This window comes from Pseudogemmobacter hezensis (assembly GCF_013155295.1).
Taxonomy (GTDB): domain Bacteria; phylum Pseudomonadota; class Alphaproteobacteria; order Rhodobacterales; family Rhodobacteraceae; genus Pseudogemmobacter; species Pseudogemmobacter hezensis.
Genome location: NZ_JABJXT010000008.1, coordinates 1 through 56,935, shown reverse-complemented (window position 1 = coordinate 56,935; position 56,935 = coordinate 1). Strand labels below are relative to the sequence as shown.

The 56,935-nt window shown below is 62.2% G+C and carries 50 protein-coding genes and 1 tRNA gene (1 of these 51 cut by a window edge); 32 read left to right on the top strand and 19 right to left on the bottom strand.

The annotated features are described in order from the left end of the window. The 8 genes from HOY34_RS10555 to tsf all read left to right on the top strand — a co-directional run. Nucleotides 1-1,666 carry the 3' end of a hypothetical protein gene (locus HOY34_RS10555; protein WP_172362568.1) on the top strand. The gene continues 1,883 nt to the left of window position 1, outside the view, so the window shows 1,666 of its 3,549 coding nt (coding positions 1,884-3,549); its start codon lies beyond the left edge, outside the window; it ends in the stop codon at nt 1,664-1,666. Continuing rightward, nucleotides 1,666-2,703: a tRNA preQ1(34) S-adenosylmethionine ribosyltransferase-isomerase QueA gene (gene queA / locus HOY34_RS10550; RefSeq protein WP_172362566.1), complete on the top strand. Its 1,038-nt coding sequence runs from the start codon at nt 1,666-1,668 to the stop codon at nt 2,701-2,703. Before HOY34_RS10555 ends, queA begins: the two co-directional genes overlap by 1 nt. 81 nt (nt 2,704-2,784) lie before the next feature. After that, nucleotides 2,785-4,215: an MFS transporter gene (locus tag HOY34_RS10545; protein WP_172362564.1), complete on the top strand. Its 1,431-nt coding sequence runs from the start codon at nt 2,785-2,787 to the stop codon at nt 4,213-4,215. A 51-nt stretch (nt 4,216-4,266) separates the two neighbouring features. Further along, nucleotides 4,267-4,854: a DUF924 family protein gene (locus HOY34_RS10540; RefSeq protein ID WP_172362562.1), complete on the top strand. Its 588-nt coding sequence runs from the start codon at nt 4,267-4,269 to the stop codon at nt 4,852-4,854. Nucleotides 4,855-4,930: 76 nt separating this feature from the next. Further along, a complete protein-coding gene (lpdA, locus tag HOY34_RS10535) occupies nt 4,931-6,328 on the top strand; it encodes a dihydrolipoyl dehydrogenase (protein WP_172362560.1) in 1,398 nt (465 codons plus the stop codon). A 15-nt stretch (nt 6,329-6,343) separates the two neighbouring features. Further along, entirely contained in the window at nt 6,344-6,880 is a 537-nt protein-coding gene (locus tag HOY34_RS10530) for a class I SAM-dependent methyltransferase (RefSeq protein WP_172362558.1), read from the top strand. Nucleotides 6,881-7,106: 226 nt separating this feature from the next. Then, nucleotides 7,107-7,868: a 30S ribosomal protein S2 gene (rpsB, locus tag HOY34_RS10525; RefSeq protein WP_172362891.1), complete on the top strand. Its 762-nt coding sequence runs from the start codon at nt 7,107-7,109 to the stop codon at nt 7,866-7,868. Nucleotides 7,869-7,984: 116 nt separating this feature from the next. Then, nucleotides 7,985-8,896, top strand: a complete 912-nt coding sequence (tsf, locus tag HOY34_RS10520; RefSeq protein ID WP_172362556.1) for a translation elongation factor Ts — start codon at nt 7,985-7,987, stop codon at nt 8,894-8,896. 136 nt (nt 8,897-9,032) lie between these two features. Here tsf and HOY34_RS10515 read toward each other — a convergent pair whose 3' ends face one another. The 5 genes from HOY34_RS10515 to HOY34_RS10495 form a co-directional block, all read right to left on the bottom strand. Continuing rightward, nucleotides 9,033-9,821: a LuxR family transcriptional regulator gene (locus tag HOY34_RS10515; protein ID WP_172362554.1), complete on the bottom strand. Its 789-nt coding sequence runs from the start codon at nt 9,819-9,821 to the stop codon at nt 9,033-9,035. 229 nt (nt 9,822-10,050) lie between these two features. Continuing rightward, complete coding sequence (gene rpoH, locus HOY34_RS10510; RefSeq protein WP_172362552.1) at nt 10,051-10,947, bottom strand: RNA polymerase sigma factor RpoH; 897 nt, start codon at nt 10,945-10,947, stop codon at nt 10,051-10,053. Between the two features lie 375 nt (nt 10,948-11,322). Further along, nucleotides 11,323-12,552 carry a mechanosensitive ion channel family protein gene (locus HOY34_RS10505; protein WP_172362550.1) on the bottom strand — a complete coding sequence of 410 codons (1,230 nt, stop codon included), beginning with the start codon at nt 12,550-12,552 and terminating at the stop codon, nt 11,323-11,325. Nucleotides 12,553-12,920: 368 nt separating this feature from the next. Further along, nucleotides 12,921-12,994: transfer RNA gene (locus HOY34_RS10500), tRNA-Gly, on the bottom strand. A 67-nt stretch (nt 12,995-13,061) separates the two neighbouring features. Further along, nucleotides 13,062-15,098, bottom strand: a complete 2,037-nt coding sequence (locus tag HOY34_RS10495) for an ASKHA domain-containing protein (protein ID WP_172362548.1) — start codon at nt 15,096-15,098, stop codon at nt 13,062-13,064. 183 nt (nt 15,099-15,281) lie between these two features. Here HOY34_RS10495 and HOY34_RS10490 point away from each other — a divergent pair, with 183 nt between their 5' ends. From HOY34_RS10490 to HOY34_RS10470, 5 genes are all read left to right on the top strand, one after another. Next, nucleotides 15,282-17,105, top strand: coding sequence for an ABC-F family ATP-binding cassette domain-containing protein (locus HOY34_RS10490; RefSeq protein ID WP_172362546.1), 1,824 nt, complete (start codon nt 15,282-15,284; stop codon nt 17,103-17,105). A 212-nt stretch (nt 17,106-17,317) separates the two neighbouring features. Then, on the top strand, nt 17,318-17,926 hold the full coding sequence (locus tag HOY34_RS10485) for an outer membrane protein (protein ID WP_172362544.1): 609 nt from the start codon (nt 17,318-17,320) through the stop codon (nt 17,924-17,926). Between the two features lie 378 nt (nt 17,927-18,304). Further along, nucleotides 18,305-19,669 carry a cysteine--tRNA ligase gene (gene cysS / locus HOY34_RS10480; RefSeq protein ID WP_172362889.1) on the top strand — a complete coding sequence of 455 codons (1,365 nt, stop codon included), beginning with the start codon at nt 18,305-18,307 and terminating at the stop codon, nt 19,667-19,669. Between the two features lie 85 nt (nt 19,670-19,754). Then, nucleotides 19,755-21,380, top strand: coding sequence for a citramalate synthase (gene cimA, locus HOY34_RS10475; RefSeq protein WP_172362542.1), 1,626 nt, complete (start codon nt 19,755-19,757; stop codon nt 21,378-21,380). Further along, nucleotides 21,377-22,141 carry a squalene/phytoene synthase family protein gene (locus HOY34_RS10470; RefSeq protein ID WP_172362540.1) on the top strand — a complete coding sequence of 255 codons (765 nt, stop codon included), beginning with the start codon at nt 21,377-21,379 and terminating at the stop codon, nt 22,139-22,141. Before cimA ends, HOY34_RS10470 begins: the two co-directional genes overlap by 4 nt. Before the next feature lie 100 nt (nt 22,142-22,241). Here the strand turns inward: HOY34_RS10470 and HOY34_RS10465 are convergent, their stop codons facing one another. Further along, entirely contained in the window at nt 22,242-23,468 is a 1,227-nt protein-coding gene (locus HOY34_RS10465; protein ID WP_172362538.1) for an MFS transporter, read from the bottom strand. A 125-nt stretch (nt 23,469-23,593) separates the two neighbouring features. On the opposite strand from HOY34_RS10465, the gene HOY34_RS10460 reads away from it, so the two are divergent. Continuing rightward, entirely contained in the window at nt 23,594-24,229 is a 636-nt protein-coding gene (locus HOY34_RS10460; RefSeq protein WP_172362536.1) for a DNA-3-methyladenine glycosylase family protein, read from the top strand. Then, nucleotides 24,226-24,885, top strand: coding sequence for an alpha/beta hydrolase (locus HOY34_RS10455; RefSeq protein WP_172362534.1), 660 nt, complete (start codon nt 24,226-24,228; stop codon nt 24,883-24,885). The genes HOY34_RS10460 and HOY34_RS10455 overlap by 4 nt, the downstream gene beginning before the upstream one ends. 29 nt (nt 24,886-24,914) lie before the next feature. On the opposite strand, the gene HOY34_RS10450 is transcribed toward HOY34_RS10455, so the two are convergent. Together HOY34_RS10450 and speB are read right to left on the bottom strand one after the other, a co-directional pair. Continuing rightward, a complete protein-coding gene (locus HOY34_RS10450) occupies nt 24,915-25,895 on the bottom strand; it encodes a glucokinase (protein WP_172362532.1) in 981 nt (326 codons plus the stop codon). Between the two features lie 128 nt (nt 25,896-26,023). Beyond that, a complete protein-coding gene (gene speB / locus HOY34_RS10445) occupies nt 26,024-27,004 on the bottom strand; it encodes an agmatinase (protein WP_172362530.1) in 981 nt (326 codons plus the stop codon). Between the two features lie 135 nt (nt 27,005-27,139). Between speB and HOY34_RS10440 the strand changes: the two genes are divergently transcribed. Beyond that, complete coding sequence (locus HOY34_RS10440; RefSeq protein WP_172362528.1) at nt 27,140-28,150, top strand: TDT family transporter; 1,011 nt, start codon at nt 27,140-27,142, stop codon at nt 28,148-28,150. Between the two features lie 90 nt (nt 28,151-28,240). On the opposite strand, the gene HOY34_RS10435 is transcribed toward HOY34_RS10440, so the two are convergent. Further along, a complete protein-coding gene (locus HOY34_RS10435) occupies nt 28,241-28,936 on the bottom strand; it encodes a type 1 glutamine amidotransferase (RefSeq protein ID WP_172362526.1) in 696 nt (231 codons plus the stop codon). 241 nt (nt 28,937-29,177) lie between these two features. Here HOY34_RS10435 and guaB point away from each other — a divergent pair, with 241 nt between their 5' ends. The 5 genes from guaB (at nt 29,178) to HOY34_RS10410 (ending at nt 36,640) form a co-directional block, all read left to right on the top strand. Continuing rightward, a complete protein-coding gene (guaB, locus tag HOY34_RS10430; protein WP_172362524.1) occupies nt 29,178-30,626 on the top strand; it encodes an IMP dehydrogenase in 1,449 nt (482 codons plus the stop codon). Between the two features lie 321 nt (nt 30,627-30,947). Further along, nucleotides 30,948-31,373, top strand: a complete 426-nt coding sequence (locus tag HOY34_RS10425; RefSeq protein WP_172362523.1) for a TadE/TadG family type IV pilus assembly protein — start codon at nt 30,948-30,950, stop codon at nt 31,371-31,373. Beyond that, nucleotides 31,363-32,787 carry a pilus assembly protein TadG-related protein gene (locus HOY34_RS10420; RefSeq protein ID WP_172362521.1) on the top strand — a complete coding sequence of 475 codons (1,425 nt, stop codon included), beginning with the start codon at nt 31,363-31,365 and terminating at the stop codon, nt 32,785-32,787. The genes HOY34_RS10425 and HOY34_RS10420 overlap by 11 nt, the downstream gene beginning before the upstream one ends. A 176-nt stretch (nt 32,788-32,963) precedes the next feature. Then, nucleotides 32,964-34,124 (top strand): RsmB/NOP family class I SAM-dependent RNA methyltransferase, encoded by a 1,161-nt coding sequence (locus HOY34_RS10415; protein ID WP_172362519.1) that lies wholly within the window; start codon nt 32,964-32,966, stop codon nt 34,122-34,124. Nucleotides 34,125-34,282: 158 nt separating this feature from the next. Further along, the gene (locus HOY34_RS10410; protein ID WP_172362517.1) at nt 34,283-36,640 is read left to right on the top strand and encodes an ATP-binding protein; all 2,358 of its coding nucleotides are present in this window, start codon (nt 34,283-34,285) and stop codon (nt 36,638-36,640) included. On the opposite strand, the gene HOY34_RS10405 is transcribed toward HOY34_RS10410, so the two are convergent. Beyond that, nucleotides 36,631-37,236 (bottom strand): hypothetical protein, encoded by a 606-nt coding sequence (locus HOY34_RS10405; RefSeq protein WP_172362515.1) that lies wholly within the window; start codon nt 37,234-37,236, stop codon nt 36,631-36,633. The genes HOY34_RS10410 and HOY34_RS10405 overlap by 10 nt on opposite strands. Nucleotides 37,237-37,487: 251 nt before the next feature. Between HOY34_RS10405 and recA the strand changes: the two genes are divergently transcribed. The 4 genes from recA to HOY34_RS10385 all read left to right on the top strand — a co-directional run bounded on the left by recA (nt 37,488) and on the right by HOY34_RS10385 (nt 42,625). After that, the gene (gene recA / locus HOY34_RS10400; RefSeq protein ID WP_172362513.1) at nt 37,488-38,558 is read left to right on the top strand and encodes a recombinase RecA; all 1,071 of its coding nucleotides are present in this window, start codon (nt 37,488-37,490) and stop codon (nt 38,556-38,558) included. A 171-nt stretch (nt 38,559-38,729) separates the two neighbouring features. Further along, a complete protein-coding gene (gene alaS, locus HOY34_RS10395; protein ID WP_172362511.1) occupies nt 38,730-41,387 on the top strand; it encodes an alanine--tRNA ligase in 2,658 nt (885 codons plus the stop codon). A 1-nt stretch (nt 41,388) separates the two neighbouring features. After that, nucleotides 41,389-41,679 (top strand): DUF1330 domain-containing protein, encoded by a 291-nt coding sequence (locus HOY34_RS10390; protein WP_172362509.1) that lies wholly within the window; start codon nt 41,389-41,391, stop codon nt 41,677-41,679. A 151-nt stretch (nt 41,680-41,830) separates the two neighbouring features. Then, the gene (locus HOY34_RS10385; RefSeq protein ID WP_172362507.1) at nt 41,831-42,625 is read left to right on the top strand and encodes a class II glutamine amidotransferase; all 795 of its coding nucleotides are present in this window, start codon (nt 41,831-41,833) and stop codon (nt 42,623-42,625) included. An 85-nt stretch (nt 42,626-42,710) separates the two neighbouring features. Here the strand turns inward: HOY34_RS10385 and HOY34_RS10380 are convergent, their stop codons facing one another. After that, nucleotides 42,711-44,210: a CoA-acylating methylmalonate-semialdehyde dehydrogenase gene (locus HOY34_RS10380; protein ID WP_172362505.1), complete on the bottom strand. Its 1,500-nt coding sequence runs from the start codon at nt 44,208-44,210 to the stop codon at nt 42,711-42,713. Nucleotides 44,211-44,334: 124 nt separating this feature from the next. On the opposite strand from HOY34_RS10380, the gene HOY34_RS10375 reads away from it, so the two are divergent. The 3 genes from HOY34_RS10375 to coaD all read left to right on the top strand — a co-directional run bounded on the left by HOY34_RS10375 (nt 44,335) and on the right by coaD (nt 46,354). Beyond that, nucleotides 44,335-45,258 carry a LysR family transcriptional regulator gene (locus HOY34_RS10375; protein WP_172362503.1) on the top strand — a complete coding sequence of 308 codons (924 nt, stop codon included), beginning with the start codon at nt 44,335-44,337 and terminating at the stop codon, nt 45,256-45,258. Between the two features lie 59 nt (nt 45,259-45,317). Further along, a complete protein-coding gene (locus HOY34_RS10370; protein ID WP_172362501.1) occupies nt 45,318-45,749 on the top strand; it encodes a CBS domain-containing protein in 432 nt (143 codons plus the stop codon). A 110-nt stretch (nt 45,750-45,859) separates the two neighbouring features. Next, nucleotides 45,860-46,354: a pantetheine-phosphate adenylyltransferase gene (gene coaD / locus HOY34_RS10365; RefSeq protein ID WP_172362499.1), complete on the top strand. Its 495-nt coding sequence runs from the start codon at nt 45,860-45,862 to the stop codon at nt 46,352-46,354. Between the two features lie 92 nt (nt 46,355-46,446). Here coaD and gap (HOY34_RS10360) read toward each other — a convergent pair whose 3' ends face one another. The 3 genes from gap (HOY34_RS10360) to gap (HOY34_RS10350) all read right to left on the bottom strand — a co-directional run bounded on the left by gap (HOY34_RS10360) (nt 46,447) and on the right by gap (HOY34_RS10350) (nt 48,764). Further along, nucleotides 46,447-47,448: a type I glyceraldehyde-3-phosphate dehydrogenase gene (gene gap / locus HOY34_RS10360; RefSeq protein ID WP_172362497.1), complete on the bottom strand. Its 1,002-nt coding sequence runs from the start codon at nt 47,446-47,448 to the stop codon at nt 46,447-46,449. A 131-nt stretch (nt 47,449-47,579) separates the two neighbouring features. Continuing rightward, the gene (locus HOY34_RS10355) at nt 47,580-47,723 is read right to left on the bottom strand and encodes a hypothetical protein (RefSeq protein WP_172362495.1); all 144 of its coding nucleotides are present in this window, start codon (nt 47,721-47,723) and stop codon (nt 47,580-47,582) included. A 39-nt stretch (nt 47,724-47,762) separates the two neighbouring features. Further along, nucleotides 47,763-48,764 carry a type I glyceraldehyde-3-phosphate dehydrogenase gene (gene gap, locus HOY34_RS10350; RefSeq protein ID WP_172362493.1) on the bottom strand — a complete coding sequence of 334 codons (1,002 nt, stop codon included), beginning with the start codon at nt 48,762-48,764 and terminating at the stop codon, nt 47,763-47,765. A 313-nt stretch (nt 48,765-49,077) separates the two neighbouring features. On the opposite strand from gap (HOY34_RS10350), the gene HOY34_RS10345 reads away from it, so the two are divergent. Further along, entirely contained in the window at nt 49,078-50,061 is a 984-nt protein-coding gene (locus HOY34_RS10345) for a DUF808 domain-containing protein (RefSeq protein WP_172362491.1), read from the top strand. Nucleotides 50,062-50,106: 45 nt separating this feature from the next. Here HOY34_RS10345 and rarD read toward each other — a convergent pair whose 3' ends face one another. From rarD to HOY34_RS10330, 3 genes are all read right to left on the bottom strand, one after another. Beyond that, a complete protein-coding gene (gene rarD / locus HOY34_RS10340; protein ID WP_172362489.1) occupies nt 50,107-51,069 on the bottom strand; it encodes an EamA family transporter RarD in 963 nt (320 codons plus the stop codon). 187 nt (nt 51,070-51,256) lie between these two features. Next, entirely contained in the window at nt 51,257-51,706 is a 450-nt protein-coding gene (locus tag HOY34_RS10335) for a cupin domain-containing protein (protein WP_172362487.1), read from the bottom strand. After that, nucleotides 51,703-52,248: a pseudouridine synthase gene (locus tag HOY34_RS10330; protein WP_172362485.1), complete on the bottom strand. Its 546-nt coding sequence runs from the start codon at nt 52,246-52,248 to the stop codon at nt 51,703-51,705. The genes HOY34_RS10335 and HOY34_RS10330 overlap by 4 nt, the downstream gene beginning before the upstream one ends. Nucleotides 52,249-52,368: 120 nt before the next feature. Here HOY34_RS10330 and HOY34_RS10325 point away from each other — a divergent pair, with 120 nt between their 5' ends. Beyond that, entirely contained in the window at nt 52,369-53,214 is an 846-nt protein-coding gene (locus HOY34_RS10325; protein ID WP_172362483.1) for a hypothetical protein, read from the top strand. A gap of 52 nt (nt 53,215-53,266) precedes the next feature. Here the strand turns inward: HOY34_RS10325 and HOY34_RS10320 are convergent, their stop codons facing one another. Then, entirely contained in the window at nt 53,267-53,629 is a 363-nt protein-coding gene (locus HOY34_RS10320) for a HesB/IscA family protein (RefSeq protein ID WP_172362481.1), read from the bottom strand. Nucleotides 53,630-53,707: 78 nt separating this feature from the next. Here HOY34_RS10320 and HOY34_RS10315 point away from each other — a divergent pair, with 78 nt between their 5' ends. Then, nucleotides 53,708-54,904 carry a deoxyguanosinetriphosphate triphosphohydrolase gene (locus tag HOY34_RS10315; protein WP_172362887.1) on the top strand — a complete coding sequence of 399 codons (1,197 nt, stop codon included), beginning with the start codon at nt 53,708-53,710 and terminating at the stop codon, nt 54,902-54,904. Between the two features lie 62 nt (nt 54,905-54,966). Here HOY34_RS10315 and HOY34_RS10310 read toward each other — a convergent pair whose 3' ends face one another. Beyond that, nucleotides 54,967-55,434 carry a disulfide bond formation protein B gene (locus tag HOY34_RS10310; RefSeq protein ID WP_172362479.1) on the bottom strand — a complete coding sequence of 156 codons (468 nt, stop codon included), beginning with the start codon at nt 55,432-55,434 and terminating at the stop codon, nt 54,967-54,969. 271 nt (nt 55,435-55,705) lie between these two features. On the opposite strand from HOY34_RS10310, the gene ypfJ reads away from it, so the two are divergent. Next, nucleotides 55,706-56,590 (top strand): KPN_02809 family neutral zinc metallopeptidase, encoded by an 885-nt coding sequence (ypfJ, locus tag HOY34_RS10305; protein ID WP_172362477.1) that lies wholly within the window; start codon nt 55,706-55,708, stop codon nt 56,588-56,590. Nucleotides 56,591-56,935: the final 345 nt, after the last annotated feature.

The following is a 56,935-nucleotide window of genomic DNA, read 5'->3' as shown; positions in this document are numbered from 1 at the left end:
GTTCCGGGTGCCCGATATCCGCAAGAAACCCGCGGATGCCGAGGTGCGGCTGATCGTTGACGCCGGGCTGACCGCGACGCTGTCGCTGCTGGATCAGGAGCCGTTCCGCTTTATCTCAAAGGCAGGGCGTCAGGTTGATCTGGGCGAGGGGCGGGCGGTGCTGGTCGCCGATCTGCGCTTTCCGCTGCTGCGCAAGCTGAAAACCGAGGATATCCGCTATGATGTCACCGGGCGCATCCTCGATTTCCGCTCTGACCGTCTGGTGCCGGGAAAAGAGATCCTCAGTCCCGATCTGGCGGTAAAGGTGACCCCTGCCGGGATGACGCTTTCGGGGGCGGGCAGTATCGCCTCGGTGCCGATTGTGGCGCGTTATGAACAGCCCTTCGGCAAGGATGCGGCGGGCCGGGCGCAGGTGCGCGGCACGGCGAAGCTCAGCGATGCGGGCCTGCGCAAACTGGGGGTGCAGCTGCCGCAGGGCTGGCTTTCGGGCGAGACCCAGGCCGAGGCAGAGCTGGCCCTGCCCAAAGGCCAGCCCGCGCGCCTTACGCTGAAAAGCGATCTGCGGGGGCTGGGGCTTTCCGTCCCGCCGCTGAGCTGGCGCAAAACCACCCAAAGCACCGGGCGCCTGCTGGTCGAGGCGGTGCTGGGCGCGGCGCCCGAGGTCACGAAACTTGAGCTGAACGGCCCCGGCCTTGCGGCCAAAGGGCGGCTGACCACCAAAGCCGGCGGCGGCCTTGATCGCGCCAGCTTCTCTGAGGTGAAGGCGGGCGGCTGGCTGGATGCCACGGTCGAGCTGACCGGGCGCGGCAAGGGCGCGGATGTGACGGCGAAACTGACCGGCGGCACGCTGGATCTGCGCGAATTGCCCAAATCGGGTGGCGGGGCAGGCGGCGCGGGCGCAGCTGCGGGGCAGGCCTCAACCCCGATAGAGGTCAATCTGGATCGGCTGGTTGTGACCAGCGGCATCGCCCTGACCGGGCTTTCGGGCACCTTCACACCGCGCCAGGGCGGGTTGGAGGGGCGCTTTGTCGCCGCCGTCAATGGCAAGGGCCAGATTGGCGGCGCGACGATCCCCTATAAGGGCGGCACCGCCGTGCGGATCACCGCCAATGACGCCGGGCGGGTGATGGCGGCGGCGGGGCTTTTCGACATGGGGCGGGGCGGCAGCCTGGATATGACGATCCAGCCGCGCGACACGCCGGGCCAATACAGCGGCGTGGCAACGGTCACCGGCTTTTCGATCCAGAACGCGCCGGTTCTGGCCGAGCTATTGTCCGCCGCCTCGGTCGTTGGCCTGCTGGAACAGCTGAACGGCGGCGGCATCCAGTTTTCCGAAGGGGACGCCAGCTTCCTGATCCTGCCCGAAGGCGTGCAGATCGCCAGAGGGGCGGCGATCGGGGCCTCTATGGGGATCTCATTTTCGGGCTTTTATCATTCGGCCAGCAATCAGATCGACATTCAGGGCACCATCTCGCCGATCTATCTGCTGAATGGCATCGGCCAGATCTTCACCCGCAAGGGCGAGGGGCTGTTTGGCTTCAACTACCGTCTTGCAGGCCCCGCGAAAAGCCCGCAGATCAGCGTCAACCCGCTGTCGATTCTGACGCCGGGGATGTTTCGTGATATCTTCCGCCGGCCTGCGCCGGTGCTTAAAGGCGCTGGCTGATGCAGCTTTCCGATTTCGATTTTCACCTGCCCGAAGAGCTGATCGCAACCCGCCCGGCGCGGCCGCGCAGCGCGGCCCGGCTTTTGCTGGCCGAGCGCGGCGGCATCCAGGATCTGCATGTGCGCGATCTGGTCGATATCTTCCGTCCCGGCGACCGGCTGATCCTGAACAATACGAAGGTGATCCCGGCGCGGCTCAGCGGCACCCGCGCACGCGGCGATGCGGTGGCAAAGATCGAGATCACCCTGATGGAGCCCGCCGCCGCTGGCGGCTGGCGGGCGATGGCAAAGCCCCTGCGCAAACTGGCCCTGGGCGAAGAGATCCGCTTCTCGGACCAGCTCAGCGCGAGGGTGGCCGAGAAGGGCGAAACCGATCTGCGGCTTGAGTTCAATCTGGAGGGTGACGCTTTCGAGGCGGCGCTGAAGGCTGCGGGCACCATGCCTTTGCCGCCCTATATCGCCGCCAAACGCGCCCCCGATGCCGCCGACAATGACGATTACCAGACTGTTTTCGCCCGCAATTCCGGTGCCGTCGCCGCGCCCACCGCCAGCCTGCATTTCGACGCGGATCTTTTGCAGGCGCTGCGGGCACGCGGCGTGGATTTCACCGAAGTCACCCTGCATGTCGGCGCGGGCACCTTCCTTCCCGTCAAGGTCGAGGATGTCACCACCCACCGCATGCATGCCGAATGGGGCGAGGTGACAGAGGCCGCCGCCGCCGAAATCCGCGCCACAAAGGCAGCGGGCGGGCGGGTGATCCCGGTCGGCACCACCGCGCTGCGCCTGATCGAAAGCGCCGCCAGAGAAAGCGGCGAAATTTCCGCCTGGTCGGGCTGGACCGACATCTTTATTTACCCAGGATTTACCTTCCGCGTGTCCGATGCGCTGATGACCAATTTCCATCTGCCCAAATCGACGCTTTTGATGCTTGTTTCGGCGCTTATGGGACAGGAGAGGATGCGCGAAATCTATGATCATGCCATCGTGAACCAATACCGCTTTTTTTCCTACGGCGACTCGTCTTTGCTGATCCCGTAAGCTGCCAATGATCTGCGGTGCCGCAATCGGCGCCGCTGAACCATATGACCCCGTAAGCCAGTTCTCTGTCCGGAGCGCGCTATGCTGAGAGTTCTTTACACCACCTGGCCGCTTCTTCTGGGGGTGCTGCTGCTGATGCTGGGGAACGGCGTCCAGGGATCTCTGCTGGGGATCAGGGGCACGCTGGAAAGCTTTGGCACCTTCCAGCTGTCGGTGGTGATGTCGGCCTATTTCCTGGGCTTTTTGCTGGGCTCGCGCTATGTGCCGGGGATGCTGCAGCATGTCGGCCATATCCGGGTGTTCGCGGCGCTTGGCTCGCTGATTTCGGCGGTGCTGGTGGTCTATCCGATGCTGATCGAGTGGCAGGCCTGGGCGCTGATGCGGATCGTGATCGGCTTTGGCTTTGCGGGTGTCTATATCACGGCGGAAAGCTGGCTGAACTCGATTGCCACGAATGAGACGCGCGGCCAGGCGCTTTCGGCCTATATGATCGTGCAGATGCTGGGGATCGTATCCAGCCAGGTGCTGCTGGCCTATGGCGATCCGTTTGGATATGAACTGTTCCTGATCCCCTCGGTTCTGGTCTCGCTGGCCTTCCTGCCGCTTTTGCTGGCCACCTTCCCGACCCCCAGCTTTGAAACCGGCCAGCGCCTCGGCTTTCGTGAGCTGTACCAGATCTCGCCGCTGGGCTGTGTGGGGATCTTCCTGATCGGCGGCGTGTTCTCGGCGATGTTCGGCATGGCCTCGGTCTGGGGCACGGTCAGCCTGCTGTCGGTCAAGCAGATCGCGCTTTTCACCTCTTGCCTCTATATCGGCGGGCTGATCCTGCAATATCCGATCGGCAAGCTGTCCGACCGGATCGACCGCCGCAAGATCCTTCTGTGGCTTTCGGTGATTGCGGCGGCTGTCATGGCGATTGCCACGCTCTTTCCCTTGCCCTTCCCGGCGCTTTTGGTGGTTGCGGCGCTTTTGGGCGGCATCACTTACCCGGTTTACGGCCTGATCATCGCCTATACCAATGACTACCTCTCGAAAGAGCAGATGGCGGCGGCCTCTGCGGGGCTTTTGTTCATCAATGGCGTGGGGTCGATCTTCGGGCCGCTGATTACTGGCTGGCTGATGGGGGTGGTTGGGTCTCGCGGCTTCTTTCTTTTTGTCGGCGTGCTTTATGCGGCTTTGGCCGGCTATGCGGCCTGGCGGATGACAAAGCGGGCGACGCCCACGGTGACGGGGGCCTTTGTCGGCGTCTCGCCCACGGCCTCGGCGGTGGCGGCGGTGGCGGTCGTAGAGAATGCGCCTGAAATCAATCCCTCGCCCGAAAATCCCGAGGCCGCAGCCGAGGCGGCAGAGGCGCTGATCATCGTACGCGAAACCAGCGATCCGGCTACGTCAGCGGATACGGGCACAGCTGATACGGGCACAGCTGATACGGGCGCGGCGGATGAGGCCACCTTGCGCTCTGATGTCCCCCCGCTGTCAGAGGATGGAAAATCACCACCGCGCGACGGCTGAGGTTGCGCCTTGCCGCCCGGCCTGCCAGTCTGGCCCAAAGCGGAGGTAAAGATGTCTGATCCAATCGAAGTCTTGCAGTTCTGGATCGAAGAGATCGGCCCCGAGGGCTGGTATGCGGGCGATCCGGCAACCGATGACGCCTGCGCCGCGCGTTTCGGCGAGCTGCTGGAAGCGTTGCAGAGCGGCGGGCTGGAACACTGGATTGACGGCCCGATCGGCACGCTGGCCTATCTGGTGATCGCCGATCAGTTTTCGCGCAATATCCATCGCGGCAGTGCCAAAGCCTTTGCCAGCGACCCGATGGCCCGTGCGGCGGCACGTGTCGCGCTGGATGAGGGCTGGGATCTGGGCGCACCCGAGCCCGAGCGGCAGTTCTTCTACATGCCCTTTGAGCACTCGGAGGATCTGGCTGACCAGGATCTGGCGGTGCAACTTTTCGAGGAGCGCATGCCGGAAAACCCCGATAGCCTGCTTCATGCCCGCGCCCATCGGGAAATCATCCGCCTGTTCGGCCGCTTTCCCTTTCGAAACCAGGCGCTTGGCCGCGAAACCACTCCTGCCGAGGCCGAATTTCTTGCACAAGGGGCCTATCCGGCCCTGGTCGAAAGACTGCGCAGCAGCCATGCATCAGACGCATAGCGTTGCGGCACCACCTTTGTTGCACGATTAAACCAGATTGTTTAAGGGTAAACCAGTTTATCCGAGGGAGGAATGAATGGCCGATCAGCACTTCGATGTGATCGTGATTGGGTCTGGGCCGGGCGGCTATGTCGCGGCGATCCGGGCGGCCCAGCTGGGCCAGAAAGTCGCCGTGGTCGAACGCGAGCACCTGGGCGGTATCTGCCTGAACTGGGGCTGTATTCCCACCAAGGCGCTTTTGCGCTCTTCCGAGGTGTTTCACCTGATGCACCGCGCCAAGGAATTTGGCCTGAAAGCCGAGGGGATCTCTTACGATCTTCCCGCCGTCGTTGCCCGCTCGCGCGGGGTGGCGAAACAGCTGGCGGGTGGCGTTGGCCATTTGCTGAAGAAGAACAAGGTGACCGTGGTCATGGGGACCGCGAAATTGCTGGCGGGCAGCAAGGTCGAGGTGAAAACCGACAAGGGCACCGAGACGCTGGCGGCCAAAAACATCATCCTGGCCACCGGGGCCCGCGCCCGTGAACTGCCCGGCCTTGAGGCCGATGGCGACCTGGTCTGGAGCTATAAGCACGCGCTGGTGGCAAGCCGGATGCCGAAAAAGCTGCTGGTGATCGGATCCGGCGCGATTGGCATCGAATTTGCCAGCTTCTTCAATACGCTGGGCGCTGAGACCACTGTCGTCGAGGTGATGGATCGCATCCTGCCAGTGGAAGACGCGGAAATCTCGGCCTTTGCGAAGAAGCAATTCGTGAAGCAGGGGATGAAGATCCTCGAAAAGGCTGCCGTGAAAAAGCTCGACCGTCAGCCCGGCAAGGGCGTCACCGCCCATATTGAGATCGGCGGCAAGGTTGAAACCCAGGAGTTTGACACCGTGATCTCGGCGGTGGGCATTGTCGGCAATGTCGAAAACCTGGGCCTCGAAGAGCTGGGCGTGAAAATCGACCGCACCCATGTCGTCACAGATGAGTTCTGCCGCACCGGCGTGCCCGGCCTTTTCGCCATCGGCGATATAGCGGGCGCCCCCTGGCTTGCCCATAAGGCCAGCCATGAGGGCGTGATGGTGGCAGAGCTGATCGCGGGTCAGCATCCGCATCCCATCAAGCCGGGCTCGATCGCGGGCTGCACCTATTGTCACCCGCAGGTGGCATCGGTTGGCCTGACCGAGGCGAAGGCGAAAGAGCAGGGCTATGAGATCCGCGTTGGTCGCTTCCCCTTTATCGGCAACGGCAAGGCGATTGCACTTGGCGAGCCAGAGGGCCTGGTCAAGACCATTTTCGACGCCAAAACCGGCGAGTTGCTGGGCGCCCATATGGTTGGTGCCGAGGTGACCGAGCTGATCCAGGGCTATATCGTCGGCCGCACGCTGGAAACCACCGAGGCAGAGCTGATGGAAACCGTCTTCCCGCATCCGACCCTGTCGGAAATGATGCATGAATCGGTGCTGAACGCCTATGGTCGGGCGATCCACTTCTGAAGGAAGGCGGGGCAGATGCCGTCACTGAACCGGATCGTGATGCAACAGGTCAGCCGCCAATGGCTGCGTGATCTCGATCCGGCCCGGTTACATGCGGCGGAGATCTCTGGAAACTGGGGGGAACGTCTGGGCTTTCGCAGTCATCAGGCGTTCCATTTTCCCGATTTCGACCCCTGTAACGGCCCATTCCGCAATGCCGATGGCAAGGTGATGAAGTTCGACATCATCCTGGCCAATCAGGTCTGGGAACATATCGAGCGCCCCTATGCAGCCCTGCGCAGCGTCTGGAAGATGCTGCGGCCTGGCGGATATTTCTGGCTGGCTGTGCCGTTTTTCGTGCCTTATCATGCGGTTCCGGTCGATTGCTCACGTTGGTCGGCACGCGGGCTGCGCAATCTTCTGATCGAAGGCGGCTTTGATGAGGACAGCATCATGGCCGCACAATGGGGCAATCGGGCTGCCGCCTTGCGCAACCTGGAGCCTGCCTGGCCGCCAGAGGCCGGCGAGACCGACGATCTGACCAATGACCCCAATTTTCCGCTGGTCTCCTAGGCTTTGGGGCGCAAGCCCTGAGAGGCGCTGTAAACTTTGCGAAATCTGCCGAAAATGCCGCAGTCTGCAGGTTTATCGGCTTGCGGTAGGGTGCGGGGCGGTTTATATGCGCGGCACTTCACAGGCGGAGGCGGGCTTTGCGGGGAGAAATCCTGCAACAGTCCACCGGTTGGGGCATCTGCTCTGAAATCCTCCGCTCAGGCGCAAACCGGAAAGGTATTTGGACATGGCGCTCCCTGAATTCTCGATGCGTCAGCTCTTGGAAGCTGGCGTTCACTACGGTCACCAGACTCAGCGCTGGAACCCGCGGATGGCGGAGTACATCTATGGCGACCGCAACGGTATCCATATCGTTGACCTGACCCAGACCGTCCCGCTGCTGGACCAGGCTCTGAAAGTCGTGCGCGACACCGTCGCCAAAGGCGGCCGTATCCTCTTTGTTGGCACCAAGCGTCAGGCTCAGAAGCCGATCGCCGAAGCCGCTGAGAAATGCGCACAATACTACATGAACCACCGCTGGCTGGGCGGCACGCTGACCAACTGGAAAACCATTTCCCAGTCGATTCAGCGTCTTAAGCAAATCGACGAGACCCTTGCTTCGGGCGCAGAAGGCCTGACCAAGAAAGAGCGTCTCGGCATGGAACGCGACCAGGCCAAGCTGCAGGCTTCGCTGGGCGGGATCCGTGAAATGGGCGGCGTTCCTGACCTGCTGTTCATCATCGATGTTGGCAAAGAAGACCTCGCCATCCTCGAAGCACAAAAGCTGGGCATCCCGGTTGTGGGCGTCGTCGACACCAACAACTCGCCCAAAGGCGTCAGCCACGTGATCCCGGGCAACGACGACGCGGCCCGCGCTATCGCACTTTACTGCGACCTGATCGCACGCGCAGCGCTGGACGGCATGTCGGCGCAGCTGGGTGCTGCAGGCGTTGATCTCGGCGCGCTGGACGAGGCTCCGGCCGAAGAAGCGACCGCCGAAGAAGCCTGATCGGAGCAGGGGGCAGCATTTGCCCCCTTCACCGTCACCGGGTTGTTGCACGGCGGGGATAGCCCCGCCGTAGTCCGTTTCCGCCCGATGTAATTCCGTTCCGAAGGAGCACTAAAATGAGCATCACCGCAGCAATGGTGAAAGAACTGCGCGAGACGACCGGCGCAGGCATGATGGACGCGAAAAAAGCGCTGACCGAAACCAATGGCGACATGGAAGCCGCGGTTGACTGGCTGCGCACCAAAGGCCTGGCGAAAGCCGCCAAAAAGGCTGACCGCGTTGCGGCAGAGGGCCTGGTTGGCGTTTCTGTCACCGCTGGCAAAGGCGTGGCTATCGAGATCAACTCGGAAACCGACTTCGTGGCGAAAAACGCCGACTTCCAGAAGCTGGTCCGTGAGATCACCGAAGTCGCTCTGACCACCGCCAATGACGTCGAAGTGCTGAAGGCCACCCATCTGAACGGCAAGCCCGTTTCGGAAGTGCTGACCGACGCAATCGCCCGTATCGGCGAGAACATGACCCTGCGCCGGATGCATGCGCTGGAAGGTGACACGGTTGTGTCTTACGTCCACAATGCGGCCACCGACGGCATGGGCAAAATCGGCGTGCTGGTTGCGCTGAAAGGCGAAGGCGCAAAGGCGCAAGAGATCGGCAAGCAATTCGCTATGCATATCGCTGCGACCAACCCGCTGTCGCTGTCGGAAGCAACCCTTGATCCGGTCGTGGTCGAGCGCGAGCTGGCCGTGCAAACCGCCAAGGCGCTGGAAGAAAATGCGTCCTCGGCCAAGCCCAAGCCCGAGCAGGTGATCCACAACAACATCATCCCGGGCCGGATGAAGAAATTCCTCGCCGAGAACACGCTTCTGGGCCAGGCTTTCGTCATCAATCCCGACCTGACCGTTGAAGCGGCTGCCAAAGAAGCTGGCGTCGAAATCACCGGCTATGCCCGTGTGGCCGTCGGCGAAGGCATCGAGAAGAAAGAAGAAGATTTCGCGGCAGAAGTTGCGAAAACTCTTGCTGGCGGCTGATCCAGCCCAGGCGTTGAAAGACAGGGGCCGTGCCGAAAGGTGCGGCCCTTTTCTTATGTCAGGTCAGAGGCGCTGGCAGGATCGGCTGGCATCTGACTGAATTTGCAAGGGAAACCGGGGCAGGGTGCCTGCGCTTTTATCGCGCGGCCTGGGCTGCTGGCGCGGGGAAGTTCTGGAAAATCATATTCAGCAAAGCCCCCTTTGCCACCGCCTGCGCCGTGGTCTCGACAGCCAGGGCATCGCGGGCAAGGCGCAGATGCTTTTCAACCATCGCCGAGGAAACCCCCATCAGCAAAGCCACATCCTGGGTGGTCTTGCCATCGGCCACCCATTCCAGCGCCTCGCGCTGGCGCGGGCTGAGCGCGCGTGATTTCGTCAGCTGCGGCAGCTGAACGATGCGCAGATGCATCATATTGGCGATGGCGTTGATCTCATCATGACGTTCGCGGACGATCTCTTCGACATCCTCATGGCTGAGATTTTGATCGGCGATCAGGCCCAATGCGCCCCTGGCGCGCGAGGAGGTCTCGGGGAAACTGACGGTCAGGCCGGCGCGAATGCCATTGCTGTCATTCTGGCGCACAAGATCGGCCTCGGCGGGGGAAAGGCGGCCCTCGGCCAGGGCGTCATGCACCCATTTCCAGGTCTTCAGGCCTGAATTCCGTTCTGCCCAGCGAAAAACCGGGCTGCGGCTGAACAGGCCGCTTTCAAAATAGCGCCGCGCATAGGTCTGATCCATGGTGCTGAGAAACAGCGCGTCATCAGGGTCGCCAATGGTTTTCAGGTGGCGAAAGCGGGTGAAGCCGTAATTCGCCCGGGCAAAGCCGATGCCTGCGAAATGGCTGGTGGCAATTTCCCATGTCTCATCGATCGAGCTTGCGCAGGCGATCTGGCCAAGCAGTTCAAGAACGGTGTTACAGGTCATTTCAAACCTCCCCTGGTGTGGCGCGATCTGCATGGGCTTGTCGCCCATACTGCCGCCAATGATTGCTGTCTGTCTGATATAGAGACGTCGGCACCCTGGGGGACCTTGGTGAGATTTTGAAAAAAACGTGCTTTGGTTGATTTTTTTTTCGGGAAACGGCAGACAGAAAAACACCCGGCACCATGGGCGCCGGGTGTATCTGATTGTATTTACGTGCTTTTCGCGCAGATCAGGCCGGGATTGCCATGCCTTTGCTGCGGGCCAGATCTCGCATCCGCGCCTGCAGCTTTTCGAAAGCACGCACTTCGATCTGGCGGATCCGCTCACGCGAGACGCCATAGTTTTCCGACAGATCTTCCAGCGTAACGGGCTCTTCGGAAAGGCGGCGCTGCATGAGGATGTCTTTCTCACGGTCATTGAGAACCGACATCGCCTCAGTCAGCATCTGGCGGCGGGTGTCCAGCTCATCTTGCTCGGCATAGGCGCCTGCCTGATCGCTGTCCTCATCCTCAAGCCAGTCCTGCCACTGGGTCGCGCCATCGCCATCTGATCCGACCGTCGCGTTCAGCGAGGCATCAGAGCCTGACAGACGGCGGTTCATCTCGACGACTTCGGTCTCGGACACCGACAAATCTTTGGCAATCTGGGCCAGGTTTTCCGGCCGCAGATCACCCTCTTCCAACGCGCCGACCTTGGCCTTGGCCTTGCGCAGATTGAAGAACAGTTTCTTTTGCGCCGAGGTGGTGCCCATTTTCACCAAAGACCACGAACGCAGGATATATTCCTGGATCGAGGCGCGGATCCACCACATGGCATAGGTCGCCAGCCGGAAGCCTTTTTCCGGATCAAAGCGTTTGACCGCCTGCATCAGGCCAACATTGGCCTCAGAGATGACCTCTGCCTGCGGCAGGCCATAGCCGCGATAGCCCATGGCAATTTTTGCGGCCAGCCGCAGATGCGAGGTGACCAGCTGGTGGGCCGCTTTCGAATCCTGGCGTTCCGTCCAGGCTTTGGCCAGCATGTATTCCTGCTCTGGCTCAAGCAGTGGAAATTTGCGGATTTCCTGCAGATAGCGATTAAGACCCTGCTCAGGGCTGGGTGCGGGAAGGTTGGTATAGGTGCTCATGTCTGCCCCCTGTTTCTTCTTCCGGTGCCATTAGCCCCCGGAGAACCGCTTCACTTATGGTTCACCCTCACTCGTTACAAGAGATGGGTCAACGAAAGATGAAGGTGACATGGGAAGCGGGGGCGCGGGCTGAAAGGTTTGTGACAGAGGGTTCACGTGAATGTCACCAGGGCCGCGGCAATCCCCGTCGAAGTTAAGGCTCTGTCGCGACTGGGTTTCCTGCAGCAAGGGCCGGGGGATCGGCGTGGTAATCCCCTTTTTCGCAAGGGGCGGCTTCAGGCCCTGACCCTGGCCCTCACATTGCCTTGATCAGGCCTGGCCTTTTCCTCAGCCGGCCTGCTGCGGTGGGGCCGGCTGAGGGATTTTGCAAAGGATCTACGCCTCTTCGCTTGCCGACAGGGTTCTGAAATCGCTGCCCGAAGGCGCCTGGAATACCGCCAGGCCGAATTCGGGAAGCACGCCATAGAGATGGTCGAAGATATCGGATTGAATTGCTTCATAGGCGACCCAGGCGATCGTATCGGTGAAGCAATATATCTCGATTGGCAGGCCGTTGGCCTCTGGCGGAAGCTGGCGCACGATCATTGTCATATCCTGCCGCAGCAGCGAATGCGCCTTCAGATAGCTTTCGACATAGGCGCGAAAGGTGCCGATATTCGTCAGACGACGACGGTTTACGCTGGCATCTGCGGGTTCCAGCAGGGCGTTCCACTCAGACAATTCGCGGGTCTTGCGTTCGATATAGGCCCGGATCGGCTTCATCTGCTGCAGGTTGCGCAGTTCGTCATCTGTCAGATAGCGAATGGTGTTCTGGTCGATGTTAATCGCACGCTTGATCCGGCGACCGCCGGACTCTTGCATGCCACGCCAGTTTTTGAAGGGCTGGGTCACCAGGTTGCGGATCGGCACCGTGGTGATCGTCTTGTCCCAGTTCTGCACCTTGACGGTGTGCAGGGCGATTTCGATAACATCCCCATCGGCATTCTGCGCCGGCATTTCGATCCAGTCGCCGACCTTGACCATATCGGTAGAGCTGATCTGAACCGAGGCAACCAGCGACAGCAGCGTATCCTGAAACACAAGGATCAGCACCGCGGTCAGCGCGCCCAGACCGGACAAGAGGATCATCGGGGATCGGTCGATAACTGCAGCGACCATCAAAATGGCGGCGATGCCATAAACAGCAATTGTCGCGACCTGGACATATCCCTTGATCGAGCGGCCATTGCCGTCCTGACGCCGGTTCCAGATCGTATGGAACAGCCCAAGCGCCGCCGAGATCGCCATGGCGAACACCAGGATGATGAAGGCATTGGCCACATTGCCGATGACAGTGGCCACGGCTGCAGGCAGTCCGGGCACCTGAACGATCCCGACCGAGATGACCAGCGCGGGGGCCGCATTGGCGATCCTTGCAATCACCCCTGACCGGACGACCTCAGCGCCCTGCAGAAAATGAAACGCCCCGATCAGCCGATGAAGGATCCGTACCAATGCGACTTTTACGACGTAATTCACAAAAGCGGCCGCAAGCAGCAGCAGCGCCAGCCAGAAAATGGTTTCGATCCACGGGTTATCGACCGCGATGGCCCGGAGGTTGCTCATAAAACACGTCTCTCATCTGTTTGTGCCAGTAAGGGCTGGGCCGGTCAGTTTGCCCGCTGAGGCCGCGTGATGCAACGCCGGACCAGAAAGGCAGGCCCGCAGGGCTTCCGCGCAGCATCAAACCTGCGCCTTGCGGCCCCTTTCTAAAATGGACGGGCGGCCGATTGCTGGGCGGTTTTTCGATGAGGCCCTGCAAAGAGGATCACGCGCAGGGATTGGCAGCGGTTGGCAGGGGGCTGGCCAGGGGCTGGCAGGCTGGCCCTGGCCTTGCGAATGCCAGAGATGATTTCACATCAGATTTCTTGCGAAACAGGCTGTCTCTGTTTCGCAATTCAGAAATTTATCGTCTAATTTATCGTCTGAGGATATGGAGCGGGCGAAGGGAATCGAACCCTCGTCATCTGGTTGGGAACCAGGAGCTTTACCATTAAGCTACGCCCGCGCACAAAGCCCGAATAGCCGCAGTCGTGGCCAAGTGCAAGCCTCACTTTGCGATGTGGGCGCAGAGATCAGCCGCGCCGCCGCCTGCGCCCGCCATCTCCGCTGCCGCCGGTATTGAAGGACAGATCGGGCAGGGTGACGACCTTCGCCAGCTCGGGGAAGGTATCAACCGCATTCGGGATCGCGCTGGCATTGACGAAATGTTCCTGAAAGCGCGGCTCGATTGCCGTTTCCACCTTGTGGATCTGGTGCACGGTGGCCTCGATCTGATCGCGGGCCGCGCGGTTCAACAGCGCGATCCGCGCCCCGGTGCCCGCCGCATTCCCGGCCGAGGTGACCTTTTCCAGCGGCACATCCGGGATCATCCCCAGCACCATCGCATGTTTGGGCGAGATATGGGCGCCGAAGGCCCCGGCCAGAGTCACCCGGTCGACATGCTCGACCCCCATCTCATCCATCAACAGCTTCGCTCCGGCGTAAAGCGCCGATTTTGCCAGTTGAATCGCGCGGATATCGCCCTGTGTTACAGTGATCCTGGGCCCGCCCTGTTCAGAGCCGTCATGGATCAGGTAAGAGAAGGTGCGCCCATTGGCCTCAGAGCGCAGGGTTCCGGTTTGCTCGGGGCTGCCGATCAGCCCGCTTGCATCCAGCAGGCCCGCCATCCGCATCTCGGCCACCGCCTCGATAATGCCAGAGCCGCAGATGCCGCTGATCCCGGTTTTCGCGACCGCCTCGGCAAAGCCCGCCTCATCCGACCACAGATCAACACCGATCACCCGGAAGCGCGGCTCTTTGGTCAGGGGATCAATGGTGATCCGCTCAATCGCACCTGGCGCGGCGCGTTGCCCGGAAGAGATCTGCGCGCCTTCAAAAGCAGGCCCGGTCGGGGACGAGCAGGCCAGCACGCGTTTCTCATTTCCAAGCAGGATCTCGGCATTGGTGCCTACATCAACTATAAGCACCATGTCTTTGGATTTGTTCGGTTCTTCCGACAAAGCCACCGCTGCCGCATCGGCACCCACATGGCCCGCGATACAGGGCAGCACATAGACCCGCGCATTGTGGTTCATCGCGGTCAGATCCAGCGCCCGCGCATCCAGCGACAGCGAATCCGAGGTGGCCAGCGCAAAGGGGGCCTGGCCCAGCTCGACCGGGTCGATGCCGAGGAAAAGGTGATGCATGACCGGATTGAAAACGATAACCATTTCATAGATTTGCGAGGCAGAGATCCCGGCCTCCTGCGCGATCGACAAGACCAGGCTGTTCACCGCCTCACGCACGGCTTTTGTCATCTCGACATCGCCGCCGGGGTTCATCATCGCATAAGAGACGCGGCTCATCAGATCCTCGCCAAAGCGGATCTGCGGGTTCATCAGCCCCGAAGAGGCCAGCACCTTGCCCGTGGACAGATCGCAAAGATGGGCGGCGATGGTGGTCGAGCCCAGATCGACCGCCAGGCCGTAAAGGGGCGCCTCGGAATAGCCGGGGAAGATCTCAAGCAGGCGATGGCTTTCATCGTGATTGCCCTGGTTCACAACCGCCGTGACCTTCCATTCGCCCTTGCGCAAGACAGGCTGCAGTTTGCGCAGAATGGAAAGATCAGCCGTGATCCCATTGATATTCCATTGTTCTTTCAATGCGCGGGCCAGGCGTTCAAAGTCGCCGGTCGGCACATGCATATCGGGCTCTTCAACCTCGACGTAAAAGCTGCGGGTGGCCGGATCCATGGCAATCTCACGCTCGGTCGCAGATTTGCGGATCACCTGCTTATGGACCTGGCTTTCGGGCGGCACGTCGATCACCACATCGCCCATCACCTTGGCCTGACAGCCAAGCCTGCGCCCATCAGCCAGGCCCCGGATGCGGTTATAACGGTCCTCGACCGCGTTCCATTCAGACAGCGCATCGGCGGCGACGGTCACGCCATGTTTGGGAAACTCGCCATAGCCAGGGGTGATCTGGCATTTTGAGCAGATCCCCCGTCCGCCGCAGACAGAATCGAGATCCACGCCTAAGGATCGGGCCGCCTGCAGCACCGGGGTGCCATGCGGGAAACGGCCGCGCTTGCCCGAGGGGGTGAAAATGACGAGTGCGTCTTGTGACATGGGATTGGCCTTTGCTCTCACGCGCAGGATTGGTTCTAGCCTGGGCGCGGGCCATGGCAAGGGCGGTAAGCGTCAGGTTGCGACCTGTTCGCGGCGTGTTTGCGACATGGATCACCCTCCGCAGGCGCAGCCATGCACAAAACAGCCGTTGACGGCGACCGGGGCGGCGACTAGCGGAGAGGCATGGCACGTGCACCTCTTCTTCAGCTTTCGGGGATTTCGCTGACTTTCGGCGGCAATCCGGTATTCGATGATCTTTCGCTGACCGTTCAGCCCGGTGACCGGGTGGCGCTGGTCGGGCGCAATGGGTCGGGAAAATCCACTCTTATGAAGGTGATGGCCGGGATTGTTGAGCCGGATAAAGGCTCTGTCGTGGTCTCTGCCGGAACCACCGTCGGCTATATGGAGCAAGACCCGGATCTGTCGGGCTATGAGACTTTGGGCGATTTCGCGGCCTCGCGTCTGCCCGAGGATGAGAGCTGGCGGCTGTATGCGGTGGCGGAAGGGCTGAAATTCGACCCTGCGGTTCCGGTTGCCACCGCCTCGGGCGGGGAAAAGCGGCGCGCGGCGCTGGCGAAGCTGCTGGCCGAGGCGCCAGAGCTGATGCTGCTGGACGAGCCGACCAACCACCTGGACATTCAGGCCATCGAATGGCTGGAAAATGAGCTGCGCGACACGCGGGCGGCCTTCGTGCTGATCAGCCACGACCGCGCGTTCCTGAAGGCGCTGACCCGCGCCACCCTGTGGATCGATCGCAGCGAAGTGCGCAGGCGTGAGGCAGGGTTTGAAGGCTTCGAGGACTGGCGCGAGACGATCTGGGCCGAAGAGGATGAGGCGCGCCACAAGCTGGACCGCAAGATCAAGGCCGAGGCGAAATGGGCGGTTGAGGGCATCTCGGCGCGGCGCAAGCGCAATCAGGGCCGGGTGCGGGCGCTGGCGGCGCTGCGCGAAGAGCGGGCCTCGCAGATCCGCCGTCAGGGCACCGCCGCGATGGCGCTGGAAAGCGGCCCGGTCTCGGGCAAGCGGGTGGTTGAGGCGGTCGGGCTGAGCAAGGCCTTTGAGGGCAAGACCATCGTCCGCGATTTCGATCTGCGGGTGCAGCGCGGCGACCGGGTGGCCTTTGTCGGGCCGAACGGGGTGGGCAAGACCACGCTGCTGAAACTGCTGACCGGAGAGATCGCGCCCGATGCGGGCACGGTGACGTTGGGCACCAGCCTGGAGATCGCGGTTTTCGACCAGACCCGCTCACGCCTCGATCCCAATGCCACCCTGTGGGAGAACCTGACCGGCGATCCGCTGATGGCGGTGTCTGGGGCCTCTGACCAGGTGATGGTGCGGGGCGTGCCAAAGCATGTGGTCGGCTATCTGAAAGAGTTCCTCTTTGATGACGCCCAGGCGCGGGCCCCGGTGCGATCCCTGTCAGGGGGCGAGAAGGCGCGGCTTTTGCTGGCCAAAATCATGGCCTTGCCGTCCAATCTTCTGATAATGGATGAACCTACCAACGATCTGGATGTCGAAACGCTGGATCTGCTGCAGGACATCCTGGGCGAGTTTGACGGCACGGTTCTGCTGGTCAGCCATGACCGCGATTTCATCGACCGGGTGGCGACGACCACGGTGGCGATGGAAGGCGGCGGGCGGGTTACGGCCTATCCGGGCGGCTGGTCGGATTACGTCAGCCAGCGTCCGTCTTTGGCGCAGCAAAGCGCGGATACCCCCGCGGCCAAACCCGCATCGGCGGCGAAAGCTGTGGCCAGCCCTGTGGCCAGCGCAAAGCCAGCCTCGGCGCTGAGCTTTACCGAGAAAAAGCGGCTGGCCGACCTGCCAGGCGTGATTGAAAAACTGGCGACAGAGATCACCCGGATCGAGGAATTGCTGGCCCAGCCCGATTTGTTTGAGCGTGAGCCCGTCAAGTTCCGCAAAGCCAGCGAAATGCTGGCCGAGCGTCAGCAGAGCCTGGCATCGGCTGAGGAAGAATGGCTGGATCTGGCGGCCCGCGACGAATAGGGCCGTCAGAACCTGCGGGAAATCCGCCGGATTGTGCCGCCCGATCGGCGGGATCTGGCCGAAACTGAACCGAACAGTTCACGCCAGATCGCGCAGCATTCACGTCCCGGTGAGGCCCGCTTGTGCGGACCGCAAAAGAGGATCACCTCTCTCGACGACACGCGCTGATTGCGGAAGTAGCTGCAGCGACGTGAAACAATGGAGAGTGAACGATGAAAACCTTTGCAGCCGTTGTCGCCCTTGCAGGTCTGGCTGCCCCGGCCTTTGCCGGTGGCCCGACCACTGTGGTTGATGAACCGCTGGTTGTTGCTGCGCCAGCCGTTGTTGTCGCTGCGCCCCAGGGCAACTGGGATGGGGCCTATGGCGGTCTTAGCCTCGGCTATGGCTCGTTTGAGGGCGATCTTGCTGGCAGCAAGGTCTTTGACGGTGACGGCACCATCGGTGGTGTCCAGCTGGGCTATCGCTGGGATCTGGGCAATACCGTTCTGGGTGTCGAGGCCGCTTACTCCGGCTCTGATGTCAAAGACGATGGCGTTGACGCAAAGCTGAAAAACAAGACCGACCTGAAGCTGCAGCTTGGCTATGATCTTGGCCAGTCGCTGGTCTATGCAACCGCTGGTGCCTCCTGGGCCAAAGCCAGCGTGGCGGGCGCGGATTATTCCGACAATGGCTGGGTGGCCGGTCTGGGCTATGACTATGACCTGGGCAACAACTGGCTGGTCGGTGCCGAGTATCTCTACAATAAATTCGACGATTTCGACAAATCCGGCGTTGATCTCGATGGCAGCACCTTTGCCATCCGCGCGAACTATCGCTTCTGATCAGCGGCGGCCTGGCTGAGCCAGATTTGCCCCGGCAGATCATGGCTCGGCGATCCCGTCTGAATTGCGGCGTCGCCTCTTTGCGGAGGCGGCGCCGTTTCTGTTTCGGCTGTGGGATGCGTCGCGATTATGGCTTGGCAGCGGACTGCCATTCTGGCACATCCGTGCGCATGCGCCAGAATGGGCGCGGATGATCGGGCAGATGGCTGCCGGTCAGGACAGAACAAGGTGAGGATGGGGCCAGTCACATGACCGGATTGCGCATTACCCCTGACTGCTGCATTAACCGCTGATCCAGGATCGCGCGGGCGGCTTCGTCTATTCTCAGGACAGAGCACTTGGCCCCGCGCGGGGAAAAGCATCGCGCGAGGAGTTAAACTGGTGACCATCCGGCTGACCAATTCAAAGACGCGTCGCAAGGAAGAGTTCACGCCGCTCCGCGAGGGGCAGGTGTCGATGTATGTCTGCGGCCCGACCGTTTATGACCGCGCCCATATCGGCAATGCGCGCCCGGTGGTGGTGTTTGACACGCTGTTCCGGCTGCTGCGTCATGTTTACGGTGCGGATGCGGTGACCTACGCGCGAAACTTCACCGATGTGGATGACAAGATCAACGCCCGCGCCGCCGAGACCGGCCGCCCGATCCGCGACATCACCGATGAGACCATCGGCTGGTATCATGAGGATATGGATGCGCTAGGCGCGCTGCGGCCCACGCATGAGCCACGCGCCACCGAATATATCGGTGCGATGATTGCGATGATCGGGGGGCTGATCCAGGGCGGTCATGCCTATGAGGCCTCGGGCCATGTGCTGTTCCGGGTGCGCTCTTATGCGGAATACGGGGCGCTGTCGGGGCGCTCGGTCGATGATATGATCGCGGGCGCGCGGGTTGAGGTTGCGCCCTATAAAGAAGATCCGATGGATTTCGTGCTCTGGAAGCCCTCGGAGGCTGGAGTGCCAGGCTGGGACAGCCCCTGGGGGTTTGGCCGTCCGGGCTGGCATATCGAATGCTCGGCCATGTCATATGAGTTGCTGGGCGAAAGTTTCGACATCCACGGCGGCGGGCTGGATCTGCAATTCCCCCATCATGAGAATGAGATCGCGCAAAGCTGCTGCGCCCATCCGCATGGGTCTTTCGCGAAGGTCTGGATGCACAATGAGATGCTTCAGGTCGAGGGCAAGAAGATGTCCAAATCCCTGGGCAATTTCTTCACCGTGCGCGATCTGCTGGACCAGGGCTATCCGGGTGAGGTGATCCGGCTGGTCTATCTTGGCACGCATTACAAAAAGCCGATGGACTGGACCGTGGAGAAGGCACGCGAGGCCGAGGGCACTTTGCGCAAATGGCGGGGGCTGGTGAAGGGCGTTGCGCCCTCGCAGCCCGATCAGCGGGTGATTGATGTGATCTCGGATGATCTGAACACTGCCGGGGCGATTGCGGTCCTGCATGATCTGGCACGTGAGGGCGATCTTGCGGGGCTGAAGGCCTCGGCTGCCATGCTTGGGCTGCTGGAAGATCATATGGGGGCCTGGAGTGAGGCCGGAGTTGATCTGACCCCCTGGGCCGAGCGGCTGGCCGCTTTGCGGCAGGCGGCGATGGAAAGCAAGAATTTCGCGCCAGCCGATGCGATGAAGGCGCAGCTGGTCGCGGCGGGGGTTGAGGTGCGGATGTCGAAATCAGGCTGCGAGCTGGTGCCCGGGCCCGGATTTGATGCGGCAAAACTGGAGGCCCTGGACTGATGGAAGCGGCAGGCAGCGGGGGGCTTTCTGCCCCCCACACCCCCCGAGGATATTTTCCGACAGTTGAAAAGACAGGAGTGGCGCGATGAAAGAGCGGCTTTTCCTGTTTGATACCACCCTGCGTGACGGGCAGCAGACCCAGGGGGTGCAGTTCTCAGCGGGCGAAAAGATCTCGATTGCGCGGGCGCTTGACGGGTTGGGCGTCGATTATATCGAGGGCGGCTGGCCCGGGGCCAATCCGACCGACAGTGATTTCTTCCGCGAGGCACCGCAGACGCGGGCGGTGATGACCGCTTTTGGCATGACGAAGCGGGTTGGCCGCTCGGCTGAGAATGACGATGTGCTGGCGGCGGTGCTGGATGCGGGAACGCCCGCGGTTTGCCTGGTGGGCAAGACGCATGATTTCCATGTGATCACTGCGCTTGGGGTGACGCTGGAAGAGAATCTCGCGGCGATCTCGGATTCGGTGCGGCATGTGGTGGCGAAGGGGCGTGAGGCCTTGTTTGACGCCGAGCATTTCTTTGATGGCTACCGCGCCAATCCGGCTTATGCGCTGGAGTGTTTGCAGGCGGCGCTGGCGGCCGGGGCGCGTTGGATCGTGCTTTGCGACACCAATGGCGGCACCCTGCCGGGCGAGGTGGGCCGCGTGGTGGCTGAGGTGATCGCGGCGGGCATTCCCGGGGCGCAGCTGGGCATCCATTGTCATGACGATACCGGCAATGCGGTGGCCAATTCGCTGGCCGCTGTTCAGGCCGGTTGCCGTCAGATCCAGGGCACGCTGAACGGTCTGGGCGAGCGCTGCGGCAATGCCAATCTGATCACCCTGATCCCGACGCTGAAGCTGAAAGAGCCCTTTGCCAGCCAGCTTGAGACCGGGGTCTCGGATGCGGCACTGGCGGGGCTGGTGAAAACCAGCCGTATGCTTGATGACATTCTGAACCGGGTGCCGCTGCGTTCAGCGCCCTATGTGGGGGCCTCGGCCTTCGCGCATAAGGCGGGGCTGCATGCCAGCGCGATCCTGAAGGATCCCTCAACCTATGAGCATCTTGATCCGGCGCTGATCGGCAATGAGCGCCAGATCCCGATGTCGAACCAGGCCGGGCAGTCGAACCTGCGGGCGCGGCTGGCGGCGGCGGGGATCGAGGTTGATCCGAAGGATCCGCGGCTGGCGCGCATCCTGGATGAGATCAAGCGCCGCGAGGATCAGGGCTATGCCTATGATGGCGCCCAGGCCTCTTTCGAGATGGTGGCACGGCGCGAGCTGGGCATGGCTGCGCATTTCTTTGAGGTGCTGCGCTACCGCGTGACGGTCGAGCGGCGGCAGGAACCCGACGGCAGCCGCAAGACGCTGTCAGAGGCTGTGGTGGTGGTCGATGCGGGCGGTGAGCGGATGCTTTCGGTCTCGGAAAGCCAGGATGAGGCGGGGGCGGACCGTGGCCCGGTCAATGCGCTCTGGAAGGCGCTGGCCAAGGATCTGGGGCCCTGGCAGGGGCTGGTTGATGATATGCGGCTGGTCGATTTCAAGGTGCGCATCACCCAGGGCGGCACCGAGGCCGTGACGCGTGTCATCATCGACAGCGAGGACGGGGCGGGTCGGCGCTGGTCGACGGTGGGGGTCTCGGCCAATATCGTTGACGCCTCATTCGAGGCGCTGCTGGATGCGGTGCGCTGGAAGCTGACGCGCGACAGCGGGATCGGGGGCGCGGCGTGAGCCTTGATGCCTGTGCAGAGCTGGTGGCAAAGGGCGATCCTGACCGCTGGCAGGCGCTGATGGCGGCCCCTGTGGCGGCGCGGGCGCAGCTTTTGCCGCTTTTCGCGCTGAACCTTGAGCTGGCGAAAATTCCCTGGGCCACGAAAGAGCCGCTGATCGCCGAGATGCGCCTGCAATGGTGGCGTGAGGTGGTCGAGGCCGCAGCCGCCGGTGAGGCTGCCCGTGCGCATGAGGTTGCAGGGCCATTGAACACGGTGATCCGGGCGCATGGCCTGCCGGTTGCGGTGTTTGACGCGATGATCGAGGCGCGTCGCCATGACGCCTGGGGCGAGCCCTTTGCCGATCAGGCCGCCTTTGCGGATTATCTGAATGCGACCGGGGGCGGGCTTACCTGGCTTTCAGCGCTGGCGCTTGGGGCGCGGCCCGACGCCGAGGCTGCCGTCATGGCCTGGGGCCGGGCGGCGGGGCTGGCCAATTATTTGCGGGCGGTGCCGGAACTTGAGGCGCGGGGCAGGGTGGCGCTGCCCGCTGCCGCCGATACACTGGCGCGTGAGGGGCTTTCCTGGCTTGCCATAGCGCGGGACGGGCGGCGGCTGATACCTCGGCCCGTTGCTGCAGCGCTGCTGCCTGGCTGGCAGGCGGATGCGGTGCTGCGCCGCGCGGTTGCCGATCCAGAGGCGGTGGCCCAGGGGCAGCTGGAGCTGTCAGAGTTTGCAAAGCGCGGGCGTCTGTTGTGGCAGGCCTTTTCCGGGCGCTGGTAAAGCGGGCGCTGGTAAAGAACGACCGCGAAAGCCCGCCTGACGTCTTTGCGTTTTACCAAAGGCCCAAACGAAAAAGCCCCCTGAACGGGGGCTTTATGTCTCAGGTCTCACGCGGGCGCAGCCACAGCCAGATCAGCGCCCCTCCGGCCAGGGTCAGGAAGGGCAGCATCGCCAGATTGACCATCTGCCAGCCCGTCTGGGCCGAGCCGCCCGAGCAGCTCATCAGCCCGCCCGATGCCAGTGAGGCCAGCGTCACCCCGCCAAACACCACCAGATCATTCAGCCCCTGCAGGCGGCCGCGCTCTTCAGGGCGCTGCGCGGTGGTCAGCATGGTGGTGGCCCCGATGAAGCCGAAATTCCAGCCAAGCCCCAGCAGGATCAGCGCGGCATAGAAGTTCTCAAGCGCCACCCCGGTCATCGCCACAGCCCCCGCACCCAAAAGGATCACCAGCCCGGCGGCGATCACCTTTTCCGTGCCAAACCGGGCGATCAAATGGCCGGTCAGGAAACTGGGCAGATACATTGCCAGCACATGGGCCGAGACGATATTGGCCGCATCCCCGGTCTCGAACCCGCAGCCAACCACCGCCAGCGGCGATGAGGTCATCACCAGGTTCATCAGCGCATAGGCGACGGTGGCGCAGATCATCGCCACAAGGATCGTCGGATCGCGCAAGAGCTGGGCGCGGCTGCGGCCCTGACCGCTGTCGATCCGGCGCGTGGGGCGCGGGATCTTCAGCGCGAAGAACAGGAAAACCCCGATAAGATTCAGACCGATAATCGCCAGATAACTGCCAAGGAAGGGGACAACCCAGGCCTCGGCCGTGCCGCGCACGATCAGGGGCCCCAGCAGGGCCGACAAAAGCCCGCCGCCCATCACCCAGGAGATCGCTCGGGGCCGAAAGGCCTCTGACGCGGTATCGGCGGCGGCAAAGCGGAAGAAGCCCTGCGCGCTCATATAGATGCCAGAGAAAAAACCGCCGAGGCAGAAAAGCGCGAAGCTGCCCTCCCAAAGCCCCCAGGCGCCAAAGACCCCGCCAAGCGCGCCGCCAAGCGCCCCCAGCACAAAGCCCGGCACCCGGCCATAGCGCTGCATCAGCGCAGAAATCGGCGTCGCGGTCAGCATAGAGCCCAGCACCGACAGCGTGATCGGCAGCGTCGCCCAGCAGATATTCGGTGCAAGGCTTTGCCCGGCCAGCCCCGCGACGGTGAACATGATCGGCAGCTGCGCCCCCAGCACCGCCTGGGCGGCGATCAGGATGGCCACATTGCGCCGCGCAAGCGCGTCAGAGACGGGTGCAGAGAGGGAATCATGGGCCTGTGTCATGGCCCAACAAGAGGCCGCAGGCTGCGCCGGGGTCAATCCCCGGATGCAGGCGGGCAGGCGCGGCATGCTGCGACAGATTGCCTTTGTCTTTGCCTTTCCCGGCATATCATGCGCATGTTTTGCGCATGGAAAACCCACGTATCATCCGGGGCGAGGCCTGCCTTGCCGAAGGCATCGCCTGGCTTTCACAGGCCGAGCCACGCTTTGCCGAGGCCGCGCGCCTGACAGGTCTGCCGCCTTTGCGGCTGCGCCCTGATGGTTTTGCGGCGCTTTTGGATGCGATCATCTCGCAGCAGGTCTCGGTCGCCTCGGCCAATGCGATCCGGGCGCGGATGGCAGAGGCGGGCTATCTGGATGAGGCGCGCCTTGGGGCTGCCTGCGATGACGATCTGCGCGCCGCCGGCCTTTCGCGGCAAAAGGCCCGCTATGCCAAGGCCCTGGCCGAGGCGCGGCTGGATTATATGGCCCTGCGCCAGGCCCCGGGCGAGGAGGTGGTGAAGACGCTGGTGGCGCTGCCCGGGATCGGCAGCTGGACGGCGGAGATCTACGCGATGTTTGCGCTTGGCCATGCCGATATCTTCGCGCCCGGCGATCTGGCCTTGCAGGAATCCGCCCGCAGATTGTTTCAGCTGGACGCCCGCCCCACGGAAAAAGCCTTTCGCGCCATGGCAGAAAGCTGGAGCCCCTGGAGATCGGTTGCGGCACGGCTTTTATGGTCCTACTACCGGGTGGATAAGGGACGCGAAGGGATCACAGGATGAGAGAGCTGAAATTCGGTCGCAAAGGCCCCGAAAAGGGCCAGGCGAAATCGCTGGTGATCCTGGTGCATGGCTATGGTGCCGATGGAAATGACCTTTTGGGCCTTGCCGATCCGCTGGCCCCGCATCTGCCGGATACGGTTTTTGTCGCCCCCGATGCGCCAGAGCCCTGCGCAGGCAATCCCTTCGGGCGGCAATGGTTTCCGATCCCCTGGCTGGATGGCTCCAGCGAAGAGGCGGCGCGTCAGGGGCTTTTGGCCGCGGCGGATGATCTGAACGCTTTCATAGACCAGCGGCTTGCCGATGAGGGGCTGCCCGCTTCGGCGCTGGCGCTTTTGGGCTTTTCCCAGGGCGCGATGATGAGCCTGCATGTCGCCCCGCGCCGGGCTGATCCGGTGGCGGCGGTGGTGGCGATCTCAGGCCGCCTGCTCGCCCCCGAACTGCTGGCGGCTGAGACGCGGGTTAAGCCGCCGGTCCTTTTGATCCATGGCGATCAGGATCCGGTGGTGCCCTTTGAAAACCTGGCGCTGGCGGGCGATGCGCTGTCCGGGGCGGGGTTTGACACCTATGCCCATGTGATGAAGGGCACCGGCCATGGCATCGCGCCCGATGGTCTGGGCGCCGCGCTTGGCTTCCTGAAAGAGCACCTGCCGGGGTGATAAGCGCCTGCCTGGTTTCACGCCTGGCTTCACGCCTCGCGTGAGGCCTCAAGCCAGGCGGCGCAGCCGGTCAGGGCGGCATAATCATCCTCAACCACCGAGACCCGGAAGGCATGGGTCAGCAGATCCACACGGCGCGGCTCGCGGAAGGCATCGGCGATGGCATTGGTGCCGAACCAGGGCGTCATCGCCCGCGCCATGCCGCCGATCAGATAAATCCCGCCCCAGGGCAGATAGCTCAGCGCCAGATCGGCCAGAAACCCTGCGAGGATATGGCTGTAAAGCCGGGCCGCCGCCAGCGCGGCGGGGTCATTCTCGGCCAGCAGCGCCAGAATTTCCGCCGAGGATTTCGCGCCTGGCGTTCCGGTCTGACGGGTTGCGAAGCTGTAGAGATTGGCGAGCCCGCGCCCGGCCAGCACCTCTTCGACGCCGCAATGGGGGATCTCGCCGCGCTGATGCAGCAGCGCCTCGATGAAACGCATCAGCGCGAAATCTTCCTCATTTCGCACCGGCATATTCATATGGCCGCTTTCCGAGGGCGGCACCACCCGGGCCGCGCCCTGGCCATAAACCGGGGCCGCATTGACCCCGGTGCCCAGGCCCACCACCAGCATGGTCTGGCCCGGAATGGCCGCGCCATCAATCAGCGGGCGCAAAGCGGTATCCGGGATATGCCCAAGCGCATGCCCCTGCGCCTGCAGATCATTCAGGATCGAGACCCGCGCAGCCCCGGTGGCGCGGCGCAGCTTATCGGCATCCATCACCCAGTCGAGATTGGTCATCGTGGCGACGCCGTCCTGCACCGGGCCAGCCGCCGCGACGCAGACACCCTCGACGCTGGCACCGCTGCCTTGCAGATAGTCGCGCAACACCGCCGCGATATCCTCGCCGCGCGCTTTGTATTCGCCATTGGGAAAGCGCCGGATTGAACCCGCCACCACCTTGCCCGCCTCTGACAGCGCCACCCTCGTATTGGTGCCGCCAATATCGGCAAGGATCGCAAGGGACATCGGGCCGCTCCATCTGCAAAGTCTGCGCAGGCGGGGCTGCGCAGATGTTATCGCTATCACTGTCACATGAATAGCGGCTAAGCCCGCCTTCGGGCAAGGCTTTGCCGTGATCGCGCTCTGCGCCAGTCTTACCCGCTTTTTGCAGCCTTGCTGCGGGCATGGAAGATGAAGCCCAGAAAATTCAGCAGCACCTGCGCCGCCAGGATCTGGGTCGAGCCTGATGGATCATAATCAGGCGCCACCTCGACCAGATCCATGCCGACCACCTCATGGCGATTGGCAATAGCCTGCAGGATCTCAAGCACCTCATAATAAAGGAAACCGCCATGCGAGGGCGTGCCTGTCCCCGGCGCGATCGAGGGGCAAAAGCCGTCAATGTCCAGCGTCACATAGATGCGGGCACCTGCCGGGATCCGCGCCATGACGCCCTCAACCCCCAGCTTGCGGGTCTGGCGCACTGACAGGATATCATCCCCCATCTTCCGCGCCGCATCATAGCCGTCCTTCGCGGTGGATGAGACATTGCGGATCCCCAAAGCGGTGATGCCGCTGACATAGTCCTTCTCGGCCGCGCGGCGCATCGGATTGCCATGGCCATGGCGCACCCCGTGGCGGATATCGACGAAATCCAGATGCGCGTCGATCTGCAGGATATGGATCGGCCCCTGATCGTCAAAGGCCCGGATACAGGGGATATTGACCGAGTGATCGCCCCCCAGCACCACCGGCAGCGCCCCCGCCGCCAGCATCGCCCGCACGCCCGCCTCGATATTGGCGTGGCTGCCCTCGGTATCGGTGTGGATGATATCGGCATCGCCAATATCGACGATGCGCACATCCTCGCCCAGGTAGGTCGCGTCATCCTCATGGTCATAGGCGCCACCCAGACCGAAGGAAAACAGCGTCGAGGCCTCACGGATCGCCCTTGGCCCGAAACGCGCCCCGGCGCGGAACTGGGTGCCAAAGTCGAAGGGCGCGCCCATCACCGCGACATCGGCGTCAATCTGGCTCCAGTCGGGCTGATAAGGGTTTTTGCCAAAGGTCGAAATGCCGACAAAGGGCAGGTTCAGCCTGGGTGGATTGCTGGGCGTTTTTGGCGCGGATGGCATCTGGTCTCTCTCCCTCGTTTTGCCAAGACTGCGGGCCGGGCATGTGATTGGCAAGCCAAAGCGCGACATCAGAACGCCTTGAGATGATCGCAATTGCCGATCAGACAGGCGGGCAGACTGAACCCGGAGATGATGATGTCCGACGACCCTGCAGGCTTTCGGCCCAAACGCTTTCCCGTGCCAGAGTTTCCGCCGCGCAAGACGGCGCTGTTTGCGCGAACGCCCCCTGTGATCTTTACTGCGCTGGTCGGGGTGATGGCGATACAGCTGGTTGCGCGGCAGCTGCTGGTGCAGGCCGATCTGCCACTGGCGGCGGCGGATGCTGCGGCGGGGATCCTGCTGGCGCTCTGGCTGTTCTGCATCTTCGCGCTGATTGTCAGGATCGGGCGGCGGGCCACTGTAATTGCTGATGATTTGCGGGTTTTGGCTTCCAGAAACGGGCTCTTTTCGGCGACGATTTCGGGGATGATTGCCGGGCAGATGATCGCGCCCTACGCACCGCGGGCGTCACTTGTGCTGGTCGTCCTGGCGATGGTGGCGCATTTGATTATGGCGCTGGTCTTTTTCACCCTGGTCTGGCGCAACCGGCGCGGAACTGCGCCTCATTCCTGGGCCTGGCCGGATCCTGGCATGCAGCTGATTTATGCGGGGCCTCTGGTCGCGGTGCCCACGCTCATCGGATTGGGCTGGACCGGCCTCGCTGCGGCTTTGTCGGTGATCTGTCTGGTGCCGGCAAGCCTTTGCCTGCTGGCAGGCGCGATCGGGCTGCTGCGTCAGCAGAACCCGGCACCCTTGCGGCCGATGCTTTTGCTTCATCTCGCGCCGGTCGCGCTGGCGTCAATTGTGGCGCTGAGTTTCGGCTACGAGATGGCGGCTGCAATCCTCGGATTGGTGGCGCTTTTGCTGCTTTTCGGTATGGTTGCAGCGGTCAGCTGGCTGACGCGGGCCGGATTCACCCCGATCTGGGGCAGCGTGATCTGGCCGGTGGCGCTGGTGGCAGAGGCCCTGGCAAAAGGCGGTGCCCTGGGAACCAGCGCGGCAGTCCTGATTCCGATTTCCGCTTTTGCATTGGTGGTTTGCTGGCGGATCTTCAGACTTTGGCCGAAGGGGAAGCTGGCCGATATGACCAATGTTCAGGCCAGCTAGGCGTGGTGGGCGTTACGGCTGAACACGGCCCGTTACGTCCACCCGTTAAGACCAGCCGTTATGTCCAGCCGGGATGCCCGCGCCGATTGCTCAGATCAGGCTGACCCAGGCCCGTGCCAGCGCAAGCCCGGTCTGATCGGCCTGCTGGCCCCAGCGGGCGGCCTCGGGCTCGATTTCCTGCAGCCAGCCGGGGCGCATGCCTTCAACCACATCGGGAAAATCGCGGTTCCAGGCGCGGGCGACATTCTGGTTCACCTCAAAATGGAACTGCATCCCGTAAGTGGCTCTGCCGATACGGAAACATTGGTTTTCGGCCACTTCGGATGAGGCCAGCCGCACCGCACCTTCGGGCAGGGTGAAAGTGTCCGTATGCATCTGATAGATGCGAAACGGCCCACCCGTTACCCCCATCACCGGATCATCAGCGGCGGCCTGCAGCGGGTTGACCTCACACCAGCCAGCCTCGGTGGTGATGCCGTGCAGGTTGGTCGCGCCATAAGCCCGCGCCAGGATCTGCGAGCCGAGGCAGATCCCCAGCACCGGCTTATCCGCCTCGCCATAGGCCCGCATCAGATCGGCCAGCGGATCCAGATAGGGATAGCCCGCCACGTCATCCGCGCGTTGCTCGCCACCGAAGACGATCAGCGCGTCGGTATCGGGCGAAAGCGGCAGCGCATCGCCCTGGCGCGGCTTTATCAGATTGATCGCCGCCCCCGCCTCATGCAGCGCGATGCCAACCTGGCCATGCTGGGTGCTGGGGGTGTTCTCGACAATGGTGACGCGCATGGGGGCCTGCAGCAGCAAGAGGGGCGGGAAAGAATTATTCCCACACTATCAGCAGAGCGGCTGGCGCGAGGCAAGGGCTGACGGCCCCGACTGCAGACCCCGAATGCAGCGCCTGAACCCAGGCACCGTCAGATTGCGCTATTTCAGGGCCATCAGCACGAAAGGCAAAGAAACCCCCTTGCGCATCATGCCCGATGGTGAAAAGGGGAACCGCCAAACGACGATCCCTGAGGAGATTCCTATGGAGATTCGCGAGGCTCTCACCTTCGACGATGTCCTGCTTGTTCCTGCTGCAAGCTCGGTTCTGCCAAACACGGCAGATACCTCGACTTTTGTGACGAAATCCATACGGATGAACATCCCGCTTCTGTCAAGCGCGATGGATACCGTGACCGAGGGGCGGATGGCGATTGCCATGGCGCAGTCGGGCGGTATTGGCGTGATCCACCGCAACCTGGACATTGATGCCCAGGCGCGTGAGGTTTCCCGCGTCAAGCGCTTTGAATCGGGCGTGGTCTATGCGCCGATCACCCTGCGGGCCGATCAGACGCTGGCCGATGCGAAGGCCTTGATGGAGCGCTACAATATCACCGGCTTCCCGGTGGTGGATGGTGATAACCGCGTGGTCGGTATCGTCACCAACCGCGATATGCGCTTTGCAAGCGACGACAAGACGCCGGTTGCGGTTATGATGACCTCGGACAATCTGGCGCTTTTGCGCGAGCCGGTGGACCGTGAGGCGGCAATCAGCCTGATGAAGGCGCGCCGGATTGAAAAGCTGCTGGTGACCGATGGGGCGGGCAAGCTGACCGGCCTGCTGACCCTGAAAGACACCGAGCAATCGGTGCTGAACCCCCAGGCCTGTAAAGATGAGCTGGGGCGGCTGCGGGTCGCTGCGGCCTCGACCGTTGGCGAAGAGGGCTTCGCGCGCTCAAAGGCGCTGATCGAGGCGGGCGTCGATATGGTGGTGATCGACACCGCACATGGCCATTCCGAAGGCGTGGCGATCGCGGTCGAGCGGATCAAGAATTTCTCGAACGCGGTCCAGGTCGTGGCGGGCAATGTGGCCACCGGCAAGGCGACGGCTGCGCTGATCAAAGCGGGGGCGGATGCGGTCAAGGTGGGCATCGGCCCCGGCTCGATCTGCACGACGCGGATCGTGGCGGGTGTGGGCGTGCCGCAGCTGACCGCGATCATGGATTCGGCGGCGGCTGCGGGCGATGTTCCGGTAATCGCTGACGGCGGCATCAAATTCTCGGGCGATTTCGCCAAGGCCATCGCGGCGGGCGCCAGCTGCGCCATGGTCGGCTCGGCCATCGCAGGCACCGACGAGTCGCCGGGCGAGGTCATCCTGTGGAACGGGCGATCCTACAAAAGCTATCGCGGCATGGGCAGCCTTGGCGCCATGGCGCGCGGCTCGGCGGATCGCTATTTCCAGAAGGATGCGGCCTCAGACAAGCTGGTTCCCGAAGGGATTGAGGGCCAGGTGCCCTATAAGGGCCCGGTCTCAACCGTGCTGCACCAAATGGTCGGCGGGCTTCGTGCAGCCATGGGCTATACCGGCTGCGCTACCGTCGCCGAGATGCGCAAGGATTGCGAATTTGTCCGCATCACCGGGGCAGGGCTGAAGGAAAGCCACGTCCATGACGTGCAGATCACCCGCGAAAGCCCGAATTACCGCGTTGGGTAAGCCATTCGCCCGGTCTGCCCGCTTTGGGGGCTGGGCTGGCGATTGCGGCTGATACCAGAGATGTTGCAGGCGGCCCATCAGGGGCCGCCTGTTTCATTCCGGGATTGTCTTTGCCACAGCCTGCCGCAGCGGATCTGGACCAGATCTGTCGCAATCGCCGCGCCAAAAGCAATCGGCTGAACGCGGGTGCCGGATCGGCAGGCAGACAAAAGTGATGCGACATATTACCCCACTAAATAAATGAAATTACTGAAAAATTGACATAAATTCGCCCTCATTCACACGGCTAACAGCGCAATCCATAGCTGAATTGGAGGCGAGATGAATCGCTCAATAGGTTGTGTGACTGGCCTCAGCGCCAGGGTTGAACGGTTCACTAAGTCTGAGGATGGTGTCAGCACCATCGAATTTATCTTCTGGGTTCCCATCGTCACCGTGCTGATGGTTTTCATCACCAATGCGACATTGGTTTTGCAGACCCAGACCCTGCTGTTTGATGCGGCCCGTGATGCGGCCCGCTCGGTTGCGACCAACAGCGTCCCCCCAGAACAGGCCGCAGCGCGTGTGGCTGATCGCTTCCCGCCAAGGATGGCCGTTAAGGCAGAGGTCACCATTGATGGCGACTATGTCACGACTGTTGTCAGGGCCGAATATCGCGGCATCATCAGCATATTTGGCAGCATGCTGGGCGAAACAGATCTGACCGCTTCGGTCACGATGTGGAAGGAGCCCGGCGATGCAGTATAAGCAAACTCTGCCCAAAGGGGGCAATTTCAGGCAGTTTACCCGCGATCAGTCTGGCGCGGTTTCGGTCGCCACGCTGTTTTTGCTGGTGCTGGCATTGCTGATGGCAGGCGTCGCGGTCGACAGCGCCAATGCCTGGCGAATGCAGAACCGCCTGCAGATTGCGGCGGATGCGGCGGCTCTGGGGGCGGCGGCACAGCTGCCAGACCGCGAAAAGGCAACAGAAATCGCGCAGGAGCTGATGCGCCGCAATCTCGATGCAGGCACGCATACCTTCGGGCCCTCGGATCTGCGCTTTGGCTCGATTGATGAGACTGGCGCCTTTTTCGAGCATGATGACGATGCCGAGGCCGTGCGGGTCGATACCGGCATGACCGAAAAGCGCGGCAATCCGCTGGGCACGATGTTTCTGCGTCTGGTCGGTGTGCCGACGCTCAGCCCGTCCGGGGGCTCGATTGCCGTATCCAGCGGCGGTGATGGCACCAATGCCTCGCCCGGCTGCGAGGATGCGATGATCCTGACCGACAATTCGATGGATATTGGTGGCGGCAATACACTGGATGGCAAGATCTGTCTGCATGGCCGCAACGGTCTGCACACAGGCGGCAATGACTGGTACAGCCCCGAGGTGCGTCTTTCGGCACAATCGGCGCAGGATGTGACCGTGAACCATGTCCGTCAGGGATCGGCCACGGCCGAGCAGGTGCGTACCGGCTCTGACCTGCGCCCGGTCGTGCTGCCAAAGCTGCAATCTATGTTCGATGAGCTTTGGGCTGCGCTGGAGGTTCCGGATGCGAATGGCCGCGATCTGCAGGTTGATGGCTATTATACCGGCGATCTGCTGCCCGATTTCCTGAAGGATGCCCAGGGGCGCATCGCCATCGTCTATATCGACAATGGCTGGTGGACCGCGCAGCCTGGCGATCTGAAGCCGAACACCGTCTATGTGGTCAATCACGGCATGCAGATTGCCGGGAATGTTCAGGCGCAAAAGGTTGGAATCATTGCGAAAGGCCAGATCGGCATCGGCGGTGGGCCCAATCTGCACTATACCGACAACTTCTTCTTTGCGACCGGAATGATCAATTCGGGTGGCGATATCCAATGGGGGGACGCCGGGAAATATTGCGAGAACGGTCGCTACAGCGTCTATACGTTCTCGGTCAATTCCACGGTATCGCTTGGCGGCTGGGGGGGCGGTGCGGGTGCGCATGGCCTGTTCGGCGCAGCGCCTGGCTTCAACCCGGGCGGCGCGATGCGCAATTCAGGCGGGCTTTACTTCGAGGCCCGGAATTTCGTGCCGCTGGGCGGCAACCTGAAGTTCAACGGCTGCGGCAAACGCCTGAACGCGGAATACGATCAGGCTCTGCCTGAGGCAAAGCCCGCGAAGGCCGCCGGATCGCGCATCGTCTGGTAAATCCCTGGGCGCAGCAGCGCCGGGATATCTGAAAAGGCGGCCCGGAATGCTGTTTCCGGGCCGCCTTTGCTGTAAAATTGCCCCTGTCTCAGAAAATGGCAGCGATAGCCTGCTTGCCTTATCGCCATTTTCAGCCGATCTGCGGTGCAGCCAGCGACATATGTAAGGAGACAGAGATGCGTTCCCCAGGCCGGGCCTCAGCGGCGATCCTTGTCCTTGACCGTATTCTGGGCGGCGAGGCGGCTGAAAAAGCGCTCAGCGACTGGGGGCGTGCCTCGCGCTATGCCGGATCAAAGGATCGCGCGGCGGTGCGTGATCTGGTGTTTGACGCGCTGCGCCAGCGCCGCACGGCCCAGGCTCTGGGCGGTGGCGCGGCAGGCGGGCGGGCGCTGGTGCTGGGGATCCTGCGGGCAAGGGGCGAGGATCTGGCAGGGTGGTTCGACGGCTCCGATCACGCCCCCGCGCCGCCCCAGGCCGATGAGGCGCCAAAGCAGCCGCTGGGCGCCGCGCAGCATGACATCCCCGACTGGCTGGAGGCCCCGCTGCAAGCCGCGCTTGGCGCGGATTTCGCGCCCGTGATGCAAGAGATGCGCCACCGCGCCCCGGTGATCCTGCGCGTGAATTCCGCCCGCATCAGCCGCGAGGCGGCGATTGCTGCGCTCAACACGGAAGGCATCACCGCCGAGCCACATCCACTGGCCGCAACCGCGCTGCATGTCACTGCCGGGGCACGTACTATCGCCGGATCGGCCGCCTTCAATGACGGCCTGGTTGAGTTGCAGGACGCGGCCTCTCAGGCGGTGGTCGCTGATCTGGGGCTGGCAGCCGGAATGCGGGTGCTGGATCTTTGCGCAGGCGGCGGCGGCAAGACGCTGGCGATGGCGGCCCAGGCGCGATTGCAGCTTTGGGCCTATGATGTCAGCGCCCGCCGCATGGCCGATCTGCCGGCGCGGGCCGAGCGGGCAGGGGTGCCCATCCAACTGACCGCCGATCCAGAGGCCCATGCGCCCTATGATCTGGTGCTGACCGATGTGCCCTGTTCCGGCTCTGGCAGCTGGCGGCGCGACCCCGAGGGGAAATGGGCGTTGACCCCCGAACGCCTTCAGGAACTGACCGTTCTGCAACAGCAGATCACCGATCGCGCCGCGGCGATGGTGGCACCTGGTGGCTGCCTGGCCTATGCGACCTGCTCTTTTCTGAAGGAAGAAAATGAGGATCAGGTTAACGCCTTCCTGCAGCGTCATCCGGGCTGGCAGCTGGCCTCTTCGCGCCGCTTCAGCCCGCTGGACGGCGGCGACGGCTTTTTCACCGCCCGCCTGCTCCGCAGTCAGTCCTGATGCAAAGTCAGGTCTGATCCAAAGTCTGGCCTGATCCAAAGACTGGCCTGATCCAAAGACTGGCCAGACAGGCGATCATGCCCGAAAAACACAATCCGCATTTTTCTTAACGGAGTTAAGCCCACGTTAACTGTTTACCCGTCTTCTGGACCCGATGAATGCAGCTGGGTGCGGGGGAATGGGTGCAAACTCCGGGATATGAGAGGGATGGGCTGCTGAACGGGGCACGCGGCCTTGCGCTGCGCTCTGGCTGGCTGGTGGCGGTTGCGGCGGTCTGCCTGATCCTTGCGGTGCTGGTTGGCGACAGTGGTTTTCGCTTTACGCTGTCGGTGACGGGGCTGGCGCTGGTGCTGGTGACGCTGCTGCTATGGGGCATGGCGCGGATTGCCCGCCATGAGGATGCGCAGACCAACGCCCGCCTCTCGCTGCTGATCGGCGAGGATGTGGCGCCGTGCTTTTCGACCGATACGATGGGGCAGATCCTGTTCCGAAACCGCGCCGCGATCGAGCGTTTTGGCGATCAGGCCCCGGCCACCCTGGCCGCGCAGCTGCATGAGCAGATCGCCTCACCCTCGGCGGTGATGTATCGTTTGCAGTCGCGGGCGGCCAATCATGGCGGCGTGCATGAGGATATAGTCACCCGCCGCGGCCATCTGCGTCTTTCCGTGCACCGGATTGCCACCGATAAATTCCTGTGGCGGATTGAGGAATTCGAGGATCGCAGCCCGGCCGGGCGCGGTGCCGAAGCCCTGAGCCTGCCGATGGTGGTGGCCAATCGCGCGGGCGTGGTGCTGTTCTCGAATGAAGCGATGCGCCGCCTGCTGGGCGAGCGTCCCAAGCGGCTTGACCGTATCTTCATGCAGCCCCGCGTGACCAGCGGCGAAGAGGTCGAGGTGGCGACGGCAGGCGGCACCACCCGCGCAATCGTGGCCGAGCTGGATGGCGCGGGCGACCGGCGTGAGATCTTCCTTCTGCCTGCGCCCGCCCGGCGCGAAGAGGATTCGATCCCCGTCGATTTCGAGAATGTTCCCGTCGCGCTGATGAAATTCGGCCTCGATGGCGGGATGCGCCAGTCGAATCTGGCCGCCCGTGAGCTGCTGGGCGCACGTGAGGTCGGTGCCATGACATTCCACGACCTGTTTGAGGATCTGGGCCGCCCGGTAAATGACTGGCTGGCCGATGTGATCGAGCAACGCCTGCCCGCCGGGGCCGAGATGCTGCGCCTGCGTGGCGGCGATGAAGAGCATTTCGTCCAGGTTCAGCTAAGCCGCTTTATCGAAAATGGCAGGCCGCTGGCCCTGGCGATCCTGGCCGATGTTACCGTGTTGAAGAAGATGGAGGCGCAGTTCGATCAAAGCCAGAAAATGCAGGCCATCGGCCAGCTGACTGGCGGTATTGCCCATGATTTCAACAACCTGCTGACAGCAATCTCGGGCCATTGCGACCTTTTGCTGCTGCGCCATGGCCAGGAGGACAGCGATTTCTCGGATCTGGAACAGATCCGCCAGAATGCGAACCGGGCGGCAGCGCTGGTCAGCCAGCTGCTGGCCTTCTCGCGCAAACAGACCCTGCGGCCAGAGCGGCTGGATCTGTCTGACGTCATGAGCGAGGTCGCGCATCTGCTGAACCGGCTGGTGGGCGAGCGCATCACCCTGACGCTGCGCAATGATCCCGATCTGGGGCCAATCCGCGCCGACCGCAGACGGCTTGAACAGGTGCTGATGAACCTGGTGGTCAACGCCCGTGATGCGATGGCCGGGAAGGGCACCATTCTGATCGAAACCGAAGACATCACTCTGACGGATCCGGTAACCCGCGACGGCGCAACCGTCTCGGCGGGTCGCTGGGCGGTGATCCGGGTGTCTGACACCGGCTGCGGCATCCCGCCAGACCGGATTGGCAAAATCTTTGAACCCTTCTTCACCACAAAACGCCCCGGCGAAGGCACAGGTCTCGGCCTGTCAACGGTTTACGGCATCGTAAAACAGTCCGGTGGCTTTGTTTTCGTCGAAAGTGAGCCCGACCACGGCGCGACTTTTGAGCTGCTCTTCCCGGTGCAGGAAGGCCTGGTGGTCGATGGCCCGCCTGCGCCGGTCGAAGACCCCGATGCGCCCGAGCAGCAACGGCTCCAGCATTTGCGCAACGGCGCGGGCGTGGTTCTTTTGGTTGAGGATGAGGCAGCGGTGCGCGCCTTTGCCAGCCGCGCGCTGAAAATGCGCGGCTACACCGTGGTCGAGGCCGCAAATGCCGAAGAGGCCCTGCAGCTGCTGGACGATCCGGCGATGGTTGTCGATATCTTTGTCAGCGATGTGATCATGCCCGGCATGGATGGCCCGACCTGGGTCAAACGCGCCCTGGAAGAACGCCCCGATGTGCGCGTGGTCTTTGTGTCCGGCTATGCCGAGGATCATATTTCCGCAGATCAGTCACAGATACCGAACTCGGTGTTTCTGGCAAAACCCTTCTCGCTGAACGATCTGACAGCGACCGTGCAAGCTCAGCTGCATCAGGCCTGATCGGGATGTTTCAGCGTCTCGTAAAGGGCGAAATCAGCGGCGGCCACCCGGTGCAGCAAGGCCTCGGTCTCGGGGCTCAGCCAGGTCTCACCGGGGGGCGAGACATTGATTCTGGGCAGGGTAATCTCACATCCCAGCCGATCTTCGAGAAATTCGACAAAGGTGTCGATCTCGGCATAGCGGAACAGGCGATCGACGCCCTCGCCCTGGCGCGGGCGCAGAAATTTCTCCTGGGCACCGACATCGGCAAAGGCCGGACGCGGATCCTGGCACCAGGCACGGACGAAATCGTCGAAGCTCATCCCCCGGGTGGATTTCGTCGGATCGGTCTGATCCTCGCGTGAACGAAAGCGATACCAGGAATTCAGCCAGTCACGCGGCTCGCGCATCAGGGCGACCACGGTCCACTCCCCCTGCGAGGCCGCCTGAAGATAGGGGCCAACAAAGCGGCGATAGCGATGCACGGTTGTGTGTTTCAGCACCGGCGGACGCTGAATGGCCACCGCCGCCAGTGATTCGAGGGCGTTCGCCAGCGAAGTTGACCCTGTCTTGGGGGTTGCCAGCAAGACAAGCTTTTGATCCCAGAATACCAGCAAGGCAGAACACCCCCTCAGGTTGTTATTCCGGCTTCTATCGTGATCAAAGGCCGGAAAAAACGATCGCGCCCCTAATGCCGGGCTTTTTTTCACAAGCGTTGTAAACCAGTCGTTAAGCAATCTGATTTCAGAATGAATTGAAGAAAACCCTTGCTACTTTCCTGTTTTGTTCCGATAAGCGACAGGAACAAATCAAAAACATGCCTCGGGATTGCCGCCTGGATGCGGCTGTGAAATAAGGGAAAAACATCATGGCAACAGCCAGTCTGCTGGATTTCGGGAGCAAGAAAGACATGGATAAGCAAAAGGCGCTGGAAAGCGCTCTGCAGCAGATTGAACGCCAGTTCGGCAAGGGTTCGATCATGAAGCTGGGCGCTGACAGCCCGGCGATGGAGATCGAAGCGACCTCGACCGGCTCGCTGGGGCTGGATATCGCGCTTGGGATTGGCGGCCTGCCCAAGGGGCGGATCATTGAGATTTACGGGCCGGAAAGCTCGGGCAAGACCACGCTGACCCTGCACGCAGTCGCGGAAGAGCAGAAAAAGGGCGGCGTCTGCGCCTTTGTCGATGCCGAACATGCGCTGGATCCGACCTATGCCAAGAAGCTGGGCGTTAACCTTGATGAACTGCTGATCTCGCAGCCCGACACCGGCGAGCAGGCGCTGGAAATCGTCGATACACTGGTGCGTTCGGGCGCGGTTTCGATGATCGTTGTCGATTCGGTTGCGGCCCTGACCCCAAAGGCTGAGCTTGAGGGCGATATGGGCGATGCGACCGTCGGCGCCCAGGCCCGCCTGATGAGCCAGGCAATGCGCAAGCTGACCGCCTCAATCGGCAAATCGAACTGTATGGTGATCTTCATCAACCAGATCCGCATGAAGATCGGTGTGATGTTCGGCTCGCCTGAAACCACCACCGGTGGCAATGCGCTGAAATTCTATGCCTCGGTGCGCCTCGACATCCGCCGCATCGGTGCGATTAAAGACCGCGAAGAGGTGGTCGGCAATACGACCCGTGTCAAAGTGGTTAAGAACAAGGTGGCGCCGCCCTTCAAACAGGTTGAATTCGACATCATGTATGGCGAAGGCATCTCGAAAATGGGCGAGTTGGTCGATATCGGCGTCAAAGCCGGCGTGGTTGAAAAGTCGGGCGCCTGGTATTCTTACGGGGATGAACGGATCGGGCAGGGGCGTGAAAACGCGAAAACCTTCCTGCGCAACAATCCCGCCACCGCGCTGTCGATTGAGGAAAAGATCCGCGCCGCAAATGGCCTGGATTTCCACATGTCGTCCGAGGATGGTGTGGTTGAGGATGACAGCTGATCCCCACCGGGAATTTGATCATAAAAACAAGGCCGGTGGCAACAGCCCCGGCCTTTTTGCATTGTGGATGCCCTGGGCGCATTTTCGGCTGCGGTTCCCCCTGGACAGGGGCAGGCCGCACCGTTACACGGAGGCCTGAACCCTGTTTTCCTCCATAAAAGAGGCCCGGCCATGGCGTCGCTTAACGACATCCGCACCACCTATCTCGACTTCTTTAAGAAGAACGGGCACCGCGTTGTTGAAAGCTCGCCGCTGGTGCCCAGGAATGACCCGACGCTGATGTTCACCAATTCGGGCATGGTGCAGTTCAAGAACCTGTTCACCGGCACCGAGCATCGCGATTACAAGCGCGCCACCACCGCGCAGAAATGTGTGCGGGCGGGCGGCAAGCACAACGATCTCGACAATGTCGGCTATACTGCGCGCCACCACACCTTCTTTGAAATGCTGGGGAATTTCTCTTTCGGCGATTATTTCAAGGATCAGGCCATCGCCTTCGCCTGGGAACTGCTGACCAAAGACTTCGGCCTTGCCAAAGACAAGCTGCTGGTCACGGTTTACCATACCGATGATGAGGCCGCCTCGATCTGGAAAAAGGTCTCGGGGCTGACGGATGATCGCATCATCCGCATCGCCTCGGATGACAATTTCTGGCGTATGGGGCCGACCGGACCCTGCGGCCCCTGCACCGAGATTTTCTACGATCATGGCCCCTCGATCTGGGGTGGCCCGCCCGGCTCGGCCGATGAGGATGGCGACCGTTTCATCGAGATCTGGAACAACGTCTTCATGCAAAATGAGCAGTTCGAGGATGGCACGATGCGCCCCCTTGAGATGCAGTCGATCGACACCGGCATGGGGCTGGAGCGGATCGGCGCGCTTTTGCAGGGCAAGCACGACAATTACGACACTGATCTGATGCGCTCGCTGATCGAGGCCTCGGCCAATGTCACCTCGACCGATCCCGATGGCACCGGCAAGGTGCATCACCGCGTGATCGCCGATCACCTGCGCTCGACCTCTTTCCTGATCGCCGATGGTGTGATGCCCTCGAATGAGGGGCGCGGCTATGTGCTGCGCCGCATCCTGCGCCGGGCCGCGCGTCATGCCCACATGCTGGGTGCCAAGGATCCGGTGATGCACCGTCTGGTGCCAGCCCTCGTGCGCCAGATGGGCGCCGCTTACCCCGAGCTGACCCGGGCCCAAAGCCTGATCGAGGAAACGCTGAAGCTGGAAGAGACCAAATTCGGCCAGACGCTCGATCGCGGTCTGAAGCTGCTGGACGAGGAACTGGCGAAGATCCCCGAAGGGGCCGATCTGCCCGGCGGCGCGGCCTTCAAGCTTTATGACACCTACGGTTTCCCGCTTGATCTGACCCAGGACGCGCTGCGCGAAATGGGCCGCAATGTCGATGTCGCCGGTTTTGACGCCGCGATGGATGAACAGCGCCAGAAAGCCCGCGCCGCCTGGTCGGGCACGGGCGAGGCAAAAGACGCGAAGATCTGGTTCGAACTGGCTGAATCCAAAGGCGTATCCGAGTTTCTGGGCTATGAGACAGAGACCGCTGAAGGCGTCATTCAGGCCCTGGTGCGCGAGGGCGCTGAGATCGGTGCCGCCCAGACCGGAGAGGCTGTTCAGATCGTCGTCAACCAGACGCCTTTCTACGCTGAAAGCGGTGGCCAGGTTGGTGACAGCGGGTTGATCCGCACCGATACCGGGGTGGTCGAGATCAGCGACACCAAAAAGGCCGCCGGGATCTTTATCCATATCGGCAAGGTTATTGAGGGCGGTATCGCCAAGGGCCAGCCCGCGCGGCTTGAGGTTGATCACAGCCGCCGCTCGGCGATCCGCGCCAACCACTCGGCGACCCACCTGCTGCATGAGGCCCTGCGCGAGGCGCTTGGCGATCACGTGGCGCAAAAGGGCTCGCTGAATGCGCCGGACCGTCTGCGCTTTGACTTTTCGCATGGCCAGGGGCTGACTGCGGCCGAGCTGGCCCAGGTTGAGGCCGAGGTGAATGACTATATCCGCCAGAACACCTCGGTCGAGACGCGGATCATGACGCCTGACGATGCCCGTGCCATCGGTGCCCAGGCGCTGTTTGGTGAGAAATATGGCGATGAGGTCCGCGTGGTCTCGATGGGGCGTCTGCCTGGCTCGGGCAAGGGTGCCGATGGCCAGACCTATAGCCTGGAGCTTTGCGGCGGCACCCATGTGGCCCGCACCGGCGACATCGGGGCCTTTGTTTTGCTGGGCGACAGCGCCTCTTCGGCAGGTGTTCGCCGGATCGAGGCGCTGACGGGCGCGGCGGCTCTGGCCCATCTGCGGGCCCAGGATGCGCGTCTGTCAGAGCTGGCAGCCGTGCTGAAAGCCCCGGTTTCCGAAGTGGTCGAACGCGTTCGTGCCCTTGCCGAAGAGCGCCGTCAGCTGGCAGGCGATGTGGCAAACCTGCGGCGCGAGCTGGCGATGGGCGGCGGCGGTGCCGCTGGCCCGGAAGCGCGTGAAATCAACGGCGTAAAGCTGATTGCTCAGGTGATGAAGGGGGTCTCTGGCAAGGATCTTCCGGCGCTGATCGATGAGATGAAGACCCGGCTTGGCTCGGGGGCGGTGCTGCTGATTGCCGATACCGGCGCGAAACCTGCGGTGGCAGCCGGTGTGACCCAGGATCTGCGGGATCGTCTGTCGGCGGTAGATCTGGTCAAGGCGGCAGCGGCGGCCCTGGGCGGTAAAGGCGGCGGTGGCCGCCCGGATATGGCGCAGGCCGGGGGCAATGACATTGCCGGGGCCGATGCAGCGATCAAAGCGGCCGAAGCCGTGATCGGCGGCTGAGATGCCGGTCGCCTTCTGGATCGCCCATGTCGAAGTGACGGATGAGGCCGCTTACGCGCTTTATGCCAAAGGCGCGACCGCGGCGATTGCCGCGCATGGCGGCGTATTCCTTGCACGGGGCGGGCGCTATGTGCAGCTTGAGGGCCGGGACCGTGCCCGAAATGTGCTGGCCCGCTTCCCCGATCTTGAAACGGCGGTGGCCTGCTATCACTCGGAGGCCTATCAGGCGGCTCTGGATCATGCCCGGGGCGCGGCGGTCCGTGATCTCGTGGTGGTCGAGGCGGCAGAATAATCGCTGCTTTTTAAGGCAGGATTCATCAGATCTGTGCTTATTGAGCGGGCCGGGGCTGTCATCGCCCGGCCCGTTCTGTATTCTGGCCATAGGGTTCGGGCTTTGCGGTGAATCAGGCAGGCCCGGCAGTTTTTAGCGGGAAGGGCAGATCATGTGTCGTTGGGCGGCCTATAGCGGTGAGCCGATTTTCCTCGAAGACATCGTTTCACGCCCCGGTCACTCGCTGATCCATCAAAGCCATTGCGCCACCCAATGCCATACCGCCATCAATGCCGATGGTTTTGGCATCGCCTGGTATGGCGAGCGTGAGACGCCCGGCCTTTACCGCGATGTGATGCCTGCCTGGTCGGATCCGAACCTGAAAAGCCTGACCGCCCAGGTCAAATCGGGGCTGTTTATGGCCCATGTCCGCGCCTCGACAGGGACGGCGACCAGCCGCAACAACTGCCATCCTTTCACCGCCGGACGGTGGAGCTTCATGCACAACGGCCAGATCGGCGGCTATGACGCCTTTCGCCGCGATGCCGAGATGATGATCCCAGAGGCGCTTTATCCGCAGCGCAAAGGGGCGACCGACAGTGAGGCGCTGTTCCTTGTGGCGCTGTCTGAGGGGCTGGAGGCCGATCCCCGCGCCGCGCTGGAACGCGCCTGCGCCAGGTTCATCGCCCTGGCCCGGCGCAAGGGGGCGGCCCCCTATCTGCGGCTGGCGGCGGCGCTGTCGGATGGCAAATCGCTTTATGCGATCCGCTATTCCAGCGACGAATTTGCGCCCTCGCTCTGGTATCGCTGGTCGGAAAGCCGCAAGGGGATGGCGGTCGTCTCGGAACCACTAGAGGCGGAAGAGGGCGGCTGGATCGAGGTTCCCCCCGCCAGTTTCTGCACCTTCATCGCCAATCGCGTCGAAGTGCAGCCTTTCATGCCCTGCCGCCTGGCTGAGGCCGCATAAGCGCTGCGTCGCATGAGAAAGGCACCCCCGAAAGGGTGCCCCTGGTCTCATATGGGCGACGAGCATAACGCCCGCCGCGACTGGATCAGTCCATCGCCTTGAAATTCAGCGAGGCGCCTTCTTTGATGCCCGAGAACCAGCGCGCCGTCACCGTTTTCGTCTTGGTGTAGAAACGCAGCGCATCGGGACCATATTGGTTCAGATCGCCAAAGGCCGACTTTTTCCAGCCGCCAAAGGTGAAATAGCTCAGCGGCACCGGGATCGGGAAGTTGATGCCAACCATGCCGACATTCACCCGGCTGGCGAAGTCGCGGGCGGTATCGCCATCGGCGGTGAAGATCGCGGTGCCATTGCCGTATTCATTGTCGATCACCAGGTTCAGCGCCTCTTCATAGCTTTCCGCGCGCACCTGGGTCAGAACCGGGCCAAAGATCTCTTGCCTGTAGATCTCCATCTCGGGGCTGACATTGTCGAACAGGGTCGGGCCGACGAAGAAGCCATTCTCATAGCCCTGCAGCTTGAAGCCGCGGCCATCGACCACCAGTTTCGCCCCCTGTTCCACACCCGAATCGATCAGCCCACGGATCCGCTGCGCCGAAGCGGCGGTGATCACCGGCCCGAAATCGACATCGTCACCTGCGGTATAGGGGCCGACTTTCAGCTTTTCGATGCGCGGCACCAGCTTTTCGATAAGCGCATCGGCGGTTTTCTGACCAACCGGAACCGCGACCGAGATCGCCATGCAACGCTCGCCCGCAGCACCAAAACCGGCGCCGATCAGCGCATCCGCCGCCTTGTCGAGATCGGCGTCGGGCATGATGATCATATGGTTCTTCGCGCCGCCGAAGCATTGCGCGCGCTTGCCGTTGGTTGCGGCGCGGCCATAGATATATTGCGCAATCGGGGTCGAGCCGACAAAGCCAACCGCCTGGATCACCTCATGATCAAGGATCGCATCGACGATTTCCTTGTCACCATTGACCACCTGCAGCACGCCATCGGGCAGCCCCGCTTCTTTCAGCAGTTCCGCGAGGTAAAGCGAGGTCGAGGGGCAGCGCTCGGACGGTTTCAAGATCATCGCATTGCCGGACACGATCGCCGGTGCCAGCTTCCACAGCGGAATCATCGCCGGGAAGTTGAAGGGCGTGATGCCAGCCACAACGCCAAGTGCCTGCCGCATCGAGTAAATATCAATGCCGGGGCCTGCGGAATCGGTGAACTCGCCCTTCATCAGCGCAGGCGCGCCCATGCAGACCTCAACCACTTCCAGCCCGCGCTGCACATCGCCTTTGGCATCGGGAATGGTCTTGCCATGCTCGCGCGAGACCATCTCGGCCAGCTTTTCCATGTCGCGGTTGATCAGCGCGGCGAAGGCCATCATCACGCGGGCGCGGCGCTGCGGGTTGACGGCCTGCCATTTCAGCTGCGCTTTCGCGGCAGACTGGATCGCGGCGTCCAGCTCGGCCGGGGTGGCCAGCGCAAGACGGGCCTGCACTTCGCCGGTTGCGGGGTTGAACACATCGGTAAAGCGGCCCGAGGTGCCCTTAACCAGTTTCCCGTCGATCCAGTGACCAATCTCAGCCATGGCTGTTCCTCCGATTTGCGATTGCTTTGGCAGAAAACTACCATTGCACATTTGCTGATCAAAGCACCATTATCCCAAATGTATTTTGCAATTTTGCAAGACTCAGCCTTAACACGGGGGCAGGATGGACTGGGATGATCTGCGCATTTTCCTTGAAGTTGCGCGATATGAAAGCCTGTCGGGGGCCGGGAAGCGGCTCAGGATAGATGCGGCAACCGTTGGGCGACGGATTTCTCGTTTTGAAGAGGCGCTCGGCCAGCGTCTTTTTGCCCGCAGCCCCCAGGGCTATCAGCTGACCCCGGCAGGCGAGCGGCTGCTGCCTGCCGCCGAACGTGCCGAGGCGGCGATGCTGGCCGCAGCCGAGGCCCTGGCAAGCCCGGGCGGCGGCGAGGCGCTGACCGGGCTGATCAGGCTGGGGGCGCCCGATGGTTGTGCGAACTATCTTCTGCCCTCGGTTATCTCGCGGATTTGCGCTGAAAATCCAGGGCTTGAGGTGCAGATCGTCGCCTTGCCACGGGTGTTCAACCTGTCAAAACGTGAGGCGGATATGGCGATCGGCGTCTCACGCCCCGAGGCCGGGCGGCTGACAGTGCAAAAGCTGACCGATTACCGCCTGGTGCTGGCAGCCTCTGACGCCTGGCTTGCCGCCAATCACATACCGCTTTCACGGGCCGAGCTGAAAGGCTTGCAATTCGTGGGCTATATCCCGGATCTGATCTTTGACAAAGAGCTGGACTACCTGGCCGAGCTTGGCGCCCCCCAGGTGGCGATTTCCTCGAATTCGGTCTCAGTCCAGCTGAATTTTCTGCGCCAGGGGGCAGGGGTCGGCATCGTTCATGATTTCGCGCTGCCAGCCGCGCCCGAATTGCGGCAGATCCTGCCTGAAGAGGTGGGGCTGACGCGGTCTTTCTGGCTGATCCGGCATGCCGATGACGGGCGCGTGCAGCGACTGAACCGCTTTGCGCAACTCCTGATCCGCGAGACAAGGGCCGAGATGGCCCGGCTGGAAATGGGCGGCTCTGGCCATCACGACACGCAGAAGGCTTGACAGATGAGATGCGCTGGCGGACGCTTCTTCTGACAACCAGGGGAAGTGAGGAGACGCCCATGCTTGTCAGCCAGATCCTGAAATCAAAGCCCGAGGGCGTTATCAGCATCGCGCCGGAGGCGACGATTGCCGAGGCCGCCGCTCTTTTGTCTGAAAAGCGGATCGGGGCACTGATCGTCTCAAGCGACGGGAAAACCGCGCAGGGTATCCTGTCAGAGCGTGACATCGTGCGCGAGTTGGGGCGCACGGGGCCCAGCTGCCTGTCAAACCGGGTGAGCGAGCTGATGACGGCAAAGCTGGTTTCATGCACCAGCGGCGACACCAATACCGCGGTGCTGCAGCAGATGACCGATGGGCGCTTTCGCCACATGCCGGTGATCGAGGGCGGCAAAGTGCTGGCCATCATCACCATCGGTGACGTGGTCAAGGCAAGGCTGCAGGAACTGCATGCCGAGAAAGACGCGCTCGAAGGGATGATCATGGGCTATTGAGGCCAGTCATGCCCTGTCACCGGGGCATGACTTCGGCGATTTGATCTTGCGCAGAAGCGGGCGATACTGTTGCTTGCGCCAGCGATAGCGGGATCAAAAGGGGTTTAGCCATGCGCATCGGTCTTTATCCGGGAACATTCGATCCTGTTACGCTCGGCCATACCGACATTATCCGCCGCGCATTGGCGCTGGTGGACCGGCTGGTGATTGGTGTTGCGATCAATCGTGACAAGGGGCCATTGTTCAGTCTGGAAGAGCGCGTTGCGCTGCTGGAGCCTGAATGCGCCGCGATTACCGCAGAATGTGGCGGCGAGATTGTCGTGCATCCCTTTGAAAACCTGCTGATCAACTGCGCCCGTGATGTTGGCGCCAGTGTTATCGTCCGTGGCCTGCGGGCGGTTGCCGATTTTGAGTATGAATTTCAGATGGTCGGCATGAATCGTGCTTTGGACGATACTGTAGAGACTGTATTTCTGATGGCCGATGCGCGGCGCCAGGCAATCGCCTCACGGCTTGTCAAAGAGATCGCGCGCCTTGATGGCGATGTCAGTCGCTTCGTGCCGCCTGCTGTCGCTGTGGCATTGGAACAAAAATACAGAACATAAAACCAGGGGCGCAAAGCATCCGCTCGCGCCCCGATTTCCTGGAGGAAATCGGCACGGATTTTTCGAAAAATCCGTGCCCCTGGTTTGCTGGTTCAGATCAGCCGCCCCATCGCCACAGCAGTGTCTGCCATGCGGTTCGAGAAGCCCCACTCATTGTCATACCAGCTGAGAACCGAAACCATGGTCCCGTCCATGACTTTGGTCTGATCGATGTGGAAGATCGACGAATGCGGGTCATGGTTGAAATCCGACGACACATTCTTGAACTTCGTATAGCCCAGAATGCCTTTCAGCGGGCCATCTGCGGCCGCAATGATCGCATTGTTGATCTCTTCGACCGAGGTCTCGCGCTTTGCGATGAACTTCAGATCAACGACCGAGACATTCGGGGTCGGCACGCGAATTGCGAAGCCATCAAGCTTGCCTTTCAGTTCCGGCAGCACGAGGCCCACGGCTTTCGCAGCACCGGTTGAGGTCGGGATCATCGACAGGGCCGCCGCACGGGCGCGGTAGAGATCCTTATGCATCGTATCCAGCGTCGGCTGATCGCCGGTATAGCTGTGGATCGTGGTCATCATGCCTTTTTCGATGCCGATCGCATCATTGATCACCTTCGCCACCGGCGAGAGGCAATTCGTGGTGCAGCTGGCATTCGAGACCACCAGATCGTCTTTGGTCAGGGTCTTGTCGTTCACACCAAAGACGATGGTCTTGTCGGCGCCATCACCCGGGGCCGAAATCAGCACACGCTTTGAGCCATTTTCGAGATGCGCGAGGCATTTCTCTTTCGAGGTGAAGATGCCGGTGCATTCCAGAACGACATCGACATCCGACCAGGGCAGCTCGGCGGGGTTGCGCAGCGCGGTCACGCGGATCGGGCCACGGCCAACATCAATCCAGTCAGGCCCGGTCGTCACTTCGGCCGGGAAACGACCATGGACCGAGTCGAAACGCAACAGATGCGCATTGGTCTCAACCGGACCCAGATCATTCAGCGCCACAACCTCGATATCGGTGCGCCCCGATTCGATGATCGCACGCAGGATATTGCGTCCGATGCGGCCAAATCCATTGATTGCAACCTTGACAGCCATGACCTGTTCCTCCGGTGCTGCGGTGTCTTTGCGCTACCCATGTGCAGCGCTGCGGCTTTGATGCCCCTGCATCGGCCTGCTAGCGCTAACAACACCGAAACGCAGAAAAATGCAATGCAATCCTGGCGCAATCAGCGCCAGAATTGCACCCAATCCACAAGATAGACAAATTTCCTTGCCATGAAGAGCAGGTACTCTCCCTGGTTCAGCAGCAGATCGGCACCGATGGCCGCCGCCAGAACAAGCGCAAGATAGAGGGCAACGCGATCTGTCACTCAGGTCTCCCGGGTCATTCCGGGACCTTAGCCCGGGTCTTAGCCAGCAAGGCGCCCCATTGCCGCCGCCACATCGACCATCCGGCAGGAGAAACCCCATTCATTGTCATACCATGCCAGAACGCGAACGGAACGGCCAACCACCCGCGTCTGATCCGGTGCGAAGATCGATGATTGCGGAGTATGATTAAAATCGATTGAAACCTTGGGTTCCGGATCATAGGCCATGACCATGCCCATATAGCCCTGCGCGGCCTCGCGCACGATCTGGTTTACCTCTTCGGCGGTGACGGATTTCGCGGCGATAAAGGTCAGATCGACCGCCGAGACATTCGGCGTCGGCACGCGGATGGCGGATCCATCCAGCTTGCCCTTCAGTTCCGGCAGCACCTCGCCGAGCGCTTTCGCAGCCCCGGTCGAAGTCGGGATCATCGCCATTGCGGCCGAACGCGCCCGGTAAAGGTCTGAATGGCGGCGATCGAGCGTCGGCTGATCCCCGGTGTAAGAGTGGATCGTGGTCATGATCCCGGATTCGATCCCGATCGTGTCATTAAGAACCTTGGCCAGCGGCGCCAGGCAATTCGTGGTGCAGGACCCGTTCGAGACCACCAGATGCTCGGGCAGAAGCGAGCGGTGATTGACCCCGTAAACCACCGTCAGATCGGCATTCTTCGCCGGGGCAGAGACCAGAACACGCTTGGCACCACGCCCCAGATGAACGGCGGCCTTGCTGCGCTCATTGAAGTTGCCGGTGCATTCCAGGACGACATCGACGCCCTCCCAGTCCAGCTCTTCGGGGTTGTAGGTCGACATCACCCGGATCGGGCCGCGGCCCAGATCCAGCGCGCCGCCCTCAACCTTTACCGTGCCCGGAAAGCGGCCATGGACCGAGTCGTATTTCAGAAGATGCGCATTGGTCTCAATCGGGCCGGTCGCATTGATGGCAACCACCTGCACATCATTGCGGTTCGATTCGGCGATATGGGCAAGGGTGCAGCGGCCAATCCGGCCAAATCCGTTGATACCGACGGTGATTGTCATCTGCTGCATCTCCGGTTGAGGGGGCATGCTGGCCCTGGGTTTGATTGTCCCTAGCCGTGCCGCCCCCATATTCAAAGCATAAAAACGACGCAATTTCATCATGTTAGCGCAAACCAGAGATGTTTGCGCTAGCGCTTGCGGTAACAGTGGCGGCGATCCGCCCGTTTTGCGCCAGCCCGCCTGCCCGCAGATCGGCCCGAAGGGGCGGGCAGGCGGCGGATACCAGGGAAGGGGAGCATCTTTTCCACGCTCCCCCTTGCTGTGGCACGGTGATTCCCCGACACAGGGTGCTGCAGAGATTTACAGGTGTGACATGAGCGGACTTCTGGCGCTGTTGGATGATGTGGCGGCGATTGCCAAGGTTGCGGCGGCGTCGGTCGATGATGTCGCGGCGGCGACGCTGAAGGCTGGCAGCAAGGCGGCGGGGGTGGTGATTGATGATGCCGCCGTGACGCCGAAATATGTGACCGGGTTTCAGCCCGCCCGCGAGCTGCCGATCATATGGCGCATCACCCGGGGCTCTTTGCGCAACAAGCTTTTGATCCTTTTGCCTTTGCTGCTGGCGCTTGATGCGTTTTTGCCGGTTGTCATCACGCCCTTGCTGATGCTGGGCGGGGCCTATCTGTGCTTTGAAGCGGCGGAAAAGCTGTATCACGCCTTTTTCGCCCATGCGCCGGCCCATTCGTCTGCGGCGGATGAGGGGGCTTCGCAAGGTGACGCGCTGGCGCTGGAAGAGGAAAAGATCGCAGGCGCGATCAAGACGGACTTCATCCTCTCGGCTGAGATCATGACGATTGCGCTTTCGACGATCGACACCCCCGAGCTGTGGATGAAGGCGGTGGTGCTGGCTGTGGTTGGCACGCTGATCACCATCGCGGTCTATGGGGCGGTGGCGATGATCGTCAAAATGGATGATGTCGGGCTGCACCTTGCCTCTGGCGGGCGGCTTGCGCCTGTGCGTGCGCTTGGGCGTGGGCTGTTGCGCGGCATGCCAGTGCTGCTGCGCGTGCTTTCGGTGGTGGGCACGGCGGCTATGGCCTGGGTCGGCGGCAATATCGTCGTGCATGGGCTGGAGGTCACCCATCTGTGGGCCTTGCCCTATGAGGTGATCCGCGATCTGGCCGCGAAAGCCGCAGCTATGGTGCCGCAGGTGGCGGGCCTGGTCGAATGGCTGGTCACCGCCGCGCTGGATGGGGTGATCGGGGTGCTGCTGGGGGCCTTGCTGATCCCGGTCGTAGCCAAAGTGATCCTGCCGCTGTGGTCAAAGCTGAGCGGCAAGGCCCATGCGGCGCATTAAGCCCGCCCATGGTGTGAAAAACACAGCGGCTCAGGCGTGGGATTCTCAGGCGAGGGCTTTCCTGCCGCGCCTGAGCATCGAGGCGGTGTAGATAACCAGAGCCAGCCAGATAAAGCCAAAAGCCACCAGCTTGATCATGCTGAATGCCTCGTTGAATACGAAAACCGCGATCAGGAAGATCATGGTCGGCGCTATATATTGCATCATTGCAATCGTGGTCAGCCGCAGCCGCTTGGCGCCATTGGCGTAAAGGATCAGCGGCCCGGCGGTGACCAGCCCCAGCAGCACCAGCATCAGGCTTTGCCAGCCCGGGCCATGCAGGAAGACCATCCGGCCGCTTATGCCGAACCAGGTGATGACCACCAGGGCCGGGATCAGGAGCACCAGCACCTCAAGCGCAAAGCCCTGATTGGGGCCGATGGGCAGGCTCTTTTTGAAATAGGCATAGATGCCCCAGGTCAGCGTCATCCCCAGGGCAAGGAAGGGCAGACGCCCGGCCTCAACCGTCAGGATCACCACGCCGATTGCGGCCGAGGCAATGGCCAGCCATTGCACGGAGCTGAGCCGTTCGCCCAGCAGGATACGCCCCAGCAGAACCGAGAAAAGCGGGTTGATGTAATAGCCCAGCGCCGCATCCAGCGCCCGGCCTGAGGCGATTGCCCAGACGTATAGGCCCCAGTTCAGCGACAAAAGCCCCGCCGTCACCATTGCCATTCCCAGCATGGCCGGGTTGCGCAAGGCCGCCTTCAGCCCTGAGATCCGCCCCGTCAGCGCCAGCACCAGAAAGGCCACAGGCAGCGCCCAGATCACCCGATGCGCCACCACCTCAACCGGAGAGACCTGGTCGAGTTGCTTCATGTAAAGCGGCAGGAAACCCCAAAGCACATAGGCACCGAGGGCGTAGAGAAAGCCCGAAAGGCTGTCGCCGCTGTCAGGGCTTTGGCCGGGCTGAGACAGGGGCTGCGACACAGGTTGCAACACGGGCTGGGGTGTTTGACGCGGTTCCATAGCTTCCCCTATCGTGCATAGCGCATCCCGGCGAGATCTGATCTTGTGACGGATACAAGTTCAACCCGGATTTCGGGCGCTGCTCTGCCTGGCCGGGCGGCCGGCCGATGCGAATGGCCAGTGCGGATTTCTGGGGCAGCCTTAACTGGGGCCGCATTTTCGCGGGCATACCCCTGATGGGCGGCTTTCAGACGGGCAGGGCCCAGCCAACCGGGGCCAGCTCATAACCCTCAAAGCGAAAGCCGGGGCTGACGGTGCAGGACATCAGCGACCAGGCGCCGCTGGTCTCGGCGCTTTGCCACCAGCCTGCTGGCACGATCAGCTGACACTGCTGGCCGGCAAGCACATCGGGGCCCAGGATTTGCGTTGCGGCCCTTCGCTCGCCCATCAGGATCTGCAGCGGCGCCCCCGCATGCCAATGCCAGATCTCATCTGCATCGACGCGGTGCCAGTGGCTGCGCTCGCCCGCGCGCAGCAAAAACAGGATCGCAGATCCGACCGAGCGCCCCTCACGTGCCGGGCCGCGCCAGGTTTCACGATACCAGCCGCCCTCGGGATGGGGCTGCAGGCCCAGCTGTGCGATCAGCTTCGTGGCGACATTTGCGGCCGCATCTGCGCCAATCCCCGCCAGGCTCATATTTCCCTCCAACGCCCCGGAGAAATACCGGCCAGGGTCCAGTCACCGACGCGCCAGCGGATCAGGCGCAGCGTGGGCAGGCCAACCGCCGCCGTCATCCGGCGGACCTGACGATTGCGCCCTTCACGTATGGTAAGCTCAATCCAGGCATCAGGCACGGATTTTCTGACCCGGATCGGCGGGTCACGCGGCCAAAGCCAGTCGGGTGCCTGAATTATGCGCGCACGGGCGGGCAGGGTAGGGCCGTCGTTAAGGATGACGCCCTTTTCCAGCGCCGAAAGTGCCGCCTGATCGGGGCTGCCCTCGACCTGGGCGTAATAGGTCTTTTCGGTCTTGTGCTTTGGATCCGAGATCCGCGCCTGCAGCCGCCCATCATCGGTCAGCACCACCAGCCCCTCAGAGTCGCGGTCCAGCCGCCCGGCAGGATAGACGCCAGGCTGATCAAGCACCGCAGACAGCGTCGGGCGTGGGCTGGGGCTCTTCAGATCGGTGAACTGGCAGAGCATGTCATAGGGTTTGTTCAGAAGGATAATGCGGGACATGGTGTTATCTTGCATGCGGCGCGGGTGGCGAAAAGCGCCCATTTGGCCAAAGGGTTCAGTTTGTCGCGCAGGCATGCCAGTCTTGGCAATCGGCTGGTTTGGTTACGTCAAAGGTGCGCGATGACATGGAAGATCTTCGGGCTGCGGCTCTGGCTGAACCGCCGCCGGTCTTTTGTATTCGTCAGCGTTGTGGTCATTGCCGCCGCCCTGTGGCTTTCGCTGCTCAGGCCCGACGGCAAGTTGGCCCCGGATGAGGTCATGCCCGGGATTCTGCTTCGAAGCGCTGGCCTCGCCATGGGGATTGGACTCCTTGCCAGCTGCCTTGCGGCGGTGGTGCCCGCAATCCGCTGGATACCTGATGTTCTCAGCGTCATGACTGTGGGGCTGTTGCCTGTAGCGGTCCTGGACAATTACTGGCTCTTGCCCGACTCGCTTCTTTTTAAGGCCATTCTGTGGTCAATTCTGTATGGCACTTTGTTGTGGATTGCCATCACACCTGGCCGCGGCAGAGGGGCGGGGCCTCAGGTTACCGTGCTTGCGCGTGCGAACAGCCGCCTTGAGCGAGACAGGCTCTGGCCGTGGCTGGCGCCCACTCCTGATTGCAATGTGGGGGCCCTGAGTCGCAGGATCGGAGAGTTTAAATGGATCGAGCCGGGGAGGAGTTTCAGCTATCTCTCTGCCGCAAATATCCACGCCCGTATGGAGGCTGAGATCGAAAGCCTGGACCGGCCGGATCAGGTGATTATCCGCTGGCGGGCCAGCCCGGAAATCGCGCAAAAGCTGCTGAACCCCGAGGGCAGGCTTACGACCAGTCTCACAGACCGGGCAATCGGCTGCCAGGTTGAGCAAAGCTATGAGTTTCCGGCTTTATCCCTGCGGATGCGGGCGCTGGCCTGGCTGGACGACAGTTTCACCCGCAACCTTGTCGAGGGAATCTATGAGACCGAAAGCTGCAAAGAACCCTGACCCGATCAGGCAATCCCTTGGCGCAGCCAGCCAGGAAAATCAGCCAAACCGCTCAGATCGAGAAAGAGGTGCCGCAGCCGCAGCTGCTTGATGCATTCGGGTTCTCGATCACGAAGCGCGCCCCGATCAGCTCTTCGGTGAAGTCGATCACCGCGTTTTGCAGGAAGGGCAGCGAGACCGGATCGACCAGCACCCGCTGGCCGTCTTTCTCAAAGACCAGATCCTCAGGGCCCGCCTGGCCCAGCACGATCTCATACTGGAACCCCGAGCAGCCACCGCCAAGCACGCCGATGCGCAGGGGCTGCGCCTCGCCGGTGATTTCGGCAATCTCGGCCAGCCGCGCGAAAGCACGGTCGGTGACGCGGGGCAGGGCGTCAGCAAAGGGGGCGGCATCGGGGGGAAGCGTAAGTTCCATGGCTGTTCCGGTATCTTTCAGCGCGTTCTGCGAATATAGGAAGCCCGAATGCGCCCCACAAGCCCGGAAGCAGACCTTATGCTCGCCCCCTATGCCTGCCAGCCCGAAGCCTCGCATGGACGGCTTCATGACGAAGGAATGAGCACGTTCCGCTCGCCGTTTCAGCGTGACCGGGATCGGATCATCCATTCTTCGGCCTTTCGGCGCCTCAAGCACAAGACCCAGGTCTTTGTCGAACATGAGGGCGATTATTACCGCACCCGTCTGACCCACTCGATCGAGGTGGCGCAGGTGGCGCGCACGATCTCGGGCGTGCTTGGGCTGAACACCGATCTGGCCGAGGCGATCGCGCTTGCCCATGATCTGGGCCATACGCCTTTCGGCCATACCGGAGAGGATGCGCTGGCGCGGCTGATGCAGCCCTATGGCGGCTTTGACCACAACGCCCAGGCGCTGCGTATCGTCACTAGGCTTGAACGCCATTACGCGGGCTTTGACGGGCTGAACCTGACCTGGGAGACGCTGGAAGGCATCGCCAAACACAATGGCCCGGTGATCGGCCCCAATGCCGATGAAAAGCACAAGCACGACCCTGACCATCTGCCCTATGCGCTGGATGAGGTGAACCGCGCCTGGGATCTGGAACTGTCCACCCATGCCAGCGCCGAGGCTCAGGTGGCGGCCATCGCCGATGATGTCGCCTATTCGCATCACGATCTGCATGACGGTCTGCGCTCGGGCCTTTTCACCGAAGAAGACCTGATGGAGCTGCCCGTTGCAGGCCCGGCTTTCCGCGCAGTGGATGAGCTATACCCGGGCCTCGACCGCATGCGCCGCCGTCATGAGGCGCTGCGCCGGGTCTTTGGCCGGATGGTCGAAGACGTGATCCATGTCGCGCAAAACCGGCTTGAGGCCGCGCAGCCGCAATCGGTGGATGAGATCCGCCATATGGGCACGACGATCATCCGCTTCTCGAAACCGCTTTACCAGGAGCTGAAAGCGGTGCGCAGTTTCCTGTTCCAGCGCATGTATCGCGCCCCTTCCGTGATGGAGGTGCGGGCGAAGGTGACAGGCGTGATGGATGATCTTTTCCCGCTTTTCATGAACGACCCGGCGCTTTTGCCCGCCGAATGGCAGGAAGACATCAGGGCCGCAGGCGATGAGACGCTTCTGGCGCGGATCGTGGCCGATTATGTCGCCGGGATGACCGACCGTTTTGCGATCCAGGAACATGCGCGGCTTTTCAACCGCGCCCCCGTCACCGCAACGATCTGAGGCTGTCACCGCCTTCGCCCCAATGCTGGCGGGTCATAAGCCCGCCAGATCCGGACACTTTCTCAGTCGCGGCGGCTGGCCGCGAAAAGCCAAAGGAAGGCCAGCCCAAGGGAGGCAATCGCATTCCAGGCCGCCATTGAAAGACCGATAAACGACCATGCAATCGCGTCGCAGCGGATAACCGGGGCAGACGCCAGGCCAGGGTTCATCAGATCCGATGCCGATATCCCGGCAACGGAGCCTTGCGTGCAGGTCGAGGCAAATTCCCACCAGCCCTGCTCGACACCCGCATGGAAAAAGCCGATCCCGGCTGTCGCCAGGGCCGCCAATGCCCCCAGCCAGGGCCAGATCCGCCAGCGCGTTACAGCCCAGGCCAGCAGGATCACCACCGCCGCCGCATGGGGCCAGCGCTGCCACAGACACAGCTGGCACGGGTGCAGCCCGCCGATATACTGAAACGCAAAGGCCCCGGCCAGCAGTGCCGCAGAGCCCAGCCCGGCCACAGTAATGGCAGAAGATTTCAGGCCCATATCCGCCCTCGCTTTCCTTGTTTTCGCGGTTTTCGCGTCATGCATAGGCCTGTGCCGCGCAAAGGGAAAGGGATCGCAATGCACTGATCACTCTGGCGTGACACGGGGGCAGGGGCCAGAAAGCGCCACTTTGCCACGTCAGGGCAATTCGCCGGGGCCTGTCCGCGCCGGGAAAACCGGGGAAAGCAGCGTTGGACAGACCGCAATCAGGGCTTTCCCAGCACGGGCGCGCCCGCTAGATTTGGCGAAGATTTCAGTTGGAGTGACCAGGATGCAATGGAAAGGCCGCCGCGGCAGCAACAATGTCGAGGATCGCCGCGGTCAGCGTGGCACTGGCATGCGCACGGGCGGGGCCGCCGGTGTCGGGGGCCTTGGCCTGGTTGCGGTCTTTGTCATTGCGCTGGTTCTGGGCGTCGATCCGACCCAGCTTCTGAACCAGACCGGGCTTGGTGATGGCGGCCAGACTGGCGGGCAGGGCGCTTATCCTCCCCAGGAACTGAGCGCTCAGGAAAAGGCCGCCGGAGAGTTCGTTTCCGTCGTGCTGGGCGACACCGAAACCGTCTGGGCCGATCTGTTTCGCAGCCAGCTGAACCAGAGCTATCGCCCGGCGACGCTGGTTCTGTTCAGCAATGGAACCCAGTCGCCCTGTGGTGGCGCGTCAGAGGCGACGGGGCCATTCTATTGCCCGGCAGATCGCAAGGTCTATCTCGACACCGCCTTTTTCACCACGCTTGAGCGCCAGCTGGGCGCCGGTGGCGATTTTGCTGCGGCCTATGTGGTCGCCCATGAAATCGGCCACCATGTGCAAAACGAACTGGGCATTCTTGGGCGTGCCAATACCCTGCGCCGCCAGCTCAGCGAGACGGATTCAAACCAGGTCTCGGTGCTGATAGAGCTGCAGGCGGATTGCCTCTCGGGCGTCTGGGCGCATGAGGCGCAAAAGACGCTGGGCGTGGTCGAAAGCGGCGATTTTGACGAGGCGCTGAACGCGGCCCGCCAGATCGGAGACGATACGCTGCAAAGAAACGCCGGTCGCCGCCCGATGCCGCATACCTTCACACATGGCACCTCGCAGCAAAGGGAGTCCGCATTCAATTCCGGGCTGCGCAGCGGCAGGATCCAAACCTGTCTGAAGCTGACCGATCAGATCCTGTAGGACTCAGCCTGAATGGCGACGGGGCTTGTGCGCCGGCAAGCGCCGCTACGCCATTCAGAAGCTTCGCAACGCCGACCTCTGCCTCGCGCTCCAGGATCCAGCTATGGTTCATGTCGAGAGCGGCATTGTTGCAGAAGTCGTGGATTGGCCGGACGCTCCCCTTTCCCCGCAGTGTTCATGCCACGCGTTCGATCTCGGCAGTGCCGAGTGCATTGAAGCGGTTCATGAGTGCTACGCGGATCTGGACCTCGGCGGTTTGGCGATCCGGATCACGTGATGCGATGCGTTCCCCGAATGCCTTGAGTGGAGCAGGTGAACGCCATCGGTTCAAGAGAACCTGCGACG

Coding starts and splice junctions, on each gene's coding strand:
- recA (WP_172362513.1), top strand. CDS start 37,488: ATGGCAACAGCCAGTCTGCTGGATTTCGGGAGCAAGAAAGACATGGAT.
- HOY34_RS10460 (WP_172362536.1), top strand. CDS start 23,594: ATGGAAAACCCACGTATCATCCGGGGCGAGGCCTGCCTTGCCGAAGGC.
- HOY34_RS10335 (WP_172362487.1), bottom strand. CDS start 51,706: ATGAGCCTGGCGGGGATTGGCGCAGATGCGGCCGCAAATGTCGCCACG.
- speB (WP_172362530.1), bottom strand. CDS start 27,004: ATGCCATCCGCGCCAAAAACGCCCAGCAATCCACCCAGGCTGAACCTG.
- gap (WP_172362497.1), bottom strand. CDS start 47,448: ATGGCTGTCAAGGTTGCAATCAATGGATTTGGCCGCATCGGACGCAAT.
- HOY34_RS10370 (WP_172362501.1), top strand. CDS start 45,318: ATGCTTGTCAGCCAGATCCTGAAATCAAAGCCCGAGGGCGTTATCAGC.
- HOY34_RS10455 (WP_172362534.1), top strand. CDS start 24,226: ATGAGAGAGCTGAAATTCGGTCGCAAAGGCCCCGAAAAGGGCCAGGCG.
- HOY34_RS10375 (WP_172362503.1), top strand. CDS start 44,335: ATGGACTGGGATGATCTGCGCATTTTCCTTGAAGTTGCGCGATATGAA.
- HOY34_RS10495 (WP_172362548.1), bottom strand. CDS start 15,098: ATGTCACAAGACGCACTCGTCATTTTCACCCCCTCGGGCAAGCGCGGC.
- HOY34_RS10465 (WP_172362538.1), bottom strand. CDS start 23,468: ATGACACAGGCCCATGATTCCCTCTCTGCACCCGTCTCTGACGCGCTT.
- HOY34_RS10390 (WP_172362509.1), top strand. CDS start 41,389: ATGCCGGTCGCCTTCTGGATCGCCCATGTCGAAGTGACGGATGAGGCC.
- guaB (WP_172362524.1), top strand. CDS start 29,178: ATGGAGATTCGCGAGGCTCTCACCTTCGACGATGTCCTGCTTGTTCCT.
- HOY34_RS10310 (WP_172362479.1), bottom strand. CDS start 55,434: ATGGGCCTGAAATCTTCTGCCATTACTGTGGCCGGGCTGGGCTCTGCG.
- tsf (WP_172362556.1), top strand. CDS start 7,985: ATGAGCATCACCGCAGCAATGGTGAAAGAACTGCGCGAGACGACCGGC.
- HOY34_RS10425 (WP_172362523.1), top strand. CDS start 30,948: ATGAATCGCTCAATAGGTTGTGTGACTGGCCTCAGCGCCAGGGTTGAA.
- rarD (WP_172362489.1), bottom strand. CDS start 51,069: ATGGAACCGCGTCAAACACCCCAGCCCGTGTTGCAACCTGTGTCGCAG.
- HOY34_RS10435 (WP_172362526.1), bottom strand. CDS start 28,936: ATGCGCGTCACCATTGTCGAGAACACCCCCAGCACCCAGCATGGCCAG.
- rpoH (WP_172362552.1), bottom strand. CDS start 10,947: ATGAGCACCTATACCAACCTTCCCGCACCCAGCCCTGAGCAGGGTCTT.
- HOY34_RS10485 (WP_172362544.1), top strand. CDS start 17,318: ATGAAAACCTTTGCAGCCGTTGTCGCCCTTGCAGGTCTGGCTGCCCCG.
- coaD (WP_172362499.1), top strand. CDS start 45,860: ATGCGCATCGGTCTTTATCCGGGAACATTCGATCCTGTTACGCTCGGC.
- HOY34_RS10530 (WP_172362558.1), top strand. CDS start 6,344: ATGCCGTCACTGAACCGGATCGTGATGCAACAGGTCAGCCGCCAATGG.
- HOY34_RS10545 (WP_172362564.1), top strand. CDS start 2,785: ATGCTGAGAGTTCTTTACACCACCTGGCCGCTTCTTCTGGGGGTGCTG.
- rpsB (WP_172362891.1), top strand. CDS start 7,107: ATGGCGCTCCCTGAATTCTCGATGCGTCAGCTCTTGGAAGCTGGCGTT.
- HOY34_RS10330 (WP_172362485.1), bottom strand. CDS start 52,248: ATGTCCCGCATTATCCTTCTGAACAAACCCTATGACATGCTCTGCCAG.
- HOY34_RS10315 (WP_172362887.1), top strand. CDS start 53,708: ATGCTCGCCCCCTATGCCTGCCAGCCCGAAGCCTCGCATGGACGGCTT.
- HOY34_RS10385 (WP_172362507.1), top strand. CDS start 41,831: ATGTGTCGTTGGGCGGCCTATAGCGGTGAGCCGATTTTCCTCGAAGAC.
- HOY34_RS10345 (WP_172362491.1), top strand. CDS start 49,078: ATGAGCGGACTTCTGGCGCTGTTGGATGATGTGGCGGCGATTGCCAAG.
- HOY34_RS10490 (WP_172362546.1), top strand. CDS start 15,282: ATGGCACGTGCACCTCTTCTTCAGCTTTCGGGGATTTCGCTGACTTTC.
- queA (WP_172362566.1), top strand. CDS start 1,666: ATGCAGCTTTCCGATTTCGATTTTCACCTGCCCGAAGAGCTGATCGCA.
- HOY34_RS10415 (WP_172362519.1), top strand. CDS start 32,964: ATGCGTTCCCCAGGCCGGGCCTCAGCGGCGATCCTTGTCCTTGACCGT.
- ypfJ (WP_172362477.1), top strand. CDS start 55,706: ATGCAATGGAAAGGCCGCCGCGGCAGCAACAATGTCGAGGATCGCCGC.
- HOY34_RS10440 (WP_172362528.1), top strand. CDS start 27,140: ATGTCCGACGACCCTGCAGGCTTTCGGCCCAAACGCTTTCCCGTGCCA.
- HOY34_RS10515 (WP_172362554.1), bottom strand. CDS start 9,821: ATGACCTGTAACACCGTTCTTGAACTGCTTGGCCAGATCGCCTGCGCA.
- gap (WP_172362493.1), bottom strand. CDS start 48,764: ATGACAATCACCGTCGGTATCAACGGATTTGGCCGGATTGGCCGCTGC.
- lpdA (WP_172362560.1), top strand. CDS start 4,931: ATGGCCGATCAGCACTTCGATGTGATCGTGATTGGGTCTGGGCCGGGC.
- HOY34_RS10325 (WP_172362483.1), top strand. CDS start 52,369: ATGACATGGAAGATCTTCGGGCTGCGGCTCTGGCTGAACCGCCGCCGG.
- cimA (WP_172362542.1), top strand. CDS start 19,755: ATGAAAGAGCGGCTTTTCCTGTTTGATACCACCCTGCGTGACGGGCAG.
- HOY34_RS10320 (WP_172362481.1), bottom strand. CDS start 53,629: ATGGAACTTACGCTTCCCCCCGATGCCGCCCCCTTTGCTGACGCCCTG.
- HOY34_RS10450 (WP_172362532.1), bottom strand. CDS start 25,895: ATGTCCCTTGCGATCCTTGCCGATATTGGCGGCACCAATACGAGGGTG.
- HOY34_RS10505 (WP_172362550.1), bottom strand. CDS start 12,552: ATGAGCAACCTCCGGGCCATCGCGGTCGATAACCCGTGGATCGAAACC.
- HOY34_RS10410 (WP_172362517.1), top strand. CDS start 34,283: ATGCAGCTGGGTGCGGGGGAATGGGTGCAAACTCCGGGATATGAGAGG.
- HOY34_RS10420 (WP_172362521.1), top strand. CDS start 31,363: ATGCAGTATAAGCAAACTCTGCCCAAAGGGGGCAATTTCAGGCAGTTT.
- HOY34_RS10380 (WP_172362505.1), bottom strand. CDS start 44,210: ATGGCTGAGATTGGTCACTGGATCGACGGGAAACTGGTTAAGGGCACC.
- HOY34_RS10540 (WP_172362562.1), top strand. CDS start 4,267: ATGTCTGATCCAATCGAAGTCTTGCAGTTCTGGATCGAAGAGATCGGC.
- alaS (WP_172362511.1), top strand. CDS start 38,730: ATGGCGTCGCTTAACGACATCCGCACCACCTATCTCGACTTCTTTAAG.